This is a genomic window from Actinoplanes utahensis, assembly GCF_016862455.1.
Lineage (GTDB): Bacteria > Actinomycetota > Actinomycetes > Mycobacteriales > Micromonosporaceae > Actinoplanes > Actinoplanes utahensis.
Window position 1 is genome coordinate 1 of the sequence record NZ_BOMZ01000083.1, and the last position, 56983, is coordinate 56983.

Sequence of the window (56983 nt, forward strand, 5' to 3'; positions counted from 1 at the left end):
TCGGCACGCCTCGTCCCCGTGGCCGTTCGGGGGTGGCTGTCAGGTCGGGGCGACGCCGGTGGAGGCGCGGACGACCAGGGTGGTCGGCAGGATGACTTCGGCGCCGTGTTCGGCGGTGACGGTGCCGGCGCGGCCGAGCAGCAGGTCGAGGCCGATCGCGCCGGCCCGGTCTTTCGGGACGGCGACGCTGGTCAGCGGGGGGTGGCTCATGCCGGCGAGGCTGACGTCGTCGTACCCCACCACGCTCATCCGGTCGGGGACGACCGCGCCGCGCGCGGCGAGCCGGTGCAGCAGCCCCGTTGCGACGAGGTCGTTGTAGGCGAGCACCGCGGTCGCCGGGCTCGCCAGGACGAGGTCTCCGGCGAGCACTCCGCCGTCGAAGGTGGGCGCGACCGATCCGACCGGCAGGATCTCGAGGCCGGGTTCGCGGGTGAACTCGTCGAGGCCGCTGATCCTCTGCCGGGACGCCCAGGAGCCGTCGGGGCCGGAGACGAACGCGATGCGCCGGTGCCCGAGGGCGAGCAGGTGCCGGACGGCCTGCCGGATGCCGTCGACGATGTCGGCGACGACCGATGTCATGCCGGGTACCCGCCGGTGCAGCAGGACGGTGGTGCGCGGGTCGGCGGCCTCGAGGATCTGGGTGTCGGTGGACCGGGGCGAGCAGAGCAGGATGCCGTCGGTGTTGTGCCGCAGTGTCGCGACGGCCTCCAGTTCGGCGACGGGGTCCTCGTCGGTGTCGCTGATGAACACGCCGCAGTCGACCGCGCGGGCCCGGGCGGTGACGCCTTTCGCCACGTCGGCGAAGAACGGGTTGCGCAGGTCGGGGACGATCAGGCCGAGGTTTCCGGTACGCCCGGTGATGAGTCCCCGGGCGGCCCGGTTGGGCTGGTAACCGAGCCGGTGGGCGACGGCGACGACGGCTTCCCGGGTGGCGGGGCTGACCGCGCCGCCGGTGAGCGCCCGGGACACCGTCGACACCGAGACTCCGGCCGCACGCGCGACGTCCTGCACGGTCGTGCGCACCAAGCCACTCCTCGAAGATGTCCGCCGTTCTGCTGCCGCGCCAGCATAACGAGCGGTCGCGCGGCTTCCCGCCGAGTGTGATCTCATTCCGCGATGACGTCTGACACCCCGGGCTGGGACGCCATCACGGCCCGCCTCGACGAGTTCTACCCCGATGTCGAGCCGCAGCACTTCGGCACGATCATCAAGTACGCGCTGGGCGGCCCCGACCCGATCGACGGGATGAGTTTCTACCCGCGGGAGGAGCCGGTGCCGCACTGGCACATCGTCACCTACGGGATGAGTGACCTGTACGAGCGTGACGAGGACGCGGAGGAGACCGAGGAGTCGGGCTGGGGATTCGAGTTCACCATGCGGGTGGCCCGCGCCGCCGGGGAGACGGAGGTGCCGTACTGGGCGGCGAACCTGCTGCAGAACCTCGCCCGGTACGTCTTCGGCAGCGGCAACTGGTTCGAGCCGTTCCATCACCTGAACGCCAACGGGCCGCTGCGGCAGGATCACGACACCCTGATGACGGCGATCACCTTCGCCGAGGACCCGGAGCTCGGCACCATCGCCACCCCGCACGGGCGGCTGCAGTTCCTGCAGGTGGTGGGGCTGACCACGGACGAGTACGACGCGGTCCGCCAATGGCACGCCGAGGGTCTGCTCGCTCTGCTGGCGGAGCGCAATCCGCTGCTGGTCACCGACTTGGACCGGCCGTCGGCGCTTGACGACCCGGTGATCCGGGCCGCGGCCGAGGCCGGCCGGGAGCGGGACGGCTCGTCCACCGGCATGCTGATGATCGCCGGTTTCCGGTGGTCCGCCGACGAGGACGGCACGATCCGGCTGAGCTTCAAGGAGATCAACGCGCCGCAGGTGCCGGCGGGGGTGAAGGATCGTCTTCCGTACGGCCGGGAGCTGTGGCTGGACGGCGACGACCGCACCCGGGTGAAGCTGATCCCGGCGGCGGCGTACGCCGTCCGGCAGCCCGGTGACGGCGTCCTGGAGCTGGATCTGCCCGAGGCCGCTTTCACCGCTCTCCCGGACCTGACCGTCCCGGGCGTCCACCCCGTCCCGGGCACCGACCGGCTGGTCATCGAGGTCCGCTGACGGTCCCGGCCGGCGATCCGTGTGTCGAGTTCGGGCGTGTAGGACGGCCGGACTCGGCACACGGATGGGGACCGGGTCAGCAGAAGGCGTTGTCGATCAGGGATTCGAAGGCGGCTCCCGGGTCACCGACGTACGGGGTGACCGAGATGCTGAGCTGCCGTTTCGCGTCGCGGGTGTGCAGCGTGTTGGTGGCGTAGCCGAAGATGCCGCCGCCGTGGCCGTACAGGGTGATGCCGCAGGACAGCGTGGTGGTCTCCAGCCCGAGGCCGTAGCCGCTTCCCGGCGCCACCGTCCGCATCGTGGTCATCGCGTCGAGCTGGGCGGGCGGCAGCAGGCGCCCGCCCAGCAGGGCCCGGAAGAACCTGTTGAGATCGGCCGTGCTGGAGATCATGTCGCCGGCCGCGTCGGCGATGCTCGGGTTGTACGAGGTGACGTCGACCGGCTTCTCGGCGCCCGCCGGGCCGACCGGCAGGTAGCCGTGTGCGTGCGGGCCGCTGATCCGCACCCGTTCCCCCGGTGACTCGGTCTGCCGCAGGCCCAGCGGCCCGATGATCCGCCGCTGGATCTCGGTCGAGTAGTGCCTGCCGGTCGCCGCCTTCACCACCATGCCGAGCAGCACGTAGTTGGTGTTCGAGTACGACCAGTCGGTGCCGGGCGCGAACAGCGGCGGTTTCGCGGTGGCGAGCGCGACCAGTTCAGCCGGGTCCCACGAGCGGTACCGCTGCGGCAGCCAGCCGGCCGGGGACAGGTCCAGCGCGGCGGTGTAGTTGTACAGCCCGCTGGTGTGGTCGAGCAGCTGCCGCAGGGTGATCCCGTCCCCGTCCGGCACGATGCCGGGCAGCCACCGCTCGACCGTGTCGTCCAGGGTCAGCCGCCGTTCGGCCGCCAGCTGGAGCACCACGGTGGCCAGGAACGTCTTGCTGACGCTGCCGATCCGGAAGCGCCCGCCGACCGGCGCCGGCGTGGGGCGGCCCAGTTCGGCGACCCCGGCCGCGGCCCGCCGGGTGCCGGACGGGCCGGTGATCTCGGCGATTGCGGAGGTCGCCCCGGCGGCGACCACGGCCCGGAGATCCTTGCGCAGTTCGTCGCGGGGTGGCGCGGCTCCGGCGGGGGCGGCCACGACCAGGGACAGCAGGGTGAGGGCGAGAACGGCGGAGATCGATCGGATACGCACGCGGGATCCCTTCTCGACGCCGCGCGACTGCGCGGCCTGCCCTCGATCGTCATCGACCGTTCCGGTGGCGGAACCATCCGTCAGGACGAGAAGACCCGGAGCCGCCTCAGGGTTCGCCGCGCGTCCCGTCTCGGGGGTGCGGCGCCGCGGGAATCGGGGTGACCGGCGGCCCACCTGCCCGCACCGGTTCAGGGCGGACCCGGACCGTGCCGGCCTTGCGCGCGTACATGTCGAGGTCGGCCTCGTGCACCAGCGCGTCGCCGCTGCGCCCGGCCCGGCCGGTGGCGACGCCGACGCTTGCGCCGACCCGTACCTCCTGACCGAGAACGGTCATCGGCACCGCGATCGCCGCCGCGATGCCCGCCGCCCTCTCCCGGGCCTCGGCCCCGGTCAGCGGCCCGGCGGTGAGCAGCGCGAACTCGTCCCCGCCGAGGCGGGCGACCAGATCGCCCGGGCCGGCGTGCGCGCGCAGCCGCACCGCGACGGCGGTCAGCACGGCGTCCCCGGCGGCGTGGCCGTAGGTGTCGTTGACCGGCTTGAACCCGTCCAGGTCGAGCAGCAGCACCGCCCGGTCGCCACCGGCGGAGGCCAGGCGCCGCTGAAAGAGCGCCCGGTTGGCCAGGCCGGTCAGCGCGTCGTGGAACGCCCGATGCTCCAGTTCCGCGGCGAGCCGGTCCCGTTCGGCGAGCAGGCTGTGCAGCTCGGCGACCTTCGCGTCGAGCATCGTCACCAGGCGGGCGTTGTCGGCGAACGCGGCGAGTTGCCGCACCACCACCAGCGCCGAGCCACCGGCCGCGCCGCCGACCGCGATCCACGTGGCCGGCTGCCAGCCGTCCACCACGAGAACTCCGATGAGCAGCGCGAACGTCCCGGCGACAGCCGCGTACGGCAGCAGGCTGTACGGGCGGCGGCGGGTCCGTGGCGCGCTCGACGTGCCGGCCCGCATCTGCAGGAACTGGACCCGGGTGGCCGCGGTCAGCGCCGCCACGGCGACCACGGTGGCGCCCTGCTGCCAGGGGATGTGGCCGTGTTCGATCAGCAGCGGCCGGAACCCGGTGGCCGCGCCCTCCAGCGTCGCGGCCAGGGACAGCAGCGCGCCGGCCAGCGGAGCGAACGGCTTCACCGGCATCAGCAGCAGCTTGACCAGGGCGAACACCGCCACCATGTAGATGGCCGGGCCGAACAGCAGCGAGATCCACCGGCCCGCCCCCGCCACCCCGGCCGCGCCCGCGGTCACGGTGAAATAGCCGCCCAGGGTGGCCGCGAACACCAGCACGGTCGCCGCATCCAGCAGGAACCGGACCCGTTCGCGCCGGGTGCCGTAGTCCAGCGGCATCACCAGCAGCGACCAGACCAGGCAGACGGTGCCGGCGAAGATGCCGGCGCTGTACGCCGGGCCGCCGATCGACGCCGCCATGCTGTCCGGCTCGCGCAGGAACACCCCGAACTGCCAGGCGTCGCTGACCATGAAGACGGTCGCGGCGAGGCAGACCGAACCCCACATCCGCCGTTCGGCGCCGGTGGTGTGCGGGGCCCGCCCGATCCGGAACCCGTCGGCCGCCGTCACCGCGCACAGCCCCACCAGCGCCGGCCAGATCACCGCCCCCATCACCCGGCCGCCGGTGTCGGCCAGTGCGGTCGACGACGACAGCAGCGCCACCAGGGCCACGGCGATCAGCACGGGGTCACGGCGCAACGACGGGACGACGGTCACGGTGAGGTAATCGGCCTCACAGGCCGTGACGTGAGTCTTGAGGTATCAACGAGGGACACACGATTCTCGAGGGGATGGCCGGGATGGGACATCGGCTGCGGTTCGGTGCGCTGGTCACCTCGGTGGCGCAGGCACGCCGGGCCGAGGAGCTCGGCTATGACCTGGCGCTGGTGCGGGATCAGCCGGACGGCGACGCCTGGACGCTGCTGAGCTGGATCGCCGGGCACACCGAGCGGATCGGGCTGGCCACGGCCGTCGACGCGGCGGGGTGGGAGCCGGCCGTGCTCGGGCGGGCCGCGGCCAGCCTCGACCTGCTCTCCGGCGGGCGCCTGGCGGTGGCGCTGACCGGCGATCATGTGGCCGAGGTGACCGACATCGTGCGGGGCGTCCTCGATGCCGGCGAGCCGGGGCCGCTGCGCTACCTCGGCGAGCGTCACCGGGTGCCGCGGGCACAGCGCGGGCCGCTGCCGGCCCACCGCGTCCCGGTGTGGCTGACCGGGAACGATCCGGAGGACCTGCGCCGGGCGGGCCGGGTCGCCGACGGCTGGATGGCGGACCTGTCGCGGCTGGGGGCGGGTGAGCTCGCCACGGCGTACAAGATCCTGGAAGACGCCGCGGTGGAAGCCGGCCGTGACGGGGCGGAGATCCACAGGATCCTGATCGTCGGGCCGGGCCTCGGCCCGGACGAGCTCCTCGCGCTCGGCGCGGACACCTTCCTGGTCGAGGCGGACGACCCGGCGCCGCTGACGTCGTGGGAGCGGTTGCGGGAGGGTTCCGGTCCGCCCGTCTGCCGACCTTCCTCGGTACGGGCCAAGCGCCGTCCCGGCATCGACTACGAGGCGATCCCGGCGAGCCTGGCCGAGACCGCGGTCGAGCCCGGCGACCTGGACTACGCGCGGGTCCGTTCGACCTACCTGCGCGGTGGCTCCCCCGGCGTCGTGCTGCGGCCCCGGACGACGGCGGAGGTGGTGGACGCGCTCGCGTTCGCCCGCGCGCATCCGGGTGTGCCGTTCGCGCTGCGCAGCGCCGGGCACGGCATCAGCGGCCGGTCCACCAACGACGGCGGGATCGTGCTCAGCCTCGCCGCGATGAACGACATCGAGATCCTCGACCCGTCCCGCCGCCTGGTCCGGGTCGGGCCGGGCGCCCGCTGGATGGACGTGGCGAGAGCGCTCGCGCCGCACGGGTGGGCGCTGAGCTCCGGCGACTACGGCGGCGTCGGCGTCGGCGGGCTGGCCACCGCCGGCGGCATCGGCTGGCTGGCCCGCGAGCACGGCCTCACCATCGACCACCTGCACGCCGTCGAGATGGTCCTCGCCGACGGGACGGTGGTGCGCGCGTCGTCTTCTCCGGACGAGAACCCGGACCTGTTCTGGGCGGTCCGCGGGGCGGGCGCCAACTTCGGGGTGGTGACGTCGTTCGAGTTCGAGGTGTACGAGGTCGGTGACGTCGGGTTCGCGCAGCTCGTGGTGGCCGCCGACGATCCGGCCGAGGTGCTGGTGAAGTGGGGGCGGGCGATCGAGGAGGCGCCCCGCGACGTCAGCGGGCAGCTGATCATGGGGGCGCCCCGGGCCGGGCAGCCGATGGTCGCGCAACTGCTGGCGGTCGTCGACCACGACGACCCCGAGACGATCATCGAGCGGTTGCAGCCGATCGCGGCGGTGGCGCCGCTGTACCAGCAGCAGGTGCTGCTCACCCCGTACCTCTCGGTGATCTCCAACGCCGCCGACGGCGGCTATCACCAGGGCGCGGGCGAGCCGGTGTCCCGGTCCGGGTTGATCAGGCACCTCACGCCCGAGTTCGCCCTGGCCGCCACCGAACTGCTGAACAGCGGCGCGGTCCACTGGTTCCAGATCCGCACCGTCGGCGGGGCGGTCGCCGACGTGCCCGCGGACGCCACCGCCTACGCGCATCGCGACGCCAACTTCTCCGTCGCCGTCATGGGCTCGTCGGCACGGCGCGTCGACGCCGCGTGGGATCGGCTGCGGCCGTACTTCGACGGTCTCTACCTGAGCTTCGAGACCGGCCCGGACCGGGTCGGCGAGGCGTTCCCGCCGGCCACCCTGGAGCGGCTGCGCGCGCTCAAGGGGCGCTACGACCCGGACAACCTGTTCCGCGACAACTTCAACATCAAGGCGGCGACCCGATGACCGATTACGGACAGGATCTTCTCTTCGGTGCGTTCGTCACGCCCACCGCCGCGCCCGTGCACCAGGCGGTCGAGCTGGCCGTCGCCGCCGAGGAGGCCGGCCTCGACCTGGTCACCTTCCAGGACCATCCGTACCTGCCACGGTTCCACGACACGTGGACCCTGATGTCGTACGCGGCCGCGCGCACCTCACGGATCCGGCTGAGCGGGAACGTGCTCAGCCTGCCGCTGCGGCAACCCGCCGTGCTGGCCCGCAGCCACGCCGCGCTGGACCGGCTCACCGGCGGGCGGATCGAGATGGGGCTCGGGGCGGGCGCGTTCTGGGACGGGATCGAGGCGATGGGGGCGCGGCGGCTGAGCGCCGGCCAGTCGGTCGACGCGCTCGGCGAGGCGATCGCGGTGATCCGGGCCGTCTGGGACGCCACGGCGACCGGACCGGTCGCGGTCCGCGGAACGTATTACCAGGTGGACGGGTTGAAACGCGGCCCGGCGCCGGCGCATGACATGAGCATCTGGGTCGGCGCGTACAAGCCACGGATGCTGCGCCTCATCGGCCGGGCCGCCGACGGGGTGCTGCCCTCCCTGTCGTACCTGGAGGACGGCCCCTCCGCCTACGCCGGGATCAACGAGCACATCGACGCCGCCGCCCGGGACGCCGGCCGCGATCCCGCCCGGATCCGCCGCCTGCTCAACATCAACGGGACCTTCAGCCAGTTCGGCCGCTCCTTCCTGAACGGCCCGGCCGAACAGTGGGCCGAGGACCTGGCCGGCCTCACCCTGGAACACGGCGTCAGCACGTTCATCCTCGCCACCGACGACCCCACGGCCATCGCCGAGTTCGCCGGCGACGTGGCCCCCGCCGTCCGGGCCCTCGTCGCCGCCGAACGCTCCGCCTAGCCGGCGCTCCCGGCCGCCGCGGACATCAGGTACGCGAGCAGCCCGCCGGTGACCAGCAACGCCACCACACCGACGGCCGCGGCCAGCCACACCCGGTTCCGCGCGCCCGGCCTGTCCGCCACCACAGCGGGCGTGAGGCGCGCCGGGGGCGTCTGCCGGTCGACGGCCGGCTTCGCGATGGCGACCGGCTTGGGGATGGCTGCCGGCTTCGGGGTGGCTGCCGGCTTCGCAATGGCGACCGGCTCAGGGGTGGCTGCCTGCTTCGGGGTGGCGAAGGTGGGCTCCGGGTAGATCGGGGCGTTGGGCGGCGGTGGGGAGCCGGGGACGCTCGCGGCGAGGAGGAGGCGGCGGGTGGTCTCGGCGTCGGCGCGGTCGGTGGGGTCGCGTTGCAGCAGGGCGGTGAGCGTGTGGCGCAGCACGCCCGCGCGGTCCGGTGGGTCCGGCAGTTCGGTGGCCAGGGCGGCGAGGGTGGCCATCGGGGACGAGCGGACGTACGGTGGGCGGCCCTCGACGGCGGCGTAGAGGGTCGCGCCCAGGGACCACAGGTCGGCGGCCGGGCCGACCTCGCCGTCGAGAGCGCGTTCCGGGGCGAGGTACTGCGGGGAGCCGACGACCACGCCGGTGCCGGTCATGCTGGCGTCGCCCGCGGCGGTGGCCAGACCGAAGTCGGTGAGCACCACCCGGCCGTCGTGGGCGAGCAGGACGTTGCCGGGTTTCACGTCCCGGTGCAGCAGGCCGGCGCGGTGGGCGGCCCGGAGGGCGGCGAGGACACCGAGGCCGATCCGGGCCACCCGGTCGGGGGCCATCGGGCCGTCGTCACGGACGGTGTCGAACAGCGACCGGGACGGCACGAGCTCCATGATGATCCACGGATCGCCGTCGTCGAAGACCACGTCGAAGATCCGGACCACATTGGGCTGGTCCAGCATGGCGATCGCCCGGGCCTCCCGGATCGCGCGTTCCCGCAGCGTACGCAGGTCGGCCTCGCTGAGCCCGGCAGGCGGCACGATCTCCTTGACCGCCACGTCGCGGTCGAGCAGCTCGTCGCGGGCCGCCCACACACGACCCATGCCACCCTGGCCGAGCTGGCCTACCAGGCGGTAACGTTCGGCGATCATTCTCGGGCGGCTGTCGGGCACTGCGGAACGGTACCGGTAACCCTCTTTCCGGTACGCACACCCCTCTCCCCGCTGCGGGGGCCGTCACCACGAGGTGATCGAGGGCTGCACGGCGACGAGGCGCGTCCCCGGGCCGGCGACCACGGCGCCCGGGGCGGCGGCGACCATGACGCCGCGGTCGGCGGCACGGTGTGCGGGATGCGGGGTGACCGGGCCGAGGTTGACGGCGAGTGCCGTGGCGGCCTCGGCGCCGAGGAGACGCCAGCGGATCCGCGGGGCGGGGGCCACCTCGGCGCGGCGGGCGGACGGGTATGCGATCGGGAGTGCCATCTGCGTCATGCCGAAAGCGTGACCTGCGATTTTCTGGCTTCCCCATGAGCGCCCTGTGGGCTTGCTGTGCGGCCGCGCCGCGCCTGGCGCTCGCATGGCAAGGTGGACGCGGGGCGGGCCGGCCGCCACGAACGCGAGGAGCGAGATGACCCTGCTGTCCGCCGGAACGGCCCTGATCATCTCGCTGGCCGCCACTCCCCTGGCCCCGGGCCTCGCCGCCGCGGCGTGGGCCGCCGGGGACACGGCGTGCCGGGTCGGTGACGAGCGGCTGGTGGAGATCTCCGGTCTGGTCGCGGACCGCGACGGGTACGTGGTGGTCAACGACGGGGCGGACGATGCGGCGGGGCGGCGGATCTTCTACCTGAACCGCAACTGCAAGGTTGTCCGTACCGTCGCCTATCCGTCGCGCCCCCGGGACACCGAGGACCTGGCGCGGGACGCGGACGGCACGCTGTGGGTGGGCGACATCGGTGACAACGGGCAGAACCGGGACGACGTCGGGGTGTGGCGGCTGGCGCCGGGGGCCTCGGCGCCGACGCTGTTCCGGTTGTCCTACCCCGACGGCGCCCATGACGCCGAAGCGCTGCTGGTCGGCGGGGACGGGATCCCGATCGTGGTGACCAAGGACCCGTTCACGGCGGGTGTCTACGTGCCGGCCGGGCCGTTGCGGGCGGGGGCGACGACGCCGCTGCGCCGGGCCGGGGACTTCGCGATCCCGGTGACCGCCACCAGCAACCCCTTCGGGTTCAAGGGCCGCCTGGTCGTCACCGGTGGCGCGGTGAGCCCGGACGGGCGGCGGGCGGCGCTGCGGACCTACGCCGACGCCTTCGAGTTCGACGTGCCCGGCGGCGACGGGACCGGGGCGGGCCCGACGGCGGACGCCCTGGTCGGGGCGATCACCGGTGGCGCGGCCCGGACGATCGCGCTGCCGGACGAGCCGCAGGGTGAATCGCTGGCCTACTCCGCGGACGGCAGCGCCCTGCTCACCGTGTCCGAGATGACCGGGCAGGCGAAGCGCGCCGACCTGCTCCGCTATCCCCGCCCGGACGCCGCCCCGCAACCGGCCGTGACGTCCTCCACGGCGTCCGGACCACCCTCGTCCGGTACGGCGCCGGCCGCCTCGTCCGCTGCGGGGAGTCGCCTCCCGCTCGGCGCGATCGTCGCCGGCGTGGCCCTGGCGGCGGCCGCCGGCGCCATCGGTCTGCTGGTCGCCCGCCGCAGCCGGCGCCACTGACACTCCCCGCGGGGCCGGTCAGGGGGTGCGGTCGACGAAGGCGGGATGGTCCAGGAGGAAGGGGGAGGCGCGGTCGGCGCGGACGGCGGCGAAGAAGGAACGCGCCTCCGGGGTCAGCTTCTCGCCCAGGTAGCGGCCGTTCTCGAAGAGGGGGCCGCCGGGCAGGGTGATCGAGGTCAGCTTGGCGAGGTTGAGGTTCTTCAGGGCCACGGCCCAGTCGAGCGGGCCGTACCCGCCGCCGGTGAAGGTCAGTGATTCGCCGAGCGCGCCGAAGACCCGCGGCAGCCTGCCCGGGTCGGTGCTCACGTCCCGGGTCACCTGGCGGGCCAGGGCGCGGATCATCTGGCGCTGGTGGCGCTGCCGGTCGTAGTCGACGCGCGGCAGGCCGTAACGCTGGCGCGCGAAGTCGAGAGCCTCCCAGCCGGACAGCCGTACCGGGACATCGCTCTGGGGGTAGGTCTTCTGCGGTCCGGTGTAGGGGCGCAGGCACTTGGTGTCGCCCTGGCATCGGGGCAGCCGGTCGCGGGGCCGGCCGTCGGGCCTGTGGTGTTCGGACACGACCGTCTGGTCGATGGTCATGGTGACCCCGCCCATCGCCGTGACCAGCTTCTTGAACCCGGGGAAGTCGAGGACCGCCCCGGCGTCGAACCTCGGGATCCCGGTGACCTGGCGGACGGTCCGTTCGAGCAGCTCGTACCCGCGGGCGGGATCGAACCGCAGGCCGCCGGGGAGGCGGCTGCCGAGCGCCATCGCGGCGTTGATCTTCGTACGCTGGGCGGTGCTGCCGGACTTCGGGAAGGCGGGGATGCGGACGACCAGGTCGCGGGGCAGCGAGAAGAGGTAGACGCCCTGCCGGTCGGCGGGGATGTGCGCGACGATGATCGTGTCGGCGAGCGGTTTGGTGTGCGCGCCGCGCGGGTCGATGCCGACGAGCAGCAGGTTCAGCGGGCCGCTGAGGGTGAGGACGCGGGACGTGACGGCGGGGACGGCCGCGGCGACGGCGGACGGGATCAGGAGCAGACTGCCGACGGCGATCGCGATCCGGGCCCACAGCGGAGCCCGGCCCGGCCGGCCCGATCGTACGGATCCGCGCATTTCAACCCCCGCATCCGGTTGGTGGCAACCAGCGGATGGTCGCAGATCGTCCCGGGCGTTCGTGACGTTTTGCCCGGAGGCGGGGCGCGAACGGCGTACCGCCGGACGCCCTTTCGGATGATATTCCGGAGGAGATTGAACCGCGGCGCGTCTTGAAACGTATCCTGCTCGGCCAGCGTTCATTCTCTTCAGGGAGGAAACGCCATTCCCACCGCGAGGCGAGTCATGGCACCGGAGGTTCTGCTGCGGGGCGCGGCGAACCATTTCCTGCAGCATTCGACGATAGACATGGACATGCTCGCCGGTGAACTGGCGATCAGCCGGGCGACGCTGTATCGGGCGGTCGGCAGCCGGGACGCGCTGTTCGGCGAGGTGCTCTGGGCGATCGGGGAGATCCTGATCGCGGAGGCGTCCGGCGAGGCGGCCGGCAGCGGGCCGGACCGGGTGATCGAGGTGTCGCGGATCTTCGCGGAGCTGCTCGGCTCGGCGCAGCAGATGCGCCGGTTCGTCGAGTCGGAGCCGCAGGTCGCGGCGCGGGTGCTGTTCACCGCGGCGGCCGAGGTGAGGTGCCGGGCGATCGAGGCCCAGCTGGCGATCTTCCAGGAGTGCGGGATCGAGGGCGACCCCGGCGATCTGCGCCGCAAGGCCGCCCTCTACGTCCGCACGCTGGAGGGGGTGCTGTACGGCCCACTGCTGGGCAGCGGGCCGATCGCCTTCGAGCAGGCCGAGCCGGCTCTCCGGGCGCTGATTACGGCGTGAAGTTCGCGCAGGTGTTGCGGTACTCCTGGACGGCCGTGCCGGCGCCCGGGCCCGGGCAGACGAACTGCTGGTAGCGGGTGTCGTCGTCGACGAACAGCTTCAGCCACGAGATGCTGAACTTCGCGATCGTGGTGTTCGGGGTGTTCGGGGCGAAGTGCGAGGCGCTGTTGAGCTCCAGGTACGCCTTACCGGGCGCGGCCGGCAGGCTGGCGAAGAACGGCTCGGAGTGCGACCGCACCGGGGCGATGGTGTCCGACTCCGCGCCGACGACCAGGGTGGGCACGGTGACCCGGCTGAACGACTTGGTCAGGTTCCACGGCGTCAGCGGGATCGCGGCCTGCAACGACGGCCTGCTCAGCGCCGCCTCGAGGGTGCCGCCACCGCCCATCGAATGCCCGATGACAGCCACCCGGGACGCGTCGACGCGGGTCCGCACGCTGCTCCGGCCGGTCAGGAAGTCGGCGGCGGCCAGCAGCTGGCGGCCCCGGCTGGCGGGCTGGTCCGAGGTGGTCAGCGTGTCGATGTTGAACACCACGAAGCCCTGCGAGGCGATCCGCGGCGCCAGCCAGGCCATGCTCGACTTGCGGGCGGTGAACCCGGGCGCGATCACGACCGCGCCGAACGTACCGGCGCTGGTGTCGGTCGGGGCGTAGATGTCGCCGCCGCCGAACCCGGACACCGCGGTCCGCGAGACGCTGGTCTGGGTGATCGCGAACGGGCCGCGGGTCGCCTCGATGCTGGCGTTGCTCGGTGCGGGACCCTTCGCGAACGACGCGGTGGCGGCGTCGGCATCCGGGATCAGCGTGATTCCGGCGGCACCGAGAGCGACGGCGGCGACGATTCCGAACACTTTAGGGACTGCACTGCGCATTTCTTTCTCCCCACTGGATGAAACGTTTACCTCCCGTCGATTCTTAAAGCACGGACAACGCGCCGACAACAGTTCCGGAGCCGATTGAGACGGCGGTCCGCGCACCCGACCACAAAGCCGTCCATTCGGGCATATCAAACAATCGATCGACGAGCGGCGATCAAATCCGGGTCGTCGTACACGCCGTGTTCTGGACGTGGGCCGCTACGCCGGCCGGGTCGCGTCGGCGATCGCCTTGTGGGAGACGTGGGCGGTGAGGCCGCCGTCCACGACGATCTCGGCGCCGTTGACGTACGCCGACTCGTCCGAGACCAGATAGACGATCAGGGGCGCGACGTCGGCGGGAGTGCCGACCCGGCCCAGCGGGATCTCCGGGATCGCCGCGTCGAAGAACGCCTGCGGCGCGGAAGCCATCAGCGGCGTGTCGATGAGTCCGGGCATCACGGCGTTCACCCGGATGCCCCGCACCCCCAGCTCCAGCGACGCGCTGCGGGTCAACCCGCGCAAGGCCCATTTGCTGGCGGTGTACGGGGCCGCGGCGTGCCCGGAGACCGCGGCGACCGAGCAGATGTTCACGATCGACGCCCCCGGCCGCATCAAGGGGACCAGCGTCTTCATCGACAGCATCGGCCCGGTCAGGTTGATCGCGAGGGTGTTCTCCCAGGCGGCCAGGTCGATGTCGGGCAGCCGGTCACGGCCGGTGATCCCCGCGTTGTTGACGACCGCGTCGACGTGGCCGTACGTCTCCTTCAACTCCTCGGCCAGCCGGGTCCACTGAGCGAGCGAGCGCACGTCGAGTTGCCGCACCCCGTCGGCGTCGAGGACGTCGGTGGCGATCACGATCGCCCCCTCGGCCCGCAGAGCCGCCGCTTCGGCGGCGCCCTGACCTCGGGCCGCCCCGGTGATCACGACGACCTTGTCCTTGCACCTCATCGCGCCTCCCACGGGTTCACATCGTCCGGCTGCCGGCCTCGCCCATCCGGTGATCGCCGGCATCGGCTACAGCTCAGCAGAGGCGCGGTCATCTTCGGAAATCATCCGTGGACATGTCAGCGATAAGCGCCGCCGATGGCTCGACCGTGCGCGTGACCCGCCGGACTAGGCTGCCGATCATGGCAGCACTGGTCGAGGTCGTGTCCGTGGTCGACGCCGAGCCGGCCCGGGTCTTCGATCTGAAGCTCGACGTGGGCGTGCACACCGACGCGATGCGGGACAGCGGGGAGACCGCGACCACGAGTTCCGGGCGCGATCGGCTCACGCTCGGTGACGAGGTGACCTTCCACGGGCGGCACTTCGGGGTGCGCTGGCGGATGACCAGCCGGATCAGCGCCTGCCAGCGGCCGCGCCACTTCGTCGACGAGCAGACACGCGGGCCGTTCCGGGCCATGCGGCACGAGCACTACTTCGAGGACCTGGGCGGCGGGCGGACCCGGATGATCGACCGGATGACCGTCTCCGCGCCGTTCGGGCCGGTAGGGGCGGTGGTGACCAGAGTGGTGCTCGTGCCGTACCTGCGACGGCTGCTGACCCGACGTGCCGCCCACATCAGGCAGGTCGCCGCCGCGTGAGCCGGGCGCTGGACCTCCGCCCCAACCGTGGGCGGGGTGATGACCGTCGCGACCGTGACGTTCGGGATCGGTGGCCCGCTCCTGGCCGCTTCCGGCATCTTCCTGCTGCTCCACCTCGGTGACCTGCGGGCGCTTGCCGCACTGCGCCGCGTGCGCCGGTCCGGGCCGGCGCACGCGGCGCGGTGTCGCTGGAGGGCGTAATCGGGTACGGCCCGGCTCGCATGCAAGGGGTGGAGGGGGTGAATCCGTAGCGGGCGGGCGGGTCTTCGTCCGCTGGGTCGGATCTGGTGGGCGCGTGGTGGCGCGGAACAGCGCAATCTCCGACGCGAGCTCGGTCTCCGGGTCGTCGGCGCGGGTTGATCGACAGGGGACGGCGAATTGTCGGCCGGTCGTCACCGCTGTCTCGGAGCCGGGGAGACAGCCGTGACGACCAGCCGGAAACCCTCGGCCGGCCCTCAAGGCCGTCTCCCGCACATCGAGACAGCCTTGAGAGTCAGCCGGACAAGATCCGTCGCTGCCCGGACAACCCCGCAACACAAGATCAACCGCCATGGGGCGGGAAGGGTGGAAAGGGGTGGATGGCATCGGCAGAGCTGATCGCACAGGTCTTGCGAATCGAGCCTGCCGGCGCATGTCGAGAGGACGCGGCCGGGACGGGGTTCAGGTCGGCTCGGCGCGGAGGGATTCGGTGACGGGGTGGCGGGTGGCGAGGCGGGCCGGGATGGCGGTGAGGACGGCGACGGCGACAGCGGTCGCCAGGATCAGGGTCAGCAACTGCCAAGGGCCGGGTGAGATGGCGCGGTCGCTGTCGCCGCCGGTGGCGGTGTTGATCGCGGTGAGCAGGAGCGGGCCGCCGGGGTAGACGCCCAACACGGCGCCGGCCAGGGCGGGCAGGGTCTGTGCGGCGGCCAGGGCCAGGCTGACCTGGGCCGGAGTGGCACCCAGGGAACGGGCGAGCGCGGACGTGCGCCGGTTGTCCAGGACAGTGGCCCAGGCGATGACGACGGCGTTCACCGCGGCCAGGATCAGGAGGGTGACCGTCCACACCAGGATCGTCCGGCGCAGGGTCGCGGCCTGCGGCTCGCTGTAGCCGACGGCGTCCGGACGGGCCAGGAAGCCGGTCAGGATCAGGGCGACGTGGAGGCCGCTCACGGTCACCGCGATGCCGGCGGCGGCCAGAACGGTGCGGCGCGGGCGGCGGGCGGCGACTCGGAGGGACAGCAGCAGCGGTACGGGTAGACGCGACGACACCGCGATCAACCAGCCCGATCGGCGGGGTGGGCGGGCGGCGTCGGCCAGGGCACGGACGGTGCTGGTACGGGCGGCGCGCACGGCGGGAACGGCGGTGGCGAGGACCGCGACGGCGAGGGCCACACCGGTCACCGTCGCCGCCGTCGGCCCCGTCATCGGCGGGATGCCCGCGCTCCCGACGAGGCCGGCGCTGGAGGCGGTGAGCAGTGGGGCGGTCAACGATCCGATCAGGAGCCCGGCTGCGGCGGCTGCCAGAGCGACCAGCAGGTGTTCGGTGAGCAGGACGGCGGCGACCACGGCCGGGGTTCCGCCGACCGCCTTGATCAGGCCGACTCGTCTGGTCCGATCCGCCATCCGGCCGCCGACCAGCACGGCCAGGCCGGCGATGGCGAGCAGGCCGAGCAGCCACGCTCCGATCATCAGCAGGATCTGGGCGTCCGCGGCGACCGCGGTGGCGTCCGCCCGAATCTCGGTCCAGGCGATGAGCCGCACCGCAGCGGGACCTCCACCGGCTGCACCCGGGACGGCACCGTTGAAGAGCGGACCGCTCGAGGACGGATCGTCCGAGGAAGCACCCGGCGAAGAAGCACCCGGTGGGACGGAACCGGCCGAAGAAGCACCCGGTGAGACCGGATCGGTCGAGGCGGGATCACCGGCGGCGGCCGTGTTCGCGGCGATGAAGGTCCCGAGATCGCCGGGGTCGGACAGTCGCAGGCTCACCACGTACGACGAAAGGGGTTGATCGGGGGTGACCTCACGCATGTCGGACCGGGTCAGCCAGATCAGGCCCGGATCGCGCAGCAGGCCGTCCGGGACGCGCGTGCCGGCCGCCGGCGCCGGGCCGCTCATGCAACCGGCCGTCACCAGGCAGGTGGCGCCGGGATAGGGGGCCGCGCCGGCGGTGACGGCGGTTCCGGCGACCCGGAAGGACCTGCCGTTGACGGTGACGCTGTCGCCGGTGTGCACGCCGAGCGCGTCGGCGAAGGCGGCCTCGAGCACCACGCCGCCGTCGCGGATCCAGCCGCCGTCGACGGGCTCGGGCTGGTCGACGGCGGTGGCGGCGGTGTCACGGCCGATCATCTGCACGTCCCGGGTGTGCCCGCCGGCCTCCAGTCTCCCGCCGGCGACGGGGAACGGTCCGCTGTGCGCGGCGACGCCGGGCTGCGCGGCCAGCGCTTCGAGCGTGGCGGCTCCGGCGAGGGCGACCACGTCGGGGCCGTGGGTGGCCTCCCGGGTGCTCCGGTACGGGTCGGCGGCGGCGTCGCGCAGGACCAGCCCGAGGGTCAGCGTCGTGGTCGCCGCCAGCAGGGCGAGCAGCAGGAGCGCGGCCTCGACCGGCCGGCGCCGCAGGTCACGCACGGCGAGGCGGCCGATCGCCAGGGTCCGGCTCATCGGGGTCCGGCCTCCAGCCCGGTGGGAGCGTCGGCGCCGAGGCCGATCAGGTGGCCGAGGGAGGAGGTGCCGCCGGTCAGACGGGTCTCGTCGGTGAAAGCGCCGTCGCGCATGGTGATCAGCCGGTCGGCGGTGGCGGCGATCCGCGCGTCGTGAGTGACGATGATGAGGGTCTGGCCGGTGTCGTGCAGGTCCTCGAACAGGCGCAGCACGTCGAGGGTGGCGGCGCTGTCCAGGTTGCCGGTGGGCTCGTCGGCGAACACGATCGCCGGCTCGTTGACCAGGGCGCGGGCGACGGCGACGCGCTGCCGCTGCCCGCCGGACAGCGCCGACGGCAGAAACCGGGACCGTTCGCTGAGGCCCACCCGGTCCAGCAGGTCCAGCGCGCGGCGGCGGGCCGCTCGCGTGCCGGCGCCGGCCAGGAGGGCGGGGAACTCGACGTTCTCGGCCGCGGTCAGCTCCTCCATCAGGTGGAAGGACTGGAAGACGAAACCGATCCGGGTCCGGCGCAGCCGGGCCAGGGCCTTCTCCCCCAGGTCGTCGATGCGGCCGCCGTCCAGCCGGATCTCACCGTCGGTGGGGCGGTCGAGCCCGCCGAGCAGGTGCAGCAGGGTGGACTTGCCGCAGCCGCTGGGGCCCATCACCGCGACCGATTCGCCCGAGCCGACGTCGAGGTCGACCCGGTCGACGGCACGCAGACGGCCCGGCCCGGCGCCGTACTCCTTCAGCAATCCGCGGGCGCGGAGGAAACTCACGGTCGGCTCCTTCGTCGAGTCCAGTGCTGTTCACAGGCGTCGAGCCAGCGCAGGTCCGCCTGCAACCGGAGCACGACGCCCTCCAGCAGCAGGGCCGCGGCCGGATCACGGCCCGCCTCGTCCATGGCGGCGCGCTGGGCGTCCCGCAGCCGGCGCAGCAGCTCACGCCGTTGCGTGTCGACGACGGTCAGCGGGTCGGCGAGCCCGGCGGCGGCCGCCGCGACCAGCTTGAGATGGAACTCGGCCAGATCCGGCCGGGGCCAGCTCACCTCGGCGATCCACTCGGCGACACGCTGCTGGCCGTCGGGGGTCAGCGCGTAGACCTTGCGGTCGTTGCGGTCCGGGCCGTCGGTGGGCCGCTCGGCGGCGAGCAGCCCGGCCTTCTCCAGGCGGGCGAGGGTGACGTAGATGTGGCCGGCGTTCATCCCGTCACCGAGCGGCCCGAGCGCCTCCCGGAGGCGGGCCCGCAGCTCATAGCCGTGGGACGGCTCCTTGGCGAGCATCGCCAGAACGACCTCTTGCTGCACAGCGCCCCCTAACGGTTATCCCCTACCTAACCGTTATCCCCACCGTCGGTCAACCCCTGCGGTGGTACGGGCCACGCGACGTCCCGTGACTCCCCGCGGCCACGGCAGGCGTTTCCGCACGACCGTCCCCCGGTGCCGCTCATGCCTGCCCCTCCCGGTCACGGCGAACCGGGCCGCGGGTCAGCGGAGGACGGGGTAGAGCAGGCCGGTGGCGCACGCGCCGACCAGGGCGCCGGCCAGGACCTGCGCCGTGGTGTGGTCGCCGAGCCGGACCCGGGACCAGCCGACCGCGGCGGCCGGCGGCCAGGTGGCCAGCAGCGCCCAGCCGAAGACGACCGTGAAGGTGACCGCGACGCCGGCGGCGACGAGGGCGTGGATGGAGATCTTCCAGCGGGCCAGCAGGGTGATCGGGGTGGCGACGACCAGGGCGGCGGCCATGCAGGCGATCAGGGCGAGCAGGTCGCGTGGGGCGCCCACGGCGGCGAGGGCGGCCGTGCCGGAGGCGGTGGAACCCAGGCAGACCAGCAGTGGCAGGGTCCGCTGGGCACGGTCGCCGACGTGCCGGTCGGTCCAGGAGCCGCGCCGGACGCCGCGCAGGATGTAGGCGATCGGCAGGAAACTGGCGGCAGCCGCGGCGATCACACCCATGATCAGTGCGGACAGCGCGGAGTCGGCGGAGGCCCAGGCGACCGCGAGCAGCACCACGGCCACCAGCACCGCCGGCGACAGGACCTCGGTGAGCAGTCTCGCCACCCGGTCCGCGGTCGTGACCTGCTGCTTCTCCGTCACGCGGCCGGCATGTGAGGTCGCCATGACGTCGATCATCGCAAATCCGGAGCCCGCGCCGTCAGCGGCCCCGACGGGCCGCCGGCCGTACGGCAGGACCACCGGCCGGCAGCCGTGACAGACCCGGCCGCCGGCCGTGCGGCAGAACCCGGGCCGGCAAGCCGTGACAGGCCCGGCCGACGGCCGTACGACAGAACCGCCGGCCGACAGCCGTGACAGACCCGGCCGCCGGCCGGCGGAACGCCCCGGGGACGCCCGACGATCGTGGGGACGGTACGGGTGGGCGTACCGGCGAGGATCTTGACCGTGGGGATCGGGCCGTAAGAGGCTCGCGGGCATGAAGCGCTCACTGCCCGCGGCGGCGATCTTCCTGGCGGCGCTCTGCCTGCGGCCCGCGATCACGGCGGTCGGGCCGCTGTTGCCGCAGATCAGTGCCGAGGAAGGGCTCGAGGAGGCGGCGCAGGGCCTGCTCGGTGCGCTGCCGTTGCTGGCGTTCGCGCTGGTGTCGCCGCAGGTGCACCGGATCTCCGGGCGCCTCGGGATGGAACGGGCGGTGCTCGCCGCGCTCGTCGTGCTGGCGGCCGGGACGGTCGCCCGGTCGTACACCGGGGCGGCCGGGCTCTGGACCGGGACCGTGGTGATCGGGTGCGCGATCGCGGTCGGCAACGTGCTGGTCCCGGCGATCGTGAAACGGGACTTCACCGCGAACGTGTCGCGGGCCACCGGGTTCTACACGGCGTTCATCACGATCGCGGCGTCGCTGGCGTCGGCGGTGGCGGTGCCGATCGCCGACGCCGTGGACTGGCGGCTGTCGCTGGCGGTGTGGGCGGCGCCGGCGGTGCTCGTCGCGGTGGCCTGGGCGCCGCGGGCCACGGACGCGCCGCACGTCGAGCCGGTCCGGGGCGGCGGCGAGGAGGCGGTCTGGCGGCAGCGGCGGGCCTGGCTGATCACGGCGTTCATGGGGTTGCAGTCGACGTGCTTCTACGTGCTGGTCACCTGGCTGCCGACGATCGAGGTGGCCGACGGGGTGTCGGAGCGTACGGCGGGGCTGCACCTGTTCCTGTTCCAGGGGATGGGGATCCTCGGCGGGCTGGCGATCCCGGTGCTGCTGCGGGACCCGGGCCGGCGGGCGGTGGGCGCGGCGGCGGCGAGCCTGCCGGTGGTGGTCGCGGTGTCCGGGCTGCTGACGGCGCCGGGCCTGGCCGTGCTGTGGGTGGCGATCGCCGGGCTCGGGCAGGGGGCGGCGCTGGTCACGGCGCTGACGCTGATCAGCCTCGGCGGGCGGACCCCGGCGGGGACGACACGGTTGTCGGGAATGGCGCAGTCGCTCGGGTACCTGTTGGCGGCGGCCGGGCCGGTGGCCGCGGGGATCCTCGCCGAACGGACCGGCGCCTGGCAGGCCACCCTGGTGATGGTCGCCGGGCTGGGGTTGCTGCAGACGGCCGCCGGCGCGGCGGCGGGCCGGCCGGCGGTCATAGGATCGCGATCATGATGCGTGCGCTGGTGCTGACCGGACCCGGCACGGCGGAGGTACGGGAGGTGCCGGAGCCGGTGGCCGCGGCCGGCCAGGTGGTCGTGGACGTCGAACGGGCCGGGGTCTGCGGGACCGATGTGGAACTGTTCACCGGCGAGATGAGCTACCTGCACACCGGGGTGGCCTCCTATCCGCTGCGGCCCGGCCACGAATGGTCCGGGACGGTGACGGCGACCGGCCCGGGCGTCGACGAGTCCTGGCTGGGGCGGCGGGTCACCGGGGACACCATGATCGGTTGCGGTCGCTGCCGCCGGTGCCACGGCGGGCGGCATCACGTCTGCCCCGAGCGGCACGAGCTCGGGATCCGGGACGGGCTGCCGGGGGCGCTCGCGGAGCGGCTGGCGTTTCCGGCCGCCTACCTGCACGCGCTGCCGGACGGGCTGGACGCGGTCACCGGAGCGCTCGTCGAACCGGCCGGGAACGCGCACCGCTGCGTGGAAGCGGCCGCCCTCACCGCCGGGGAACGGTTGCTGGTCCTCGGAACCGGGACGATCGGGCTGCTCACGGCGATGCTCGCACGAGGGCGCGGGTGGGAGGTGCACCTGCTCGCGGAGGATCCGGGGTTCGCCCGGTCGCTCGGGTTCGACCGGACGTGGCGGCGTGGGGAGCTTCCGGATCTGCCGTGGGACGCGGTGGTGGACGCGTCGAACTCACCGGTGCTGCCGGGGCTGGCGGTGGAACTGGTGGATCCCGGGCGACGGGTGGTCTACATCGGTCTCGCCGGCTCGCCCAGCGTGATCGACACCCGGGAGGTGGTGCTCAAGGACGTGACGGCGGTCGGGATCCTCGGCGCGTCGGCGGGGCTGGCGCCCGCGATCGCGGCCTTCGCCGCGGGAACGATGGATCCGCGGTCGCTGGTCGCGGCCACGGTCGGGCTCGACGAGGCGGCCGGCGTGCTCGCCGGCCGGCGCCCGGCCGGCGCGTCGGCGGCGCCGAAGATCCTGATCGACCCGGCTCGCTGACCGCGCCGATCACGGGTTGCCGATGTGGGCGCCCACCTCGGTACGCGACGACACGCCGAGTTTGCGCAGGATGCTGGAGACGTGGACGGCCGCGGTCCGCGGTGAGATGTAGAGGCGGCGGGCCAGCTCGCTGTTGGTGAGACCGTCACTGACCAGCAGCGCCACCTCCCGTTCCCGCGGCGTCAGCGCTCCCGCCCCGGCGGCCCCGCCGGCCGGCGCCATCCCGAGCTGGGCCCGCACCCGTTCCAGCTGGGCGGCCCGCCAGCCGCCCCACTGGGCGAGCAGCGTCCCCGCCGCTTCGGCGTGCGCCGCGGCCTCGGCGTCCCGGCCGGTGGCGATCAGACAGCGCGCCGCCCCGACCCGTACGCTGCCCCGCGCCGCCGGCCCGAGGATGTGCGCCTCGGTGATCGACAGATATCCGGCGAGGGCTTCGGCGTGCCGGCCGTGCGCTTCGGCGACCTGGGCGTCGACGAGGGTCCGGTAGGCGTCCCACACCTCGGCGTCGAGCAGGTCCGCGGCGAACCGGTCGAGCCGGGGCGCGGGCAGGCCGATCTCCAGGGCGGCGGAGATCAGGTCGTGGGCCTGTTCGCCGCTGCGCCACGGCTGCCCGGCCAGGGCGGTGTGCAGGTCGCCGAGGGCGGCTTCGGCGCGCGGCAGGTCGCCCTGGCGGCAGGCCAGGTGGAAGGTGAGGCCGGGGATGGTGGGCGGCGGGTTGTTCGGCAGCGCCGCCAGGTCGGTGATCAGCTGCTCGACCCGGTCCAGACGGCCGGCCTCCAGATAGAGGCCGGCCAGGAACACCGCGTGGTAGTCGGCCCAGCGGCCCCGGCGCTGGAAGCCGCGGTCCTGGTCGCGGCCCTCCTCGAGGGCGGCGATGGCGGCCGTCAGGTCGCCGGCGCGGACGGCGAGCCGGGCCCGGCCCTGGAAGTAGGTGGCGACGGCGAGGGATTCCAGGCCGGCCCGCTCGGCGGCGGCCCGCATCCGTTCGAGGGTTTCGGCGTGCTCGGCCGGGGAGGCCGGCGGCTCGCCCTGGACGAGGGCGTTGAGGGCGCGGGCGGCCAGCACCCACTCCCCCGCCTTCTCCGCCTCGTCGACGAGGCCGGACAGGATCCGCCGGCCCTCGACCGCGCCCTGCGGCCGTTCGACCAGGGTGGAGCCCTTCTCGACGAGGGCGGCCAGGCGGACCGCGGGCAGGTCGAACTCGTCGGCCAGTTCGAGCGCGCCGTCGGCCCAGCGCAGCGCCGTGTCGAGTTCGTCGCGCAGGTAGGCGGACTGGGCGATCGCGGTCATCGCGCGGGCCTGGTCGGCGCCGGGCGGCAGTTGCGCGATGAGCGTCTCGATGTCCTCGGTGAGGGCGCGCATCTCGCTGGTCTCCCGGGACTCCCAGGCGACACGGACCAGCAGGTAGAGCGATTCGGCGCGTTCGGTGCTGGTGCCGGCCAGGTCACGCCAGCGCCGGCCGTGGCGCAGCGCGTCGTCGAGGAGCCCGGCCAGCCAGGCGGCGCGGGCCGCGTACGCCAGCAGCTCGGGGTCGTCGGGAATCTCGTCGAGGCCCATCTCGGCCAGCTGCAACGCCTGGTAGGCGGAGCCGATGGACAGGTAGAGGGCGGCGCCGCGGCGGGCGGCGGCGACCATGTCGTCGTACCGCCCGGCGCCGCAGGCGTGGTGTGCCACCAGGGCCGGGTCGGAGGAGCCGCCGCGCAGCAGCACGTCGAGCGCGGTCTCGTGCAGGCGGCGCCGCTGGCGGCCGAGCAGCTGCCCGGCGATCGCCTCACGGACCAGCGCGTGCCGGAACGCGAACTCGTCCACCCCGGACTCCACCAGCACACCCCGGGTGACCAGGTCGCGCAGCACCGCGATCAGCTCGTCCTCGCCGGCGCCGGTGACGTCGGCGAGCAGGTCGAACATGATGCGGTGGCCGAGGACGGTGGCGGCCTCGACGATGCGGTGGCTGACCGGGTCCAGGTCGTCGACCTGGCGGCGGAGAACCTCGGCGAGGCTCCACGGCAGCGGCTGTTCGACGAGGGCCTGGACGTCGTACCCCGGCAGGGCCCGGAGGAGCTCCTCCAGGAAGAAGGGGTTGCCGCCGGTGCGGTGGTGCAGCGCCGTCGCGGCGCGCAGTGGCGCGGGCGCCCCGGTCGCGGCGGCGAGCAGGGCCGCGGTCTGCGACGGGGTGAGACGATCGAGGCGTACGTGCGTGACGGCGTGCCGGCGTTCCATCCGGGCGAGCAGACCGGCGACGGGTTGCCGGCGGGTCACCTCGTCCGGCCGGTACGTCCCGATCACCAGGCGGGGCCCGCGCTGGTCGGCGATCCGCTCGAACAGGGCGGCGCTCTCCGAGTCGGCCCAGTGCAGATCCTCGAAGACGATCACGGCGGGCGCGTCGCCGATCAGGTCGTTCAGCACGGCGAGGCCGGTGTGCAGGCGCTCGACCGGGCTGCAGGCCGGGTCGGCGAGGCCGGCGAGCTGCTCCTCGTCGACTTCGGGGCGGCCGTCGATGGCGTCCAGGAGCACCTCGTACGGCCGGGCGAGAGATCCCGGCTCGGCCTGCCCCACCAGCACCACCGTCTCGGCCGGCAGGGTGTCCAGCAGCTCCTGGACCAGGCGTGTCTTGCCGATGCCGGGCTCGCCCGCGATGATCGCGACGGCTGGTTCCCGTTCGGCGGCGAGCCGCGCCAGGCGGCGCAGCTCGCCGTCCCTGCCGATCATCACCGGGCCGGCACCGCCACGGACACCTCGCACGACGCCAGGGTACCGGTGACCTTCTTCCGGGGCCGGCGCGCGCGGGTGAGCAGGCGCCGCCGGTCGGCTTCGGCGATCCGCTCGCGGGTACGGTCGTCGGCCAGATCCATCAACATGCTCGGGTGCATCAACATGACTCCATTCAAGGCGCGCGGCGGAGTCGGCACATCGGAAGCGGTTGCCTATCTTCGCTGGTCACACGTATCTAGTCGGTGTGGTGGAGGGCGTCTAGGCATACCTAGGGCGGGGCGTGCCACCGCGGGTGTGATCCTCACTTCTGTGACGCGCCCGATAGGAATCCCGTCAGCCGCGGGGTCGTGTGGCAGGCTTCCCCGGTGCCCCAGTCACGCCCCGACGTACGCATCCTTCATCTGACCCCGCCGGCGTTCCACGCCCTGGCCGACGGCGACGCCACCGCGGCCGCCGCGGTCATCCCGGTGCCGGTCAGCCCGTACCTTCTCGGTCCCGAGTGCCGGCCGGTCTGGCGTATGCGCGCGGCGCAGTGCGACGCCGACCCGGCCGCCGCGGCCTGGGTCACCGGCCTGGTCTGGGCCGGTTCGCTCGACAAGGCGGTCGGCGCCGCCGGTTTCCACGGCCCGCCGGCCCGCGGCATGGTCGAGATCGGCTACCGCATCGACCCCGATCACCGCCGCCGTGGTTACGCCCGCGCCGCGCTGGAGTGCCTGCTCGCCCGCGCCGCCCGCGCCGCCACCGTGCACACGGTCCGGGTCAGCATCGGTCCCGGCAACCTCGCCTCCCGATCGCTGGCCGCCTCGTGCGGTTTCACCCAGGTCGGCGAGCAGTGGGACGACGAGGACGGCCTGGAGCACGTCTTCGAGCGCCCCGCCCGGTGGCCCGCGCCCTCCGACCGCCTCACCCGCCGCCGCTTCGCTCTCTCCCGCTGAGATCCCCGAGGGTCACTCGTCGGCTTCGATGAGCGGGCGGCGGCCGGCGAAGCCCAGATCGGCGCGGTGGTACCAGGTGATGTCGTGGTCGCCTTCGAGCCAGCAGAGCTGGACCGGTACGCCGTCGAGGTCGGACGGGAAGTCGATCAGGAGCGGGGCGACCCCCTTGAGTTCGGCGCCGGTCTCCTGGATCTCGGCCATCAGCTCGTTGAGGCGGGCCTCGGCGCCTTTGCGTTCGGGGAGGCCGCCCAGGCCGGTGGGCTCGCCGCCGGGGACCAGGGCGGCGGACAGTTCGACCATGTCGGCGCGCAGGGTGATGATCTCGGCGATGGCCGGGCGGAGACGGCTCAGCTCGGCGCGAGCTTCCGGGAGCGTGAACAAACCCATGGGCGAGAGTCTGTCACCCGGCTCCCGGGCGGGTGGCGGTGGACCTTCCAGTGGTGACATGACCGCCCATACCGGGCGTGGGGCGCCGGCGGGTTTTCCCTGGCGTGCGTGATCGACTAGGTTCTGGGCCCGTGCTGTCGAAAGTGCGGGGCGTGGTTCTCTCCCCATGTACATGGATCGTCGGAATCGCGATCGTGCTGTTCGCCGGCTGGGCGCGGGCGCAGTACGAGGCGCTCACCACCGGCGCCTGTGACCTGGGCATCTTCTACCAGGCGGTGCAGGGGTGGGCGTACGGCGGCTGGCCGTACGTCCCGATCAAGGGGTACGTCCAGCTCGGCGACCACTTCTCCCCCGCGTTCGCGCTGCTCGCGCCGCTGGTGTGGATCCACGACTCGGCGATCACCCTGGTGTACGCGCAGATCGTGCTGATCTGCCTGTCCGGGGTGCCGATCTACCACATCTTCCGGCGGCAGCACGGCGTCCTGGTCGGCAGCGGGATGCTGATCGCGTACCTGGGCAGCCACGCCGTCTTCGGGACCGTCCAGTTCCCGGTGCACGAGGTGATGTTCGGGGCGGTGCTGCTGGCCTGGGGCATGGAACGGATGCTCGCCGACAGGTGGACGCAGGCGACGATCCTGTTCGCGGCGCTGATCACCGTCAAGGAGGACGGTGGGCTGATGTGCGTGCTGATCGGCCTCTACGCGCTGCTCAACCGGAGGTGGAAGCACAGCGCGTTCCTGATCGGCTGGGGCGCGACCTGGTTCATCGTGACGCTCAAGTTCATCATCCCGAACCTCAACCCGGGCGGGTTCACGTACGCCAAGGACTATCAGGCCAGCCTGCACGCGGATTCGATCTTCGGGGGGATCCCGTACATGATCACGCATCCGCTGGACATCCTCGCCCTGATGACCGACCAGCCGGCGAAGCTGGAGACCTGGCAGCAGCTGCTGATCCCGGTCGGTTTCGCGGCCCTCGCCTCGCCGCTGGCGCTGCTGATCGTGCCGGTGATGCTCAGCCGGATGCTGTCGTCGCGGGAGACCCAGTGGTCGTCGGGGCTGTACTACGACATGCCGCTGATCCCGATCCTGTTCGCGGCGGTCGCCGACGGGTTCCGCCGGATCGGCGGCTGGGTCGACCGGGCCCGTAGGCTGCCCGCGCCCGCCGACTCCGACGAGAAGCCCGCCGGCTCCGAAGGGCAGACGGCCCGGCGCTGGTGGCACGTGCGGACCGCGACGATCATGGCGGCGATCGCGGCGCCGGTGTTCATCGGGTTCGCGGTGCAGGACGCCCGCGACAGCCAGGTCGTGAAGTGGTACCAGGGCACCGGCTACCCGTTCGCCAACGCGTCGATCGTCGGCGAGGCCGAGGACGCGCTGTCGAAGATCCCGCCGGGCGTCCCGGTCCGGGCCACCAACAACATGCTCGTCCCGCTGCTGCCGACCAACGAGGTCACCCTGATCGGCTCGAACGTCGACAAGGGCGACTGGGCGATCCTCGACGCGTACAACCCGAGCTGCCCGATCAGCCCCAAGGAGATCCCGCAGATCATGCGGCAGCTCGACGAGATGGGCTTCCGCCGCGTCTACGAGACCGCCAAGGGCCGGATCGTGGTCCTGCAGCGGACCGCCCCGGCGACCGGGCCGATCCGCGGCACGGGAACCGCCAGCTGACAGACGGTCCGTGCCACGATGACCGGCATGGATGTGATCGAGCGGTTGATCGCCGACGCGGAAGCCGATCCGGACGTGCACGGCGTGGTCCTCACCGGGTCGTGGGCGCGCGGCCTGGCCACGGCGCACTCCGACTACGACGTGACGGTGGTGGTCGCGTCCACCGCGCTGGAACGCTGGCGGCGGATCCGGACGGCACGGCTGGACCAGGCGGCGGTCACGGCGGAGCAGTTCGCCGACACGTCGGTGCATTGGCAGCGGTACGCCTACCGGGGCGCACGGATCCTCCTCGACCGGCTCGGCGGCGGGGTGGCGGAACTGGTCGCGAAGCAGTCCATCCCGACCGAACGGGAGGCGGCGGGCTGGTCGCGGGACTTCCTGGACGCGTACGTCAATCAGCTCTACCGGGCGGTGAAGAGCCGCCGCGACGGGTCTCCCGCGGCCGCCCGCCTCGATGAGATCGAGAGCGTGCAGTGGCTCCTCGCCACGGTGTTCGCGCTGCACGGGCGGCTCCGGCCGTACAACCGGTACCTGGCGTGGGAGCTGGCGACCTATCCGCTGCCGGAGCCGTGGACGGCGGCGCTCGCCCCGGAACACGTCGCCGACCGGGTCCTCACCCTGTTCCCGGAGGTCGCCGAACTGGCCCGCCGGCGCGGCCACGGCGCCGTCCTCGACGGCTGGGGCGGCGACATCGCCCTGATCCTGGACGCGGCCCGCTGATCACCAGGCGAGCGCGTCGGTGTAGTACCAGGTGTAGATGAACTGACCCTCGAAGTAGACGCCGATGGCGACCTGGGCGGCGGCGTGGAAGAACCTCTCGGAACGCTGCTTCGCCTGGGTCGCGCGGCGGGACCGGGCGCTGTTCCAGAGGGCCTGCCCGAAGGCGAGGGGCGGCAGGAGCAGGAAGGCCCAGACGAACGGCGAGAGCACCAGCCGGCCGGTCAGGATGCCGGCGCCCACGGCCACCAGGACCGCGAGCGAGACGATCAGCAGGGCCCCGGCGGCGACCTCCACGACACGGTGCCGGGCGGGCAGTGTTGCGGTCTCTTCCATCGACGTCTCCCGTTCTCGGTGCGGACAGCCCTGTGTACCGCCCCGGCGCCAGCGCGGTTCACACGACGGCACACTGACCGGACCGGCTCGCATCGCCGGGCCGGTCCGTCACAGTCGTCCGACGTGCACGAACGGCGCCCACCCGTGCATCGGGTCGGGCGCCGTCTCCTGGTCCCCGCCGGCGTCCCGCACACCGGCCGCGTCGGCGGGCGCGCCGAGACCGGCGGCCAGGTTGGCGTACTCGGCGGTCAGGACGGTCTCCGGCAGCGCCCGCACCTGGCGCTGGGCCCGGGCCAGGGCGGCGCCGGGCCGTACCCCGTCGCGCAGATGGGTGTAGAAGTCCCGCATCAGCACCGCGGCGACCGCGTCGTGCACCGGCCACAGCGACACCACGGCGTGTTCGGCTCCGGCGAGCAGCACGGCCCGGGTCAGCCCGATCAGGTCGCCGCCGTGGGTGGCGGTGCCGGTGCCGGTCCGGCACGCCGACAGGACCACCAGCGCCCCGGTGAGGTCGAGGCCGAGCAGGTCGGCGACGGTCAGGCGGCTGCCGCCGGCGAGGACGACGTGGGCCAGGTTCGGCGCGCCGGGCGGGACGATCGCATGCGAGGCGAGGTGCACGACCCCGGCGCCGGGCGCGCGCCGCAGCACGGCGGTGGCGGTGGCACCGGCGCCGAGCAGGGGCGGGCCGGCGCCGAGCAGCCCGGCGACGGCGAGGGCTTCGCAGCGGGTCCCGGGCAGCGGGGGCGGGCCGGTCCGCGGGTCGAAGGCGGGATCCCCGACGACCAGGGCGTCGCCGAGCCGCAGCGGGCCGCCGGGCCGCCGGGTCAGCAGCGACACCGCGGGCAGGTACGACACGTCGTGCCGGTCGCCGAGCAGCCCACCGGCCCACGGCAGGGCGTGGAACGGCACCAGCGCCAGATCCCGGTGCGCGACGATCAGCACCCGGCGCCGCCCGGCGATCCGGTCGGCGAACGGCTCCAGCAGCCGCCCGGCCAGCGCCGCCGCCGAAGCGGGATCGGTCTCGCCGCCGCGCAGCGCGTCGTGCCAGCGGGCGGTGTGGGTGAGCACGTCCGGGTCCCGGACCGGCCCGGCGCAGGTGATCTCGCCGTCGCCGGTGGCCGCCCAGCCGACCAGCTCCTGCTCGTACCGGTGGTAGGCGAGCAGCACCGCGTCGCCGGGCAGCGCGGCGACGGCGGCCGCCACGTCCGGCGGCGGCGCGATCCGGCGGCGCACCAGCCGCTCCTCGACGCGTTCCTCCGCCTCGTCGACGGCCTCCTCGGCCCGGTCGAGCCGGTCGGCGTCGAGTCGCGCGGCCTCGTGGGCGGCCGCCCAGCGGGACTCCTCGGCGAGCCAGGCGCGGACCGCCCGGCGGACCCGGCCGGGTTCCGCGGACAGGTCAGCGAGCAGCGTGAACGGCAGGCCGCGGGCCCGGTCCGAGACGGCCAGGGCGGCGGCGCCGTCACCGGCGGCGACCAGGCCGGTGAGCAGGTCGTGGTAGGCGCCGGCGACGACGAGGTCGTCGCTGGCGGCGCTGCGCAGCAGGTCCCGGGCGAGCCGGTTGCGGCGTTCCTCGAAGATGCCGACCGCCGCGGTGGCACGCCGGATCTGCCCGGCCGTGTCGCCGACCGTGCGGTGCAGCCGGGCCCACAGGGCGTCCAGCAGCCACGGCGGATCGGCGGGCCCGTCCACGCCGGCCAGGGCGAGCGCGGCGAACTCGGCCTCGTCCAGCCGCAGGAACAGGTTCGCGGCCTGTTCCGGCGGCATCAGGGTGGACAGGTCGTAGGCGATGGCCAGGGCCTCGTCGCGGCGGCCGAGGGCGGTCAGCACGGCACAGCGCGGGAAAGCGTCGTCGCCGGCCGCCTCCAGGGCCTGCTCGAACGCGAGCCGGGCGGCTTCCGGGCGGCCCTGGTCGCGCAGGCGCAGGCCCTCGTACCAGCCGCGCAGCGCCGTGGAACGGCCCCAGGCGAGCGCCACCTCGGAACGGGCCGCGCCGACCGCGGCCATGTCGTCGGGGTCGGGGCGGACCGGCAGCGCCAGCACCTGACCGAGGCGGATGGCGGCGTCGTCCAGGGCGTCCGGGTCGGCCAGGGCGTTCGCTTCGGCGTACAGTTCCAGCGCCCGGACCGCGCAGGTGACCCAGTCGAGGGCGGACCGGGGCCGGGGCGCGGTGTCGAGTTCGGCTTCGGCGCGGCGCATCCGGGCCCGCCGGTACCCGGCGCCGCCGTAGTCGGCGGCCAGCGCGACCGAGATGGAGGCGCCGTCGAAGCGGTGTCCGTCCGGGCCGCCGAGCCGGCGGGCCAGGCGGACGGTCCGGTGCGCGCGGGTGAAATCGCCGTCGTCGCGCCAGGCCCGCGCCCGCATCAGCAGCAGCCGCACCAGCCCGGCGCCGAAGGAGCGGCTGCCGTCGCCGCGGACCCAGTCGCCGACCTGGTCGACCGGTTCCGGTGGCGGCCGCCGTCCGTCGGCGATCAGGTCGACGGCCCGGTGCACGGTGATCAGCGCGGCCAGCGAGCCGTGCCCGGCCGCCCCGGCCAGCGTTCGCGCGTGTTCCAGATGCTCGTCGCGTTCGGTGGCCCGCCCGGCCAGGCGGGCCAGGTGGGCCCGGCGCAGCGCGATCGCGGCCTGCCCGGAGCGGCTGCCGATCGCCGCCCACCGCTGCTCGGCCCGCGAGTACAGCTCCCGGGCCGCGCCGAGCGCGTGCGAGCCGGACGCATGCAAGCCGGACGCGTGCAAGCCGGACGCGTGCAAGCCGGGCGCATGCAAGCCGGGCGCAGGTAAGCCGGGCGCGCCGAGCGTCTCGACGTGGCCGGCGGGTTCGGCGAGCCAGTCGCCGCGGACCAGGTCGAGGTGCGCCTGCGCGGCCGCGTCGCCGTCGGCGAGGGCGGCGGCCTGCTGCAGCGCGGCCTCCGCGGCGGCCGGGTCGGCGTCCCGGTGGGCGAGGTCGGCGCAGGCCAGAGCCAGGTACGACCGGGCCGCCGGCCCCAGACCCGGCCAGCCGGCGGCGGCCGCCGCGAGCCGGCGCCGGCGCCGCGCCGCCAGCAGGGACAGCCCGGCCCGGTGCTCGTCCTCGCTCATCGCCCGGACGGTGAACAGGTCGGGCAGCAGGACGGTGGCCAGGATCCCGAGCGGGCTGTGCCGGGCGGTCTCCGGCACGGCCTCGTCGGCCGCCCGCAACGCGGTGACCGCGTCGTCGGTGAGCATCGACCCGGTTCCGGGGAACGACCACTGCCGGTCGAAGACGATCACCGCGTGTTCCAGGACGGCCCGGGTGCCGTCCGGCCCGCCGCCGGCCGCGTGCAGACAGTGCCGGGCCCGGCCGGGTTCCCCGGCGGCCAGCGCGGCGGCGGCCGCGGTGAGCGCGTCCGACGGCGGCCAGTACCGGCCCGGCCCGGCCGCCGGGTCGATCCGGTGCTGTCCGGCCAGCAGCAGCGCCGCGACCAGGTCGCCACGGGTCGCCGGGGTCATGACGGGACCGTCGTGACGATCTCGATCGACCGGGTCGCCCAGTCGGTGGCGGTCGGCTCGGCCATGTCGGCGTCCCGCCGGGTCACGTCCAGGCCGATCCGGTCGAGGACACCGGTGAGCGCGGCGGCCGTCCGGCTCCCGGCCGGTTCCGGGTCCCGCAGCCGGGGCAGCAGGAACGGCTCGGCGCTGAACTCCTCCTCGGCCACCAGCAGCACGAGCCGGTCGGTGACCCGGGCGCCCGGCCCGATCGGGCGGCCGGGCGGCAGCGACAGGCGGATCGGGCGGCCCGCGGACGCGGCGGTGGTCCACTTCGCGGCGACGTGCTCACCGGGGAACAGGCCGGCGTGGATCCGGAACGTGTCGGTGAGGTTGAGCAGCACGCAGTACAGCCGCCGGTCGGTGGTGTTGACCAGCCGCACGGTCACCGCGGGCGGCGTCCAGCCCTGCGGCCCGTACGTGTACTCCAGATGGATCGGGCCGGGCGCCAGATCGGTGTCGCCACCGGCCGGCAGCACCTCCAGGTGGACCGCGTCCCGCAGCGAGCTGCCCGGGTTGAGCAGGTCGCGGACCCGCATCCAGCGGGCGATGTGATCGAGGTCGGCGGCGGTCCGGGCCGCCCAGTCGCCGGTCGCCGCGATCGGTGCGGCCGGCGGCTCCCCGCCGCTTCCGGCGATCACGACGTGCCGGTCGGCGAGGGTGACTCGCAGGCCGGCAGCGGGCTCGATCCGGACGTGCGGCGCGCGCCGGTTCGCGACGATCTCCCGGGTGAGTTCGGCGACGGCCACCGGGTCGCCGTCCAGGGTCACCGCCACCGGTGGTTGCGGCAGGCGGGTCAGGACCATGGGGTACGGGCGGAGCCGCTCCGGCTCCCACCCCACCGGCGCGACCACCGACCGTTCGGTACGCACGTCGACCACCCGGACCGCCCGCGGCGGATCGCTGCCGTGCACCGCGAACTCGTGATCGGTTCCGGTCAGGCCGTGCAGCGCACCGACGTCGACCGTCCAATCCTCGCCGTCGTGCGTCATGGTGACCGGCCCGCCGGCGGGCCGCAGCAGCCGGCCCAGGAACTCCCGGTCGGCGGCGCCACCCGGCTCGTGCGGCTCCAGCGCCGGGTGCTGCCCGCCGGCCCGGGCCCGGGCCAGCGCCATGATCTCCCGGTAGGTGGCGGTTCCGCCCAGGACCGCGACGGCCCGGGTCAGCTCACGGGTGAACCAGCCGTACGCCACGCCCGCGTCGCGGGTCTCGTACGCCACCTCGAAGGTCTGGCAGGCGGCGAGCGCGACCTGCCGCGGATCATGAACCCCCGCATCGTCCCCGAGCTGCGCCAGCAGCGCCTCGCGCGGCGGCGCGGCGGTGACCGCCGCGGCGATCCGGGCCCGGGAACCGGTCGCCGGGCCGCGGTGACCGCTCTGCGCATGACACGAGTCGAGCACGGTGACCAGGTGCGCGCCCCGGTCGAGGACCTCCCGCGCCAGCACCGCGATCTCCTTGTCGTAGAGATCCGGCACCCCGTCGTGGCGGCTGTCGAAGCACACCAGGGTCTGGCAGCGGCCGTCGGCCTCGGTGTACCGCAGCTCGTCCGGCAGCGGTCCGGTCGAGCCGTGCCCGCTGTACCAGAACAGGGCCGTGTCGCCGGGCCCGGCCGCCGCCAGATGCCGCCGCCATCCGTCGATCACCGCGGCCCGGGTGGCCTGCTCGTCGAGGAGCACCCGCAGATGCAGGTCCGGTTCGGCGACCCGGCCGCGCAGCAGCCCCACCACCAGCGCGGCGTCGTTGCGGCTGCCCTCCAGGGTGCGCAGGGGCGGCCGGTAGGCGTCGATCCCGGCCACCAGCGCGTAGAGACCTGCCATGTCAGCGCCCTTCCTCGGGGGTCTCGTGCAGGAACGTGAGGCCGCCGACCAGCAGCGGTTCCCGGGGTCTCAGGACGGTCCGGGTGCGGCGGACCTCGCTGCCGTCGGGGCTGTAGGTGACCTCGACGGCGCCCCGCGCACGGGACCGCCGGTGGCCGCGGACCAGGCCGCTGCCGGGCACCGCCGGCGACCGCAGCGGGACCGGGCGGCGCCGCTGCAGCGGGAACCGGGCCAGTTCCGCGCCGCTGTCCGGGGTGCGCACCGAGATCGCGCCGGTCATGAACGGGTTCCGGCGGCGGTACACGGTCAGCCACATGATCAGCAGGAGCAGCGCGGCCGCGGCGAGCGCCGCCGGCAGCACCCACGGGAGGCCGGTGCGGGCGGTCGCGGTGGTGCGGGCGGCGGTGTCCGGCAGCGGCGGGGTGGCCAGGTCGACGGCCGGCCGCAGCGGCGCGGCCCAGGGCGAGGCGACCTGCCCGGCGAGGGTCAGGCCGACGGCCTCCCGGCGGGTCCGCCGGACCGGCAGGAGGTCGGCGGCGGGTTCCCAGGACAGGACGACGTCGACGGTGACCGAGCGGCCCGGCGGCAGTGTCACCGCGGTGGCGCCGGTCCGGGCGGTCAGCCCGCCGGTGGCCCGGGCGGCCAGGCCGGTCACGGTCAGTGGCAGTTTGGTGGTGCCGGAGGTGAGGGTGGCGCGGACGGTCCGCGAACCCACGGTCAGATCCATGTCCGGGGGCACGTCCCAGCGCACCGTGACACCCCGGCCCCGATCGCCCTGGAGCGCGGCGGCGGCCTTGCCGAGCCGGGTCTGCGCCTTCGCCCGGTCGAGGTATCCGGCCAGGTCACGCACCGACTTCGCGTCGAGGACCGTGGTCGCCGGCACCACGCTGCCGAGCAGTTCCGCACCGTCGCGGGCGCCGATCGGCAGGGCGTAGGCGTGCACGGTGCCGGTCAGCGCCGCCGCCCGTTGGCCGAGGGCCGTCCAGGCGCGGGAGCCCGGTGCCGCGTACGCCGATCCGCCCGGCGCGTCGTGGTCACCGTCAGTGATCATCACGATGGTCGCCACACCGGCGGCGCCGTCCCGTTCCAGCACATCGAGCCCGGCGTCGACAGCGGCGCCGATGTCGGTCCTCCCGCCGGGCGTCGGCCCGTCCGGCAGCGTCCCGGCGATCACCGCCGGATTCGCCGCCCCGCCCTGATAGCGCAGTGCCGGCCGACTGTCGAACGTGTACAGCGCAACCTGATCAGAATCGGACAATCCTTCGAGGAATGGCAGCAACACCCGGCGCACCTGCCCGTACCGGTTCCCCGCCACCATCGACGCCGACGTGTCGACCAGCACCACATAGTCCGCCGGCACCCGGTCCACCCCGAGCGCCGCGAAGACCTGGTCCCGGCTCACCGCGGGCTCCGCCACGACCGGCGACGGCACTCCCAGCCCCACGATCAGAATCCCCGCGGCGGTACGCCGTAAAGCTCGCGATCTCATGAGGTGCGACCTCCCGGCCGGATCTGGTTCGCCGACAGCGGATCTCGCCGGCCGGCGTCGAGGAGGCTGTCGCGCAGCACCCGGTCGATCTCGGTGAGCTGCTCCTCGATGCCGGCGAGCCGGGTCCGCGCCTCGGCGATGTTCGGCACCGCGCCCTCCTCGGCGCCGCCGCTGTTGAGGGCCTCGGCCAGTTCCCGGTCCGCTTCGGCGTGCCGCCGGTGCCGTTCGGCGAGCTGATTCATCTCGGCGGCGAGCTGCCGCTGCCGTTCCGCGGCGGCGGTGATCTCGGTCCGCAGCAGCTCGATCTGCCGGGAACTGTGGGCGGCCGCCTCGTGGGACTGTTCCAGTTCGGTTCGGGCCGCGACCACCTGCCCGGCCAGCTCGGCGGCCCGGCGGCCCCGGTCGGCGGTCGCCGCCTGAAGGTCGGCGGCGTTGCGGGCGAGCACGTCGATCGCCCGATCCAGCGGCGGCCAGAAGGCGCGCTCCTGGGCGTCGAGCCGGTCCCGCAGCGCACCGTGCTCGGCTTCCAGGCGTTCCCGGGCGTCCCGCAGCTCATCGAGGCGGCCGGCCATCCGTTCCGCGCGGCGCAGGTCGTCGAGACGCTGCTGCTCCCGTTCGGCCTCGGCGGCGGCCTCCCGGACCCGGTCCTCGGTCGCGGCGGCCCGGTTCAGCTCGTCCCGCAGCCCGGCCAGCCGCGCCGACAGCCCGGCCAGCTCGGCCGACCAGCGGCGCATGTCAGCCGCGACAGCCTGCCCGGGATCGGCCCGGTCCAGAAGCCCCTGCACCGCCGCCGCCATCGTGGGCGTACGCCCGAGCGCGTCGTCCAGCTCCGCGATCACCGTCAGGCTGACCTGCCCACCGGCGACCGCCGCATCCACGGCGTCCCCCGCCGCCGCCAGCGCGTCCCGCAACGTCCGCAACACCCGGACCGGATCGGCGCCCTCCACCGCGCTCACGCGGGCTGGCGGGATCGGACTGCGGCCGGAGGATCGTGGGTCGCTCATCGAGGGCTCCTTCACCGGGCGTGGTGGCGGGTCAGCGGGTGGATCGTCGGCGGGCGCCCGTCGAGCGGGGCCAGCACCAGCTCGGGACGGCCGGCGGCGAGGCGGACGCCGACCCGGCAGGCGCTGCCCGGATCGGGCAGCCGGGCCGGGTCCGCGAGCGACCAGCAGGTGCCGTCGGCGCGCATGTCGAGGACCGGCGCGCCGGGTGGCAGGCCGTCGAGGCTGATGCCGGACGGGCCGGTGCCGGCGTAGCGGGGGTCGTCGCCGGCCACGATCGGGCCGGGCACCGGGATGTCGGTGGTGACGAGACGGCCGCCGGTGATCTGCCTGGCCCGTACCGTCACGGGGTGTGCCAGCCGGTCGCCCGCGGTCGCCCGGCCCGCGGCGATCAGGGCCGCGCCGTGCGCCGCCGCGAAGGGCCCCGCGCCGGGCGCGCCGTCGCCGGGGACGTCGAGCAGCGCCAGGCCGGGGGCGGCAGCCGCCAGATCGGGCCCGGCGGGCGGGAAATCGGCCAGCCCGCCGACCAGCAGCAGCCAGGCCGGCCCGCCACCCGCCACCCCCTCGCCGGCCAGGCCGGCCGCGACCCGGTGGATCAGGTCCCGGGCGCGGGCGCCCAGCGGCTCCCAGGCGGCGACCGTGCCGGCGACCGGGAACGGGCCCGCCCCGAACAGCGGGGCGCCGGCGTAGCGCGGGCGGGCCGCCGCCAGCTCCAGGGTCTCGCGGATCCGCCGCGGGTCGGCGGCGGCCCGTGTCCGCCAGAGCAGGGCGGCGTCGGCGCCGCTGCCGTCGAGCACCGCCCGGTCGAACACCGCCCCGAACCCGGTCTCGTCGGCAGCGCTGTGCTCGGCGACGACACCGATCAGGCCGTCCTCCATCCGGCAGGTGGTGACCCGGCAGCCGGCGGCGCCCAGGTCGGCCACGACCAGCAGGCCGTCGCCGGCGGCGGACCGGTGCCGGGCCCAGACGGTCGCCGCGACCGCGGGCGCGACGGTTCCGGCCGGGTCCTCCACCGGCACGTCCGGTGGCGCGGCCAGCACGACCCGGCTGGCGTGCAGTGGGCTCAGCGCGTCCGCCAGCGCGGCCCACGGGTCGGCGGACGAGCGCGGGACGCCGTGCCCGGGCACGAGGCCGGGGTGTTCGACGGGAACGGGGACGCCGTCCGCCCGTACCGTGGAGATCTTGACGAAGGCCGACCCGAGGTCGACGCCGACCCTCATGGCCGCCCGATCCCGAAGTAGCCGCGGAGCCTGGCCATCCGCCGCCCTTTCGCTCGCGGCGGGTGCGGGCCGTACTGCTGTGACGTCCCCGGCCCGGGGGACCCGGGCCGGTCGGGCGCCGCCGGGTTCACGGCGCCGGCCGGTACCGGGGCCGTCAGCAGATAGTGCGCGGCGCCACCCACGGCTACCGCCTTGTGCAGGGCGCTGTCCAGGTCGTGGGTGAGTTCCGGCCCCGCCATCCCACCGCGGACGGCCCGGGCCAGGTCGACGGCCAGCGGCGACAGCGCACGGTCGGTCAGGCCGATCTCGACGATCAGGCGCCAGGCGCGGCCCGGCACGTGCCCGCGTTCGTTCCGCTTCCCGACCCAGGTGGCGATCATCGGAACGAGTTCGTCCGCCTGGGCGCCGTGGCCGCCGGCCTCACGGATCGCGTGGGCGATCTCCTCGATGGCGGCCGGCTTCCGGCTGAGGACGCTGACGTCGAGCAGCGGGCCGTAGTAGGTTAGCTGCCCGCTCTCCCGGATGCGCTGATCCCAGTCCTCGGACAGCGACAGCAGCCGCGGTCGCGCCCGCTGCACCTCGGGGATCAACTGGGCGGTGATCAGCGCGGTCACGGTCCGGTTGCCGGGCGTGCCGTCCGCCAGGGCGTCACCGATCGCGCAGAGATTGCGCCAGCGCCACCCGTCGCTGCCGGCGGGGATGTCCCGGACGAGATCGTGCGCCCAGACCGTGCGTACCGACTCGTCGAACTCCGTGCCGTTCCAGCCGGCCGCCAGCGCCGTGAGGTACGTCATCGGGATCTCCGACGGATAGCCGGCCAGATACGGCATCCGGTGGCTGGCCGCCAGATGCGCCAGGTCGGCCCGGGCCGCGTCGCCGTTGCGGGAGACCGGAAAGTGCGGCAGAACCACCTCCCGTTTGGCGCTCAGACAGCCCTTGACGTGCTGGATCAACGCCGGCCACAGCGACTCCGACACCATGATCGCCGGTACGTCCCGGCGCAGCGCGAGCTCGAAGAGAGTGCTGCCCACGTCTTTCCACCGCTGCGCCAGATCGGCGTAGTCCCGCGGATCGGAGCGCCCCGGGTCGCCCTCGGCCACCGACAGGAACGGGCGGAACCAGGCCGGCACCCGGCCGTCGACGGCCGCGTCCAGTTGCCGGATCCAGCCGATGGCCCGGTCGGCGTCGGTACGCAGGAGGTGCCCGACGAGGTTCCGGATCAGGACGTCGTGGCGCAGCACGCCGGCGGCCACCGCGGACGAGCGCACGTCGACGCCCGCCGGCGGGTCGAGCAGCAGTTCGACGACCATGTCGGGCGGCGTCCGGTCGGTGTGGAGCAGACGCTGGAAGAGGCGGTCCGCCGTACCGGAGCCGGCGGGAGCGGCCGCGGCGACCCGGCTCAGGCAGCCGCGCGCGGACCGGGCGTCGCGGGCCGCCAGGTCCTCTCGGACGCGCTCGAACAGGATCTCGGACATGTCGTCGTGCCAGAACCGCCGCAGCACCTCGATCGCCCGGCGGCCCGGGTCGCCGGAGCGGCCGGCGCAGTCGGCGAGCCAGCCGGTGAAGATCCGCTGTTTCTCCCCGTCGAGCAGGTCCCAGCCGCGGGCCAGCACCTGGCCCACCCGCTGCGGGTCGCCCTTGTCCTGCCGGATCTCGCTGCGGACGAGTTCGGCGAAACGCACCTCGCGGAGCTCCTCGAGGGCCTGGACCGGCACGTCCCGGGGCGCTCTCCGGCAACGCCCGGCGAGATGCCCGATCAGCCCGGTGAGCCCGACGGTCTCGTCGTTCACCGCGACGAACAGCTCCTTGAGGTACTGCCGTCCGTCCTCGGTGGCCAGCTGGTGCGCGGGCGCCGGCACGTCCCAGCGCATCTCGGTCTGGCCGGCCCCGGCGCGGGTCGTGAAACCGAGCCGGATGCCGTGCCGGGCTCGCGGGCTGGTCCACGTCGCGACGGCCAGTTCGGCCCGGTACCAGTAGGGCAGCAACGCGAGGACCGCGTCCAGGGCGTCGAGGCGGTCCTCCAGGCCGGGGAACCGGGCGGCGTCCGCGACGACGGCCACCGATCCGCCGTCGACGAGCACGGCGGCCGCCGTGGCGGCCCACTGGAAACCGCGCCGCTGGACCACCTCGGCCAGGCCGCGCACGTCCAGCGCGGGCAGAGCGAGCGGCAGCCGGTGGTCCGCGGTCAGCCCGGCCGGTGGCGAGTCGACGCCGGGCCACGGCGCCCGCAGGAACGCGGCCGCGAACGACCGGCAGGTGGGCGGGGCGGCCAGGGCGTCGGCGTACGGCAGGTAGACGACCCGGGCGGGCGCGATCGGCTGGCCCGTCCCGTCGACCTGTTCGGTCCAGGTGGTCTGCACGCAGGCCAGCACCGCCCCGGCGCGGCCGGGGACGAACGCGAGCCAGGGGTACTCGTCGGGCCGCCCCGGCTCGGCGGGTTCCGGATTGCCGACCACACCGGCCCGGATCAGCTCCTCGGCCAGCCGCTCGTCCCCGTCGCCCGCGAGGATCTCGTAGCTCATCAGCACGCCGGGACGCTTGCTGCGCAGCGCCCAGTGCGCCGCCAGGGCCGGCGGCGCCTGCTGGTCGAGCGGGACTTCGGACACGGCGATCACACCCTCCGGTTGTTGATCCGGCGTTCCAGGTCGATCAGCGGCTCGAGCACGTTCACCGGCGTGGGGGTGCTCCGCAGGCCGAGCCGGCCGTTGCGCTGCTCGGTGTTGTGGTAGTCCGAGTAGTCGAAGATCCGGTTGCCGTTGAGCCGGAAACCGATCGCCGAGGAGGCGTAATAGGCCACCCGCTTGCGGTGGAAGAAGGTCTGCAGGGCGTCCCGGATCGTTCCGGCGGTGCCACCGCGGTAGCCGCGGCAGACCCAGTCGAAGAACGCCTCGCCCTGGCCGTCGGCGATGTGCGGCAGCCGGGAGCCGTCCGGGTGCTGGTTCACCCAGCGGGCCTGCAGCGCGGCCTCGAAGAAGGTGGGCTCGTCGAACTTCGTGACGCAGACGCTGACGTGGTGGGGCAGCCGCCCGCCGACGAGCTGCCCAGCCTCCCGGACCCGGGTGTAGACGGCCTGCAGCATCTCGTAGAAGAAGTTGAAACTGCGCAGGTCGTCGGCGGCGTCACCGAGCGGGTCGAACAGATAGATGAGCCCCTGCGAGGTGGCGAAGCTCTCGACGATCTCCGGGTCCAGGTTGCCGGTGCGGAAGAACTCCCCCGGCACGTCCTGCAGTTGCAGGGTGAACTCCGGCGGGCGGCCGAACAGCCGGCGCACCCCCTCCGGCGGCGGGGCGCTGAAGACCCAGCTCAACAGCTCGTTGACCTGTCCCGGCGGCGGGAATTCGCGCTTGTTCACCAGCCGGTCGACGCCCTGCACCAGGTATTCGACGGCGGAGGGGTCGGCGCCGCCCACCACCCACCGCCGTGACGACTGCATCGCCGCGAGCGGCAGCGCGGCGAGATAGGTGCTCTTGCCGCCCCGGGCCGCTCCCCACAGGCCGATCCGCAGGCCGGGGACGTGGGTGGCCTGGGCCACGCCGGGGACCGGCAGCGGCACCGGATCCGGTTCGGGCGCCGGCCGGCGCTGCGGTACGTCGACGGGGATCGCGCTGACCGGCTCCGCCGGCGAGGCGTACGACGGCTGCGCCGGCACCACGGGCGGCGCGGCGCCGTTGGCGGCCGGCGGGTCGTCCGGGCGTGCGGGCCCCGGGTACATCGGCCGGGTGGGCGTGGACGGGCCGTCGCCCACCGTCGGCCAGGCCGACCGCGGGTACCCGTCCTGCTCGTCGTCAGTCATGGGATGTCACCCCTTCACCTGCTTCGTTGTCGGCTGTCACGGTGCGATCCCGGCTTCACGGCCCGGTCCCGGGCGGGACGAGGAAGGGGAACGGGAAGATCCGCTTCCCGGGTTCCTCCGGAGCGAGGCGGAGCAGCTCGACCGCCTCCGCCGGCCCGCCGTCGGCGCGCAGCAGCCCGTCGGCGGCGAGGGCCCGCCACGCCTGCTCGGCGTACCCGGCGGCTCGGCGGCCGTCCCGGTCGATGCCCGGCCACCCGGCGGGCACGTCGATGCGGGCGACCATCCGCGTCTCGGCCTGCCGCAGCCGCTGGGACTCGACCTGCCAGTCGATCCGGTTCGGGCAGCGCGGGACGAGGTCGAAGGTCCCGGCGCGGGGCTCCGGCGGGCGGCGGCCGATCACCAGGACGGCACGCCGCACGGCCGGGTCGTCGCGCCGCCAGCGCAGGCGCCGCACCCTGGCCAGCGCGTCGCCGAGGGCGGTGACGTAGTCGCGCTCCTTGCGGGCCGGCCGCCACGCCGACACCGCCGCGCGGACCACCGGCGGGGCGCCGAACTCGACGGGCCGCACCAGCTCCCGGCGCGGGTCTCCCCCGGCCTCGCTGTAGACGTGGTCGAAGTAGCCGAGGGCGGCCACCCGCAGGCCGCCGCGCCGGGCGTACCGGTCGGTGACCAGGTCCAGGGTGTGCAGCAGCAGGTCGAGGCGGGCGCGGACCTCGGCCGGGTCCGCGCCGCCGCACAGTTCGATCAGACAGGCCAGGTCGAGCGGTGGCGGCGCCGGCAGTCTGACGGTGCGGGCGCGCAGACCGGTGTGCAGGCTGCCGGGGTCGCCGGCGCGCAGTGGCCCGGTTCCGTTGTCGCAGGTCACCGCGCCGGGACCGGTGAGCCGGACCTGGAGGGTGGCGGTGGCGTGTTCGGCGATCTCGGTGTGCGGCAGGGCCAGCACCGGCCAGTCGGCGGGCTGCCCACCGCGGCGGGCCAGCACCGGGACGGTGATCGTGCGGCTCTCCGCCGCGACCGGCGGGCCGTGCAGGGTGACGGTGCGGGTCACGCTCTTCCCGGCGGGCACGATCGTGCCCGCCGGGAAGAGCGTGAGCGGTACCAGGTCCACGCGCCCGGAGCCGGTGTCCAGGACCGAGCCGAGCAGCACGTAGTCGTAGGCGAGCGGGGCCTGCCGCAGCAGCCGGGCGACCGTGGTGGGCAGCGGCTCGGCGGGGTCGGCGGCATCGGCGCGGGTCAGTTCGGCGACCGGCCGCCGCTGCTCGCGGGCCAGGCGCCGGGCGTGGTCCAGCAGCACCCAGCCGGGGTGGCGGTCGACCAGGACGGTGTCGCCGGCGCCCGGCGGCAGGTGGTGCAGGACCCGCTGGACGGCGTCGTCGAAGGCGCCGGGCGGCAGCGGGTCCCGGCCCACCCCGCCGGCCAGCCGGAACCGGCGCAGCACCGGGTCGCCGCCGAGCACGGCGGTGCTCCACGGCAGCCGGACGGGCGAGCCGGCCACCGGGACGCCGGCCCGGTCGGCGGTCACCGGGACCCGGACGGCGGCGTCCGGGGTGAACTCGACGAAGTGCAGGACCGGCAGGGCGCCGGTGACCAGGCGGGTCAGGAGCGGGGACAGGTCGGCCGGCGCGACCGCGGGCGGCGGTGGCACGTGTTCGGGGACGGTTGCCGAGCCGGGGCCGCGCAGCAGTGGCCCGTACGCCGCAAGGTCGTGATCCTCGCACGCGCGGTGCGCCGCGGCGGTGTCCCAGCTACCGCTCGCCGCGCGCAGCTCGCGGTCGAAGGCCGCCGCGGTCGCCGGGTCGGCGCCGCCCAGCAGCAGCGGGCCGCGCATCGTCCAGCCGCAGCGTGCGCAGGACGCGGTGTCGCCGGGGAGCAGGCAGACCGGGCAGCCGCTCATGACAGGTGCCGGCGCAGGCGGGCGGGCAGGTCGCCGGGTTCCAGGGGGATCCGGACGTCGTCGCCGATCCGGGCGGCCCAGGCGAACCCGGCCTCGGCGATGAGTTCCCGCATCGCGCGGGCGTTGCCGAAACCCTCGTCACGGTCGCGGTACAGGCCCTCGATGACCTGGGTGAGCGCCTTCTCGAAGTCGTCGGACCAGGTCAGGCCCTTCTCGCCGAGCATGCCGGTGGCGATGGTGAGCAGTTCGCCGGGCAGGTAGTCGGCGAACTCGATCACGTTGCGGTCCGGGAAGCGGCTGTGCAGGCCGACGTTCGCGGCCCGGAACCGCTCCATCTCGCGGGGGTAGCCGGCGGCGATGACCACGAAGGCGGCCCGGTCGTTCTCCATCCGGTCGACCAGGGCGTCGATCGCCTCCATCCCGAAACCGCCCCGGTCCGGTTCCACCAGCCGGTACGCCTCGTCGATGAACAGCACCCCGCCGAGCGCCTCGTCGACGGCGTCGTTGACCCGGGGCGCGGTCTGCCCCACGTACTGGCCGACCAGTTTCGGCGCGTCGGCGACCACCACGTGCCCGCGCCGCAGCACGCCGATGTCGGCGTAGATCTCGCCGACCAGCCGGGCCACCGTGGTCTTGCCGGTGCCGGGGTTGCCGGTGAAGATCAGGTGCGGCGAGGCCGGGCCGCCGCCGGACCCGGGCAGCATGCGCTGCACTCGTTCCCAGTGGGCACGCTGGGCGATGTGCCGTTTGACCCCGGCCAGACCGGTGAGCGCGGTGAGCCGCTCCAGGGCCGGGCGCTCGCCGGCGCCGGCGCGTTCCACCCAGCCGCGCTGCCGCGCCTCCTCGACCGACAGCGGCACCTCGTCGCGGGCCAGGCCGCGCAGCCGGGCCAGCCAGACCCCGGCCGGCTGGCTCATCGCGGTCATCGCGGTGATCAGCCGGGCCAGCCGGGACCAGTCGCCGATCCGCAGCCCGTCGCTGATCCGGACGTGGTGCACGAGCCGGGTCAGCTCCGCCTCGTCCGGCTGGCCGATCCGGCTGATCCCGCCGCCGGAACGCCGGTGGTCGCTGAGGAACGCCTGCAGGGTACCCATCCCGGCGTTGTTCTGGATCGCCTCCTGCACCTCCTGCAGGCCGTTGTTGCTGAAGGTGAGCACGCAGATGTTGCCCGCCGACGGGCCGGCCGCGATCCAGCTGCCGACCCGGTCCACGAACGGCCGGGGCGCCTGGTTGTACTGCAGGAAGTCCTCGGTGCGCAGCAGCACCACCGCGGTCGGCACGCTCCGGCCGGTCATGCAGGCGTCCAGCTTCTGGATGATCTGCGGGTCGGCCATCGTCGGGCCGGCCGGCGCCGCCACCGCGGCGGGCATCACGGTGCTCCGGCCGCGCGGGCCGGTGAAATGCCCCATCCGCCCCGGGCCGGTGGCCGCCGCCGTAGCCGTGCCGCCCCGGTCCAGCTCCGCCGACTGCTCGTCGCGGAAGTACAGCCCGTTGAGCGCGCAGAAGACGATCCGCCGGTAACCGGCATCCTTCAGCAGCGCCCACAGCGCCTCCTCGAAACCGCGCTCCTGGTAGTCGCGGCAGCAGAACCGGTCCTTGGTGCCGGCGCCGTAGAGCACCACCACCGCGTCCCCGGTGTCGACCGGCCAGGCGGCCGACAGGCGCTCGGCGGAACCGGGCGGGGCCGCCCGGACCGGCGCGGTCACCGGCGGGCCTCCGGCGCCGGCACCACCGACCCGGGCGGCATCTTCTTGATCCGGGAGATGTCGCGCAGTTCGTCGACCCGCCCGGCGGGCGGCGCCTCGGCGGCGTCGGACACCTGAAGGCCGCCCCGGCGCAGCTCCCCGACCAGGGCGGTGGCCCGGGCCCGCCGCTCCTCCTCGGCGCCGAGCCCGACGTCGATCGAGTGGATGGCCAGCTCGGCGGTGCCACGCTCGTCGACCGGCAGCACGGTGACGACGACCTCGCTGCCGTCCTCGTGCCGGGTGCGCGCGACGAAACCGCTGCGGAAGTCCTCGCCCTCGTAGCCGCCGTCGATGTCCCGGTCGTACCCGGCCGCGGCCAGGGTCTGCACCACCCGGTCGGCGATGTCGGCCCGCAGCTGGGAGTTGGCGACCGCTTCGGCCGCGATCTCGACGAGCTGCTCGTGCTCGGCCTGCAGACGTGGCGCCTCGGTCTCCAGCAGCCGGCGCAGCTCCTCCGGGCCGTCGGAGTCGACGGCGCCGAGGATCCGGTCCACCTGCTGTTCCAGGGCCCGGTAGCGCCCGTGGGTCCAGAAGTCGACGTCGACCTCCTCGCCGTCCGCGCCGCCCGGCTCGCTGATCGCCTGGATGACGCCGCGCAGCAGCAGGAACCGCTCGCGGGCCTGATCGCGCAGCTCGGTCCACTCCTGCTGGCGCAGCTCCACGGTGGCGCGCAGCTCGCTGAGGCTGGCGTAGGCGGACTGCGCCTGCGCGACGGCCGCCTGCGACAGGCCGTTCCCGGCGTTGCCGGCGGCGATCGCCAGGTCCTGCTCGAGGCGGTGCAGGCGGCCGGGGGCCAGCCGATCGTGCGCGAGCTCGCCGGCGATGTAGTCGCGCAGGACCCCGGCGTCGGCCAGCCACTGCCGGGCCGCGCCCAGCTCCCGCTCCCGCTGGGCGGCGACGTCCTGGCCGATCCGCTCGATGCCCCGGGCCAGCCGCTCGGTGACCTGGCGGCGGGCGGCCGACTCGGCGACCAGCGCGGACTGCAGCCGTTCCTCGCCCCGGCGGACGGTGTCCCGGATCCGGCGGTCGTGGTCGGCCAGGTCAGCGGCGTGCCGCTGGCCTGCGGCGGCGATCTGGGCGGTCATCTCGTGGTGCAGCCGGTGGGCGTTCTCCTCGGTACGCCGTTGCGCCTCCACTTCGACCTGGCGGATGTCGGTGCTCAGCCGGCCGACCGCCTCCGCGTACCCGCGCTGCCGTCTCTCCGCCTCCCGCACCTGCCGGTCGGCCGCCTGCCGGGTGTCCTCACGCACCTTGTCCAGCAGGCGCGGCAGGTCGGCGCGCAGAGTGGTGAGGCGGGCCTGCGCCTCCCGCATCCGCCGGGCCTCACCGGCCTCGACGCTGACGTAGCTGACTTTGCGTCCGCTCATTGCGCACTCCCGGGTCGGTCGGTGGATCGGGGGCCGAACACGGCGGCGGTCAGCGGGTCGGGCACCCCGACCAGCAGCAGATCGTCGCCGGCGAACTGGAGCTCGGTGGTCCGCCGGCGGTGCTCGAGGTCGTGGCCGCTCTCGCGCAGCCGGCCGGTCAGATGGTGGATCCGCTGGTTGGTGCTGCCGCGCATGCCGAGGCCGTCGTCGCGGGCGGGCACGTACAGCCCGTCGACCAGGACGTCGACGGCGGCCAGCAGCTCGCCGACGCCGCGGGCCGGCGGCCGCTCGCGCAGCACCTCCAGGCGGTAGCCGGTGAAGCAGATCAGGCTGACGTCCCGCCGGCGCCGGACGATCGCGATGGTCTCGGCGAGCGCGGCCGCCTGGAGCATCGGCTCGCCACCGGAGAAGGTGACGCCGTCCACCTCGGGATCGGCGGTGAGCCGGGCGGCCGCGTCGGCCGGTGTCATCAGCTCGGCCTCCCGCAGCGGGATCCACTCCTCGGCGATGCAGCCGGTGCAGCGGAACGGGCATCCCTGCACCCACAGGACCGAGCGCAGGCCCGGGCCGAGAGCCCGCGTCCGGGCCGTCATGGCGGCGACGTTCAGCATTTCCCCTCCATCGTTGGGTATTCCGCGATGGCACGGTCGATGCGGAAGTCTGACACGCCACTGTGGTCACACCCATGCGGGAGAGCGCTTGCCCGTACGATTCCGCGAGTTATTCAAGATCCGCGGAATCGTCTCCGTTCCACGGTTTCCATGAATTCTTTGGAATTGTTTCCGGTGAGCCGCCGCGCGTAGGGTCCGTCCGTATCAGCCGGTCGCCCCCCAGGGGAGCCCGGACGGGCACGGGCGCCCACCCGAACGGCCGAGGGGTGTTGTCGACCGCCCGGGTCGAACTCCGCCACTTTCCATATTTTTAAGGAATCGGCGATCCCCTACCGTGCCAAAGTGTCGGCATCGCCGTCGCCCGGCGAATGCGTGCCCGGCTCACATAATCACGAGGTGCTCATTGGCGTTCGTCGTTCACACGCTCCGTGACACCGTCGCGGGCCGCTGGCGCCGGGAACTCGCCGGGCCGGAGCCGTCGGTCCGCAAACACTGGCTCACCAAGGTCTCCTACTACTGGGCGGCCGAGCGCCTCCTCGCCGGCGGCCGCACCGACGACCAGACCACCTGGGGCGAGATCGTCGCCGAGGTGCGGCCGCAGGGCACCCGCACCACGTTCTTCGCCGTCGCCGGGCGGCACGCCAAGCATCCGCTGCTGCGCGCCTACCAGAGCGCGCCGGCCGGCCCGGTCCGCGACGTCGCCGCCTGCCTCGACCACGAGTCGGCCGCGCAGATGCTGATCGCCGAGTCGAAGGTGTGGAGTCACTGGCCGCACCGGATGGGCTGGGTGCAGGAACTGCTGCACACCGACGGGCTGAGCCGCACCGCCGTCGCCGACTGCCTCCTGCGGGTCCTGCTCGACTGGGCCGGGCGGCACCCGGCCCTGTCCGCGGCCCTCGATCACGCGCCGCCCGCCTCCGCGGTCGAGGACCTCCTGATGATCCAGGAGCACCGGATCTCCGCGGCCGCGGCGGCCCGGATCCTGCGGGAGGCACTGCTGCGATCCGCGGCCGGGTGCAGCATCGACGGGGTGGTGCACGCGATGCGGGCCCACTTCCGGCCGGCCCCCGCGCCGGCCGCCGGGAATCAGCGGCTCGCGCAGGCGATCGACCAGCTGACCCGCAACCAGCGGGCCTCGTACGAGCAGCGCCGGCACGCGGTCGCCCTGATGCGCGACGCGATCCGGCAGCTCGAGGCGGGGCAGCCGCTGCCGGTCTTCGACCAGCTGAACCCGGGTCCCCATCCGTACTCGGCCAATCAGGCCGCCGGTTCCCACACGTCCTCTCCGGAAGCCGGCAACACGCGGCCCGAGACGGCCGGCTCACCGGGTCACACCAACCTCCCCCGGCCTCGAGCCGGTGGCGCCCCGGCCACCAACGGCCCACCGTCCCTTCCCACCGGCGGGCGGCCGAACGGGACCAGGGAGAGGTGAGCGGAGGATGCAGCCGGGACAGGATCGGGAACACGCGATCGTCGGCCGGATCAGCGCCCGCCTGCAGACCCTGATCGGAACCGGGCGCGCCACCGCGGACTTCGCGCTGCTCTGCGGTGAGGCGGAGCGGCGGCTGGGGCCCGAGCACGAGACGACGCTGCTCACCGAGTACCACCTGGAGGTGCGGCGGGACGCCGATCGCGGCCCGGCGGCCTCGGTGCCGGTCTGGGAGAGCCTGCGGGAACGGGCCGGGAAGTCGCTGCCGGCCGGAACACCCGCGGAGCTGGCGATCCGGTTCCGGCATCTGCGGCGGCTACGGTGCCGGGGACGGCACGGTGACCTGGATCTGCTCGTCGGCCTGTGCCGGGAGGAGATCGGCCACCGCGCGGTGATCCCGGATCCGCACGGGGCGGGTGAGGCCCGTACCGATCTGGCTCTGGCCTTGCGCGACCGTGCCTGGCTGGGCGGCTTCACCGGGCCGGCGGCCCGGCCCGACCCGTGGCCGGACCTGCGCGAGGCGGTCGCGCTGATCGAGGGGGAGGTCCGCCGGCACCGGGAGAGCCCGGTGCCGGATCAGCCGGCTGCCGTGGCGGCGCGGCGGGTGCAGGTGGAGGTGCTGCTGGCGGCCGGGCGCGCCGACCCGGCGGCCGCGGGACGGGCGCTGGCGATCGCCGACGAGCTGGTGCTGGCCGAGGAGGACGTCACCGACCTGCGGGACCCCGCCTACGACCATCTGACGCCGGCACACGTCCTGCTCGCCGAGGCGCTGCTGCTCGCCGGCCGGACCGAGGAGGCGGCCCGGGTGGCCCGGCTGGCGTACGCGCTGCACGCCGGGACCCGCGTCTTCGACCCGGCACGTCCACTGCTCGCGCTCGCCCGCAGCGAGGCCCGCACGGATCGGGCCGGTGCGGCGCGGACCGCCCGGGCGGCCCTCGAGCAGCGGACGGCCACGTTCGGCGGCGACGGCCCGTACGTCGCGGAGGCCGCCGATCTGGCCGGGGCCCTGACGTCATGACGGCCGGCCACCGGGAGGAGGGGCCCGGTGGCCGGCCGTCCGCCGGCGCACGCCGGCGATCAAGCGGGGACGGTGGGGCGGCGCTCGACCGAGAGGATGTCCAGCAGCAGGGCGGCCAGGGCCACCACCCCGAGCAACGCGAGTCCCAGGGCGTACGACTGGAACCGGCCGTAGATCGCGCCCATCACCAGCGGCGGCACGAACCCGCCGAGGCCGCCCGCCGCACCGACGACGCCGGTGACCGCACCCACCTGGCTGGCCGGGGCGACCTGGGCGACCAGGGCGAACGTGGCGCCGCTGCCGGCGCCGAGCGCGGCCGCCGTGGCGAGGAAGGCGATGGTCCCGACCGGGGCGAGGCCGGGGGTGAAGGCCTGGACGATCGCGCCGAGGACGACGATGCCGAGGGCGACGGCCAGGACCCGGCCGGCGGCGAACCGGTCGGACAGCCAGCCACCGACCGGCCGCATGATCACGGCGAGCAGGACGAACCCGGCCATCCGGTTGGCGGCGTCGGCCTGGGTGAGCCCGTAGGCGGTCTTGAGGTAGGCCGGCAGGTAGACGGAGAAGGCGACGTAACCGCCGAAGGCGACCGCGTACAGGGCCGCGGCCTGCCAGGTGATCCTCAGCCGCAGGACCGTGCCGAGCCGCCGCGCGAGCGGGGCGGTGGGCACCGGGCGGCCGGGCGCGTCCCGGAGGACGATCCAGGCGACGGCGGCGTACGCGGCCAGCACCACCGCCGTGAGCAGGAACGGGGTGGCGGTGCTGCCGGCGTCGACCAGCCGGACGGTGGTGAGGGCGCTGATCGCCGTTCCGCCCATGCCGACGCCGAAGACACCGACCGCGAGCCCGCGCCGTTCCGGCGGGAACCAGGCGTTGACGAACGGGACGCCGACGGCGAACGCGGTGCCGCCGATGCCGAGGAAGAACCCGCCGACCAGCAGCGAGGTGAGCGCGTCGTGGCCGAACAGGCCCAGATAGAGCACCGGCACGATGGTGATCAGGGAGATCAGCGGGAACATGACCCGGCCGCCGTACCGGTCGGTGAGCGCGCCGACCGGGATCCGGCCGACCGATCCGACGACGACCGGCACCGCGACCAGGAGCGCCTGCTGGAACGGGGTGAGGTCCAGCACCGCCTGGAATCCGGTGGCGAGCGGGCTGAGCAGGGCCCAGGCCCAGAAGTTGACGGCGAACCCGACGGTCGCCAGGGCGAGCATCAGTCCTGCCGGGCCGCCGGTGCGGGCGGCCGGGGTCTGCGGTGTGCTCATGTTCCACTCCATCGTCCGGTTACGGCCCGACGATCCGGGCCGCTTCCAGACTTCCGGTGCGGGATCCGCGCCGACAGGGACCTTCGGCCCCGTTCGGCGGGACCCCGGGACCCGTCGGCGCATTGAGTGATGTCGAACTACGTGTGACCATGACCGTCGGGGGCGAGAGGGGGTCCGGTGCCGAGGGTTTACTACCGCAGTTACGACGCCGAGGTCACCGACCAGCTGTTCATCCGCAACCCGGGTGGACAGCCGGAACGGTTCGCCATCGCGGAGATCGCCGATTTCTCGCTGACCCGGCTGGATCAGCCGTGGTGGCGGCTGCCGCACCGGAAGCCGTCCTATCGGCTGTCAGCCGATTACCACGGCCGCACGGTCGTGCTGTTCGAGAGCCGCGAGCCGCGCGTCTTCAACATGGTCGTCCGCGCTCTACGTCGCGCTCTGGAGAACCGTCCCCGCGGGTACCACTGACAGGACGGCGACGAGGAAGTCGGCGGAGGGCTGGTACGGGCGCAGGTCCCAGGTGCTGAGCAGCAGGTCGGGCGTGAGGCCGGCGGTGGCCGCGTCGGCGAGGAACTCGTCGAATCCATACCCCCGCCCGGCCCCGAACCCGACGACCGCGCGCCCGCCCTCGGCCAGGTGCGCTCCGAACCGGCGCAGGATCTCGCCCCGGGTGGACGGGGCGGCGAACGTCATCACGTTGCCCGCGCAGACGATCACGTCGAACCGCTCCCCCAGGTCGAGCCCACTGAGGTCGCCGACCTCCCAGCGGGAGCCGGGATGCTGCTCCCGCGCCTCGGCGATGAGCCGGGGGTCGAGGTCGACACCGGTCACCCGGTGGCCCGCCGCCGCCAGGTGGCCGCCGACCCGGCCGGTGCCGCAGCCGGCGTCGAGGATCCGCGATGCCCGCGGCACCATCGCGTCGATCATCCGGGCCTCGCCGGCGAGGTCCTCGCCGCGCGCCGCCATCTGCCGGAACCGGTCGATGTACCACTGCGAGTGTCCCGGGTCCTCGGCGATCTTCTGGAGCCAGAGGTTGTCGCTGATCATCGCTTCACGGTAGCCACCGGTGCGGCGTGACGCGCATCGCGGGTCGCGTTCCGCACGGCGGCCGGGGTGGGCGGGGCGGCCGGGGCGGGGGTGCGGCGGCCACGGTAGACGACGTAGGGGCGCCAGAGGTACGCCAGCGGCGCCGACCACACGTGCACGAGTCGGGTGAACGGCCACAGCGCCAGGAACAGGAACCCGCCGATCGCGTGCAGCTGGAACACCAGCGGGGCGCCGGTCATCAGGGCCGGGTCGGGCCGGAACCAGAAGATGCCACGGAACCAGACCGCGATCGTCTCCCGGTAGTCGTATCCGTCGCCGAACAGGTTGATCACGACGGTGCCGCTCATGCCGAGCACGACCATCGCGGTCAGCGCCGCGTACAGGATCCGGTCCATGGTGGTGGTGACCCGCCGGATCCGGCCGGAGACGAACCGCCGCGCGATCAGCAGGGCCAGGCCGGCGACCAGCATGACACCGGTGATCGTGCCGCCGGTGACGGACACCAGGTGGTAGGCGTGCTCGGAGATCCCCACGGCCCCGGTGAGCGAGGCGGGGACGAGCAGTCCCATCGCGTGCCCGCCGATCACCCCGAAGGCGCCCAGGTGGAACAGCGGCGATCCGAGCCGCAGCAGCCGGTTCTCCAGGAGCTGGCTGGTGTGGGTGGTCCAGCCGAACTGGTCGTGCCGCCACCGCCAGACGTGCCCGGCCACGAACACGGCGAGGCAGGTGTAGGGCAGCACGATCCAGAGCAGGGCGCTCATCGGGACACCTCCGCGTTTCCGCAGGTGGAGTAGGGGGCGGTGAGGTCGGGGCCGAGACCCACGGTCTCGACCGGCGGGCCGTCGACGGCCAGCGCGGCGATGGCGGCGCGGTCGGCGGCGGTGAGTGGCGGCAGGGCGTCACAGATCAGATCGAGGACCTGGGCGTACGGGGACCGCGTCTCGTGCAGGGCCGACCGCAGCAGTTCGATCCCCTGCCGGTGCTGGCGCAGCGGGGCCTCCCCGTCGCCGGGCCCGGCCGATGCCGCGAACTCCAGCACGACCGGCAGCAGGTCGGGCAGTTCCCCGTCGGCCAGCCGCAGCCCGTGTGCGCGGTACCGCTGTTTGAGCATGAGCAGCGCCATCCCGCGTTTGCGGGTGTCGCCGTGCAGGTGGTAGGTGAGGTGGAGACCGGACCGGCGGCGCAGGTCGAACGTCTGCACGTAATGCCGCTGCACCTCGATCAGCGGCGTGGTGAGCAGCCAGTCCAGGAAGTCGCCGAGAACGCCGGCGGAGGCGGCCCGCAGTTCGCCGCCGGCCTCGACGAGTTCCCGGTCCGGATAGGTGAGCAGCAGGGACGTCAACTGGAACATCCGGGAGCGGTCCATCACCGGTCCCGCCTGCCGCTGATGGTGACCGGCACCCGGCCGCCCATGCCGGGGCCGCCCTCGCCGTCGAGCGAGCAGCCACCGAGGTCCTCGAGCGCGGCGGCCGTCCGGGCGTGCGCGGCCGGGATGACGTACCGCTCGTCGTACTTGGCGACCGCGAGCAGCCGGTACATGGCCTCGACCTGCTCGGCGGTCATGCCGATGCCGTCGAGCAGGTCGCTCGCGACGGTGCCGTCCAGGGTGCGGGCCCGCATGTAGGCGCGCATCGCGGCGAGCTTCATCAGCACTCCCCCGGCCACCTCGGTGTCGCCGGCGGTGAACAGCGACGCCAGGTACTCGACCGGGATCCGCAGGTCCTGGATGGTGTGGAAGATGTCGTCGGCGTCGGTGTCGTCCCGCCCGGCGGCCCCGGCCGCGTCGAGCACCGGCGACAGCGGCGGCACGTACCAGACCATCGGCAGGGTCCGGTACTCCGGGTGCAGCGGCAGCGCGATCCGGTACTCGCTGATCAGCTTCCAGACCGGCGACGCCGTCGCGGCCTCGATCCAGTCGTCCGGGTGGCCGGCGTCGCGGGCGGCCCGCTGCACCGCGGGGTCGAACGGGTCGAGGAAGACGGCCCGCTGCGCGTCGAGCAGTTCCTCGTCGGGGGCCGAGGCGGCGGCGAGCACGGCGTCCTCGTCGTACCAGAGGATGCCCAGGTAGCGGAGGCGGCCGACGCACGTCTCGGAGCAGATGGTCGGCTGCCCCGCCTCCAGGCGGGGGAAGCAGAGGGTGCACTTCTCGGCCTTGCCGGTGGCGTGGTTGACGTAGACCTTCTTGTACGGGCACGCCGACACGCACATCCGCCAGCCGCGGCAGCGGTCCTGGTCGACCAGGACGATGCCGTCCTCCTCGCGCTTGTACATGGCGCCGGACGGGCAGGCCGAGACGCACGCCGGGTTGAGGCAGTGCTCGCAGATCCGCGGCAGGTGGAACATGAACGTCTTCTCGAACTCGAACGTGACCTTCTCGGTCATGCTCCTCAGGTTCGGGTCCTGATCGGCGGTGTCGCCGCCGAGAGAGTCCTCCCAGTTCGCGCCCCACGCGATGCTCATCGGCTCGCCGGTCAGCCGCGAGTACGGCTTCTTGACGGGGGTGTCCTTCAGCCCGGCCGGCGCGTCGACCAGGACGTCCTTGTCGAAGGTGGCCGGTTCGTAGTAGTCGTCGATGGTCGGCAGGTCCGGGTTCGCGAAGATCCGGGACAGCCGCTTGGCCCGGCCGCCGGACCGCAGGACGAGGCGGCCCCTGCCGTCGAGCTTCCAGCCGCCCTTCCAGCGTTCCTGGTCCTCGTAGTGCTTGGGGTAGCCGATGCCGGGTTTCGTCTCGACGTTGTTGAACCAGACGTACTCGGTGCCCTCCCGGTTGGTCCACGTCTGCTTGCACGTGACCGAGCAGGTGTGGCAGCCGATGCACTTGTCGAGGTTCATCACCATGGCGACCTGCGCTCGGATGCGCATCAGTACTCCACCTCCTGGGTGCGGCGGCGGATCACGGTGATCTCGTCGCGCTGGCTGCCGATCGGGCCGTAGTAGTTGAAGGCGTAGGTGAGCTGGCCGTGCCCGCCGGCCAGGTGGGTCGGTTTGATCAGCAGCCGGGTCATCGAGTTGTGGTAGCCGCCCCGCCTCCTCGTGCCCTCGGCCTTCGGGACGTTCACCGTGCGCTCCGGCGAGTGGTACTGGAAGACGGTGCCCTCGGGCATCCGGTGACTGACCACGGCACGGGCCACCACGACGCCGTTGCGGTTGTGGGCCTCGATCCACTCGTTGTCGCGGACCCCGATCTTCGCGGCGTCCTGGACGCTCATCCAGATCACCGGGCCGCCCCGGGACAGCGCCAGCATCAGCTCGTTGTCGTGGTACATCGAGTGGATCGACCACTTGGCGTGCGGGGTCAGGAACCGGACCGTCACACCGCCGTCGACCGCCTCGCCCGGCCGGCCGAAGTGGCGGGCCATGTTCAGCGGCGGCCGGAAGCCGGGCAGTTGCTCACCGAGCTCGGCGACCCAGTCGTGCTCGACGAAGAAGTGCTGCCGGCCGGTGATCGTGTGCCACGGCTTCAGCCGCTCCACGTTGATCGTGAACGGGGAGTAGCGGCGGCCGCCCTTCTCCGACCCGGACCACTCCGGGCTGGTGAACACCGGTTGCGGTTTCTCCTGTGTCTGGGCGTACGTGATCCGGTCGTTCTCGTGGCCCTCGATGTAGTCGGTGAACCTCTGACCGGTGCGCTGCTCCAACTGGACGAATCCGGCATGGGCCAGCCGCCCGTTGGTGGTTCCGGAGAAGGCCAGGATGGCCTCGCACATCCGGTCGGCCGTGGCGAGGGACGGGCGGCCGTCGATCACACCGTTCTGACGCTTCAGATAGGAGATCTCCGGCTTCACATCGACGGTGATGGCTTTGGTGGTCGTGCCGAGCTCGTCCATCAGCGGCCCGACCGTGCGCATCTTCGCGCCGATCAGGGTGTAATCCCGCTCGATCGTGATCAGCTTCGGCATGGTCCGGCCGGGAGTGGGCGCGCACTCGCCGAACTTCCAGTCCCGCACCCGGCCGCCCGGCATGGCCAGCTCGTCCGGGGTGTCGTGCTGCAGCGGCGCGGCCAGCACGTCGGTGCGGGCGCCCAGGTGGGTCTCCGCCAGCTCGCTGACCTTGTCGGCCAGGGCGAGGAACGTGTCGTAGTCGGTGTGCGCGTCCGGCGGCGGCGGGACGGCCGGGCTGAACGCGTGCACGAACGGGTGCATGTCGGTGGTGGAGATGTCGTGCTTCTCGTACCAGGTGGCGGCCGGCAGGACCAGGTCGGCGTGCAGGCCGGTGTTGGTCATCCGGAAGTCGATCGCGGTGAGCAGGTCCAGCTTGCCGACCGGCGCCTCGTCCCGCCAGGTCACGTCCCGCGGCCGGCTTCCCGGGTCGCACTCGCTCGCGCCGGCCAGGGAGGAGACTCCGAGCAGGTGCCGCATGAAGTACTCGTTGCCCTTGCCGGACGAGCCGAGCAGGTTGGCCCGCCACAGGGTCAGGCAGCGGGGGAAGTTCGCGGGATCGTCCGGGTCCTCGGCCACCGGGCGCAGTTCGCCTGATCGGAGCTGCTTGACGATGTAGTCCTGCGGTGTCTCACCCGCCGCCTTCGCCTCGTCCGCGAGATCCAGAGGGTTGCGGTTGAAGAAGGGGTGGCCCGGGCTCCAACCCATCCGCTGCGCGGCCGCGACCGTGTCCGCGAACGCCATGCCCCGGAAGCGGCCGGTGCCCAGCGGGGACGCCAGCTCGTCGGCCGGGATCCGCTCGTACCGCCACTGGTCGGTGTGCAGATACCAGAACGGGGTGGACGCCTGGTGCCGCATCGGCCGCTGCCAGTCGAAGGCGAAGCTCATGTGCTGCTGGCCGGTGATCGGCCGGG

Annotated in this window: 48 protein-coding genes (1 of these 48 cut by a window edge); 15 read left to right on the plus strand and 33 right to left on the minus strand. The window is 74.0% G+C overall.

Features of this window, described 5'->3' with window-relative positions; genetic code table 11:
* Positions 1–39 precede the first annotated feature (39 nt).
* Entirely contained in the window at positions 40–1023 is a 984-nt protein-coding gene (locus Aut01nite_RS28760; protein WP_043524406.1) for a LacI family DNA-binding transcriptional regulator, read from the minus strand.
* A 93-nt stretch (positions 1024–1116) separates the two neighbouring features.
* On the opposite strand from Aut01nite_RS28760, the gene Aut01nite_RS28765 reads away from it, so the two are divergent.
* Positions 1117–2115, plus strand: coding sequence for a suppressor of fused domain protein (locus Aut01nite_RS28765; RefSeq protein WP_052163549.1), 999 nt, complete (start codon positions 1117–1119; stop codon positions 2113–2115).
* 76 nt (positions 2116–2191) lie between these two features.
* On the opposite strand, the gene Aut01nite_RS28770 is transcribed toward Aut01nite_RS28765, so the two are convergent.
* Both Aut01nite_RS28770 and Aut01nite_RS28775 read right to left on the minus strand, forming a co-directional pair.
* On the minus strand, positions 2192–3289 hold the full coding sequence (locus Aut01nite_RS28770; RefSeq protein ID WP_236642650.1) for a serine hydrolase domain-containing protein: 1098 nt from the start codon (positions 3287–3289) through the stop codon (positions 2192–2194).
* A gap of 106 nt (positions 3290–3395) precedes the next feature.
* Positions 3396–5003, minus strand: a complete 1608-nt coding sequence (locus Aut01nite_RS28775) for a GGDEF domain-containing protein (RefSeq protein ID WP_204037716.1) — start codon at positions 5001–5003, stop codon at positions 3396–3398.
* A gap of 83 nt (positions 5004–5086) precedes the next feature.
* On the opposite strand from Aut01nite_RS28775, the gene Aut01nite_RS28780 reads away from it, so the two are divergent.
* Positions 5087–7153: an LLM class flavin-dependent oxidoreductase gene (locus Aut01nite_RS28780; RefSeq protein WP_201775494.1), complete on the plus strand. Its 2067-nt coding sequence runs from the start codon at positions 5087–5089 to the stop codon at positions 7151–7153.
* Positions 7150–8049: an LLM class flavin-dependent oxidoreductase gene (locus Aut01nite_RS28785; protein ID WP_043524339.1), complete on the plus strand. Its 900-nt coding sequence runs from the start codon at positions 7150–7152 to the stop codon at positions 8047–8049. Before Aut01nite_RS28780 ends, Aut01nite_RS28785 begins: the two co-directional genes overlap by 4 nt.
* Here the strand turns inward: Aut01nite_RS28785 and Aut01nite_RS28790 are convergent.
* Positions 8046–9188 (minus strand): serine/threonine-protein kinase, encoded by a 1143-nt coding sequence (locus Aut01nite_RS28790; protein WP_152628632.1) that lies wholly within the window; start codon positions 9186–9188, stop codon positions 8046–8048. The genes Aut01nite_RS28785 and Aut01nite_RS28790 overlap by 4 nt on opposite strands.
* Before the next feature lie 63 nt (positions 9189–9251).
* Positions 9252–9506 (minus strand): hypothetical protein, encoded by a 255-nt coding sequence (locus Aut01nite_RS28795; protein WP_043524338.1) that lies wholly within the window; start codon positions 9504–9506, stop codon positions 9252–9254.
* 136 nt (positions 9507–9642) lie between these two features.
* Between Aut01nite_RS28795 and Aut01nite_RS28800 the strand changes: the two genes are divergently transcribed.
* Positions 9643–10731 (plus strand): NHL repeat-containing protein, encoded by a 1089-nt coding sequence (locus Aut01nite_RS28800; RefSeq protein WP_043524337.1) that lies wholly within the window; start codon positions 9643–9645, stop codon positions 10729–10731.
* A gap of 18 nt (positions 10732–10749) precedes the next feature.
* Here Aut01nite_RS28800 and Aut01nite_RS28805 read toward each other — a convergent pair whose 3' ends face one another.
* Positions 10750–11826: an LCP family protein gene (locus Aut01nite_RS28805; protein WP_043524336.1), complete on the minus strand. Its 1077-nt coding sequence runs from the start codon at positions 11824–11826 to the stop codon at positions 10750–10752.
* Positions 11827–12051: 225 nt separating this feature from the next.
* On the opposite strand from Aut01nite_RS28805, the gene Aut01nite_RS28810 reads away from it, so the two are divergent.
* Complete coding sequence (locus Aut01nite_RS28810; RefSeq protein ID WP_043524335.1) at positions 12052–12585, plus strand: QsdR family transcriptional regulator; 534 nt, start codon at positions 12052–12054, stop codon at positions 12583–12585.
* Here the strand turns inward: Aut01nite_RS28810 and Aut01nite_RS28815 are convergent.
* Positions 12575–13456 (minus strand): alpha/beta hydrolase family protein, encoded by an 882-nt coding sequence (locus Aut01nite_RS28815; protein WP_043524334.1) that lies wholly within the window; start codon positions 13454–13456, stop codon positions 12575–12577. The two genes, Aut01nite_RS28810 and Aut01nite_RS28815, sit on opposite strands and share 11 nt — an antisense overlap.
* Before the next feature lie 204 nt (positions 13457–13660).
* Complete coding sequence (locus tag Aut01nite_RS28820; protein ID WP_043524332.1) at positions 13661–14389, minus strand: SDR family NAD(P)-dependent oxidoreductase; 729 nt, start codon at positions 14387–14389, stop codon at positions 13661–13663.
* A gap of 179 nt (positions 14390–14568) precedes the next feature.
* Between Aut01nite_RS28820 and Aut01nite_RS28825 the strand changes: the two genes are divergently transcribed.
* Together Aut01nite_RS28825 and Aut01nite_RS28830 are read left to right on the plus strand one after the other, a co-directional pair.
* Positions 14569–15024, plus strand: coding sequence for an SRPBCC family protein (locus Aut01nite_RS28825; protein ID WP_043524331.1), 456 nt, complete (start codon positions 14569–14571; stop codon positions 15022–15024).
* 39 nt (positions 15025–15063) lie between these two features.
* Complete coding sequence (locus Aut01nite_RS28830; protein ID WP_204037718.1) at positions 15064–15225, plus strand: hypothetical protein; 162 nt, start codon at positions 15064–15066, stop codon at positions 15223–15225.
* Between the two features lie 459 nt (positions 15226–15684).
* Here Aut01nite_RS28830 and Aut01nite_RS28835 read toward each other — a convergent pair whose 3' ends face one another.
* The 4 genes from Aut01nite_RS28835 to Aut01nite_RS28850 form a co-directional block, all read right to left on the minus strand.
* Positions 15685–17667, minus strand: a complete 1983-nt coding sequence (locus Aut01nite_RS28835; protein WP_043524329.1) for an FtsX-like permease family protein — start codon at positions 17665–17667, stop codon at positions 15685–15687.
* Positions 17664–18422, minus strand: coding sequence for an ABC transporter ATP-binding protein (locus Aut01nite_RS28840; protein WP_152628631.1), 759 nt, complete (start codon positions 18420–18422; stop codon positions 17664–17666). The genes Aut01nite_RS28835 and Aut01nite_RS28840 overlap by 4 nt, the downstream gene beginning before the upstream one ends.
* Complete coding sequence (locus Aut01nite_RS28845; protein ID WP_201775492.1) at positions 18419–18949, minus strand: PadR family transcriptional regulator; 531 nt, start codon at positions 18947–18949, stop codon at positions 18419–18421. The genes Aut01nite_RS28840 and Aut01nite_RS28845 overlap by 4 nt, the downstream gene beginning before the upstream one ends.
* A gap of 180 nt (positions 18950–19129) precedes the next feature.
* On the minus strand, positions 19130–19762 hold the full coding sequence (locus tag Aut01nite_RS28850) for a phosphatase PAP2 family protein (RefSeq protein ID WP_052163555.1): 633 nt from the start codon (positions 19760–19762) through the stop codon (positions 19130–19132).
* A gap of 310 nt (positions 19763–20072) precedes the next feature.
* On the opposite strand from Aut01nite_RS28850, the gene Aut01nite_RS28855 reads away from it, so the two are divergent.
* Together Aut01nite_RS28855 and Aut01nite_RS28860 are read left to right on the plus strand one after the other, a co-directional pair.
* Entirely contained in the window at positions 20073–21227 is a 1155-nt protein-coding gene (locus Aut01nite_RS28855; protein WP_043524328.1) for an MFS transporter, read from the plus strand.
* The gene (locus tag Aut01nite_RS28860; RefSeq protein ID WP_043524327.1) at positions 21224–22231 is read left to right on the plus strand and encodes a zinc-dependent alcohol dehydrogenase; all 1008 of its coding nucleotides are present in this window, start codon (positions 21224–21226) and stop codon (positions 22229–22231) included. Before Aut01nite_RS28855 ends, Aut01nite_RS28860 begins: the two co-directional genes overlap by 4 nt.
* A gap of 9 nt (positions 22232–22240) precedes the next feature.
* On the opposite strand, the gene Aut01nite_RS28865 is transcribed toward Aut01nite_RS28860, so the two are convergent.
* Complete coding sequence (locus Aut01nite_RS28865) at positions 22241–24970, minus strand: ATP-binding protein (RefSeq protein ID WP_236642648.1); 2730 nt, start codon at positions 24968–24970, stop codon at positions 22241–22243.
* The gene (locus Aut01nite_RS28870; RefSeq protein WP_173476657.1) at positions 24937–25104 is read right to left on the minus strand and encodes a hypothetical protein; all 168 of its coding nucleotides are present in this window, start codon (positions 25102–25104) and stop codon (positions 24937–24939) included. The genes Aut01nite_RS28865 and Aut01nite_RS28870 overlap by 34 nt, the downstream gene beginning before the upstream one ends.
* Positions 25105–25305: 201 nt before the next feature.
* Between Aut01nite_RS28870 and Aut01nite_RS28875 the strand changes: the two genes are divergently transcribed.
* Positions 25306–25875 carry a GNAT family N-acetyltransferase gene (locus Aut01nite_RS28875; protein WP_043524393.1) on the plus strand — a complete coding sequence of 190 codons (570 nt, stop codon included), beginning with the start codon at positions 25306–25308 and terminating at the stop codon, positions 25873–25875.
* Positions 25876–25887: 12 nt separating this feature from the next.
* Here Aut01nite_RS28875 and Aut01nite_RS28880 read toward each other — a convergent pair whose 3' ends face one another.
* Positions 25888–26262 carry a DUF2203 domain-containing protein gene (locus Aut01nite_RS28880; RefSeq protein WP_043524326.1) on the minus strand — a complete coding sequence of 125 codons (375 nt, stop codon included), beginning with the start codon at positions 26260–26262 and terminating at the stop codon, positions 25888–25890.
* Between the two features lie 152 nt (positions 26263–26414).
* Here Aut01nite_RS28880 and Aut01nite_RS28885 point away from each other — a divergent pair, with 152 nt between their 5' ends.
* Both Aut01nite_RS28885 and Aut01nite_RS28890 read left to right on the plus strand, forming a co-directional pair.
* The gene (locus tag Aut01nite_RS28885; RefSeq protein ID WP_161790609.1) at positions 26415–27935 is read left to right on the plus strand and encodes a DUF2079 domain-containing protein; all 1521 of its coding nucleotides are present in this window, start codon (positions 26415–26417) and stop codon (positions 27933–27935) included.
* Between the two features lie 27 nt (positions 27936–27962).
* Positions 27963–28655, plus strand: a complete 693-nt coding sequence (locus tag Aut01nite_RS28890) for a nucleotidyltransferase domain-containing protein (protein ID WP_043524324.1) — start codon at positions 27963–27965, stop codon at positions 28653–28655.
* On the opposite strand, the gene Aut01nite_RS28895 is transcribed toward Aut01nite_RS28890, so the two are convergent.
* The 12 genes from Aut01nite_RS28895 to Aut01nite_RS28950 all read right to left on the minus strand — a co-directional run bounded on the left by Aut01nite_RS28895 (position 28656) and on the right by Aut01nite_RS28950 (position 47426).
* Complete coding sequence (locus Aut01nite_RS28895; protein ID WP_152628630.1) at positions 28656–28988, minus strand: hypothetical protein; 333 nt, start codon at positions 28986–28988, stop codon at positions 28656–28658.
* A 108-nt stretch (positions 28989–29096) separates the two neighbouring features.
* Positions 29097–32453 (minus strand): CHAT domain-containing protein, encoded by a 3357-nt coding sequence (locus Aut01nite_RS28900; RefSeq protein WP_043524322.1) that lies wholly within the window; start codon positions 32451–32453, stop codon positions 29097–29099.
* Positions 32450–34306 (minus strand): caspase family protein, encoded by a 1857-nt coding sequence (locus Aut01nite_RS28905; RefSeq protein WP_043524321.1) that lies wholly within the window; start codon positions 34304–34306, stop codon positions 32450–32452. The genes Aut01nite_RS28900 and Aut01nite_RS28905 overlap by 4 nt, the downstream gene beginning before the upstream one ends.
* Before the next feature lies 1 nt (position 34307).
* A complete protein-coding gene (locus Aut01nite_RS28910; protein WP_043524319.1) occupies positions 34308–35795 on the minus strand; it encodes a vWA domain-containing protein in 1488 nt (495 codons plus the stop codon).
* Positions 35792–36799, minus strand: a complete 1008-nt coding sequence (locus Aut01nite_RS28915; RefSeq protein ID WP_152628629.1) for a coiled-coil domain-containing protein — start codon at positions 36797–36799, stop codon at positions 35792–35794. The genes Aut01nite_RS28910 and Aut01nite_RS28915 overlap by 4 nt, the downstream gene beginning before the upstream one ends.
* Positions 36800–36810: 11 nt before the next feature.
* The gene (locus tag Aut01nite_RS28920; RefSeq protein WP_052163544.1) at positions 36811–38016 is read right to left on the minus strand and encodes a hypothetical protein; all 1206 of its coding nucleotides are present in this window, start codon (positions 38014–38016) and stop codon (positions 36811–36813) included.
* Positions 38013–40622, minus strand: coding sequence for a hypothetical protein (locus Aut01nite_RS28925; RefSeq protein WP_152628628.1), 2610 nt, complete (start codon positions 40620–40622; stop codon positions 38013–38015). The genes Aut01nite_RS28920 and Aut01nite_RS28925 overlap by 4 nt, the downstream gene beginning before the upstream one ends.
* Before the next feature lie 5 nt (positions 40623–40627).
* Entirely contained in the window at positions 40628–41809 is a 1182-nt protein-coding gene (locus Aut01nite_RS28930) for a hypothetical protein (RefSeq protein WP_052163543.1), read from the minus strand.
* Positions 41810–41864: 55 nt separating this feature from the next.
* On the minus strand, positions 41865–43703 hold the full coding sequence (locus tag Aut01nite_RS28935; RefSeq protein WP_043524315.1) for a hypothetical protein: 1839 nt from the start codon (positions 43701–43703) through the stop codon (positions 41865–41867).
* Entirely contained in the window at positions 43700–45409 is a 1710-nt protein-coding gene (locus Aut01nite_RS28940) for an AAA family ATPase (protein WP_052163542.1), read from the minus strand. The genes Aut01nite_RS28935 and Aut01nite_RS28940 overlap by 4 nt, the downstream gene beginning before the upstream one ends.
* A complete protein-coding gene (locus Aut01nite_RS28945; protein WP_043524314.1) occupies positions 45406–46815 on the minus strand; it encodes a coiled-coil domain-containing protein in 1410 nt (469 codons plus the stop codon). Before Aut01nite_RS28945 ends, Aut01nite_RS28940 begins: the two co-directional genes overlap by 4 nt.
* A complete protein-coding gene (locus tag Aut01nite_RS28950) occupies positions 46812–47426 on the minus strand; it encodes a 4Fe-4S single cluster domain-containing protein (protein ID WP_052163541.1) in 615 nt (204 codons plus the stop codon). Before Aut01nite_RS28950 ends, Aut01nite_RS28945 begins: the two co-directional genes overlap by 4 nt.
* 403 nt (positions 47427–47829) lie before the next feature.
* On the opposite strand from Aut01nite_RS28950, the gene Aut01nite_RS28955 reads away from it, so the two are divergent.
* Positions 47830–48858, plus strand: coding sequence for a hypothetical protein (locus Aut01nite_RS28955; RefSeq protein WP_052163540.1), 1029 nt, complete (start codon positions 47830–47832; stop codon positions 48856–48858).
* Positions 48859–48865: 7 nt separating this feature from the next.
* Positions 48866–49873, plus strand: coding sequence for a hypothetical protein (locus Aut01nite_RS28960; RefSeq protein ID WP_043524313.1), 1008 nt, complete (start codon positions 48866–48868; stop codon positions 49871–49873).
* A 59-nt stretch (positions 49874–49932) separates the two neighbouring features.
* Here Aut01nite_RS28960 and Aut01nite_RS28965 read toward each other — a convergent pair whose 3' ends face one another.
* The gene (locus Aut01nite_RS28965) at positions 49933–51141 is read right to left on the minus strand and encodes an MFS transporter (RefSeq protein WP_201775491.1); all 1209 of its coding nucleotides are present in this window, start codon (positions 51139–51141) and stop codon (positions 49933–49935) included.
* Positions 51142–51318: 177 nt separating this feature from the next.
* On the opposite strand from Aut01nite_RS28965, the gene Aut01nite_RS28970 reads away from it, so the two are divergent.
* On the plus strand, positions 51319–51612 hold the full coding sequence (locus Aut01nite_RS28970) for a DUF6232 family protein (protein ID WP_043524312.1): 294 nt from the start codon (positions 51319–51321) through the stop codon (positions 51610–51612).
* Here the strand turns inward: Aut01nite_RS28970 and Aut01nite_RS28975 are convergent.
* The 5 genes in view from Aut01nite_RS28975 to Aut01nite_RS28995 are tightly spaced (each overlapping or abutting the next) and all read right to left on the minus strand, a layout consistent with a single transcriptional unit that may run on beyond the window.
* Complete coding sequence (locus Aut01nite_RS28975) at positions 51571–52191, minus strand: class I SAM-dependent methyltransferase (protein ID WP_043524311.1); 621 nt, start codon at positions 52189–52191, stop codon at positions 51571–51573. The two genes, Aut01nite_RS28970 and Aut01nite_RS28975, sit on opposite strands and share 42 nt — an antisense overlap.
* A complete protein-coding gene (gene narI, locus Aut01nite_RS28980; RefSeq protein ID WP_043524310.1) occupies positions 52188–52952 on the minus strand; it encodes a respiratory nitrate reductase subunit gamma in 765 nt (254 codons plus the stop codon). The genes Aut01nite_RS28975 and narI overlap by 4 nt, the downstream gene beginning before the upstream one ends.
* A complete protein-coding gene (gene narJ, locus Aut01nite_RS28985) occupies positions 52949–53557 on the minus strand; it encodes a nitrate reductase molybdenum cofactor assembly chaperone (protein WP_043524308.1) in 609 nt (202 codons plus the stop codon). Before narJ ends, narI begins: the two co-directional genes overlap by 4 nt.
* Positions 53557–55053, minus strand: a complete 1497-nt coding sequence (narH, locus tag Aut01nite_RS28990; RefSeq protein ID WP_043524307.1) for a nitrate reductase subunit beta — start codon at positions 55051–55053, stop codon at positions 53557–53559. Before narH ends, narJ begins: the two co-directional genes overlap by 1 nt.
* On the minus strand, positions 55053–56983 hold the 3' portion of the coding sequence (locus Aut01nite_RS28995) for a nitrate reductase subunit alpha (protein ID WP_043524386.1). The gene runs 1660 nt beyond the window's last position; 1931 of the gene's 3591 nt are visible here — the last part of the coding sequence; the start codon falls outside the window, past its right edge; the stop codon is at positions 55053–55055. The genes narH and Aut01nite_RS28995 overlap by 1 nt, the downstream gene beginning before the upstream one ends.

What these genes read in the sequence shown, in the direction of transcription:
- Aut01nite_RS28765 (WP_052163549.1), top strand. Translation starts at nt 1,117, where the DNA reads ATGACGTCTGACACCCCGGGCTGGGACGCCATCACGGCCCGCCTCGAC.
- Aut01nite_RS28780 (WP_201775494.1), top strand. Translation starts at nt 5,087, where the DNA reads ATGGGACATCGGCTGCGGTTCGGTGCGCTGGTCACCTCGGTGGCGCAG.
- Aut01nite_RS28785 (WP_043524339.1), top strand. Translation starts at nt 7,150, where the DNA reads ATGACCGATTACGGACAGGATCTTCTCTTCGGTGCGTTCGTCACGCCC.
- Aut01nite_RS28795 (WP_043524338.1), bottom strand. Translation starts at nt 9,506, where the DNA reads ATGACGCAGATGGCACTCCCGATCGCATACCCGTCCGCCCGCCGCGCC.
- Aut01nite_RS28800 (WP_043524337.1), top strand. Translation starts at nt 9,643, where the DNA reads ATGACCCTGCTGTCCGCCGGAACGGCCCTGATCATCTCGCTGGCCGCC.
- Aut01nite_RS28805 (WP_043524336.1), bottom strand. Translation starts at nt 11,826, where the DNA reads ATGCGCGGATCCGTACGATCGGGCCGGCCGGGCCGGGCTCCGCTGTGG.
- Aut01nite_RS28810 (WP_043524335.1), top strand. Translation starts at nt 12,052, where the DNA reads ATGGCACCGGAGGTTCTGCTGCGGGGCGCGGCGAACCATTTCCTGCAG.
- Aut01nite_RS28815 (WP_043524334.1), bottom strand. Translation starts at nt 13,456, where the DNA reads ATGCGCAGTGCAGTCCCTAAAGTGTTCGGAATCGTCGCCGCCGTCGCT.
- Aut01nite_RS28820 (WP_043524332.1), bottom strand. Translation starts at nt 14,389, where the DNA reads ATGAGGTGCAAGGACAAGGTCGTCGTGATCACCGGGGCGGCCCGAGGT.
- Aut01nite_RS28825 (WP_043524331.1), top strand. Translation starts at nt 14,569, where the DNA reads ATGGCAGCACTGGTCGAGGTCGTGTCCGTGGTCGACGCCGAGCCGGCC.
- Aut01nite_RS28830 (WP_204037718.1), top strand. Translation starts at nt 15,064, where the DNA reads ATGACCGTCGCGACCGTGACGTTCGGGATCGGTGGCCCGCTCCTGGCC.
- Aut01nite_RS28835 (WP_043524329.1), bottom strand. Translation starts at nt 17,667, where the DNA reads ATGAGCCGGACCCTGGCGATCGGCCGCCTCGCCGTGCGTGACCTGCGG.
- Aut01nite_RS28850 (WP_052163555.1), bottom strand. Translation starts at nt 19,762, where the DNA reads ATGGCGACCTCACATGCCGGCCGCGTGACGGAGAAGCAGCAGGTCACG.
- Aut01nite_RS28855 (WP_043524328.1), top strand. Translation starts at nt 20,073, where the DNA reads ATGAAGCGCTCACTGCCCGCGGCGGCGATCTTCCTGGCGGCGCTCTGC.
- Aut01nite_RS28860 (WP_043524327.1), top strand. Translation starts at nt 21,224, where the DNA reads ATGATGCGTGCGCTGGTGCTGACCGGACCCGGCACGGCGGAGGTACGG.
- Aut01nite_RS28870 (WP_173476657.1), bottom strand. Translation starts at nt 25,104, where the DNA reads ATGTTGATGCACCCGAGCATGTTGATGGATCTGGCCGACGACCGTACC.
- Aut01nite_RS28880 (WP_043524326.1), bottom strand. Translation starts at nt 26,262, where the DNA reads ATGGGTTTGTTCACGCTCCCGGAAGCTCGCGCCGAGCTGAGCCGTCTC.
- Aut01nite_RS28890 (WP_043524324.1), top strand. Translation starts at nt 27,963, where the DNA reads ATGGATGTGATCGAGCGGTTGATCGCCGACGCGGAAGCCGATCCGGAC.
- Aut01nite_RS28895 (WP_152628630.1), bottom strand. Translation starts at nt 28,988, where the DNA reads ATGGAAGAGACCGCAACACTGCCCGCCCGGCACCGTGTCGTGGAGGTC.
- Aut01nite_RS28900 (WP_043524322.1), bottom strand. Translation starts at nt 32,453, where the DNA reads ATGACCCCGGCGACCCGTGGCGACCTGGTCGCGGCGCTGCTGCTGGCC.
- Aut01nite_RS28905 (WP_043524321.1), bottom strand. Translation starts at nt 34,306, where the DNA reads ATGGCAGGTCTCTACGCGCTGGTGGCCGGGATCGACGCCTACCGGCCG.
- Aut01nite_RS28910 (WP_043524319.1), bottom strand. Translation starts at nt 35,795, where the DNA reads ATGAGATCGCGAGCTTTACGGCGTACCGCCGCGGGGATTCTGATCGTG.
- Aut01nite_RS28915 (WP_152628629.1), bottom strand. Translation starts at nt 36,799, where the DNA reads ATGAGCGACCCACGATCCTCCGGCCGCAGTCCGATCCCGCCAGCCCGC.
- Aut01nite_RS28920 (WP_052163544.1), bottom strand. Translation starts at nt 38,016, where the DNA reads ATGAGGGTCGGCGTCGACCTCGGGTCGGCCTTCGTCAAGATCTCCACG.
- Aut01nite_RS28930 (WP_052163543.1), bottom strand. Translation starts at nt 41,809, where the DNA reads ATGACTGACGACGAGCAGGACGGGTACCCGCGGTCGGCCTGGCCGACG.
- Aut01nite_RS28935 (WP_043524315.1), bottom strand. Translation starts at nt 43,703, where the DNA reads ATGAGCGGCTGCCCGGTCTGCCTGCTCCCCGGCGACACCGCGTCCTGC.
- Aut01nite_RS28945 (WP_043524314.1), bottom strand. Translation starts at nt 46,815, where the DNA reads ATGAGCGGACGCAAAGTCAGCTACGTCAGCGTCGAGGCCGGTGAGGCC.
- Aut01nite_RS28950 (WP_052163541.1), bottom strand. Translation starts at nt 47,426, where the DNA reads ATGCTGAACGTCGCCGCCATGACGGCCCGGACGCGGGCTCTCGGCCCG.
- Aut01nite_RS28960 (WP_043524313.1), top strand. Translation starts at nt 48,866, where the DNA reads ATGCAGCCGGGACAGGATCGGGAACACGCGATCGTCGGCCGGATCAGC.
- Aut01nite_RS28965 (WP_201775491.1), bottom strand. Translation starts at nt 51,141, where the DNA reads ATGAGCACACCGCAGACCCCGGCCGCCCGCACCGGCGGCCCGGCAGGA.
- Aut01nite_RS28975 (WP_043524311.1), bottom strand. Translation starts at nt 52,191, where the DNA reads ATGATCAGCGACAACCTCTGGCTCCAGAAGATCGCCGAGGACCCGGGA.
- narI (WP_043524310.1), bottom strand. Translation starts at nt 52,952, where the DNA reads ATGAGCGCCCTGCTCTGGATCGTGCTGCCCTACACCTGCCTCGCCGTG.
- narJ (WP_043524308.1), bottom strand. Translation starts at nt 53,557, where the DNA reads ATGGACCGCTCCCGGATGTTCCAGTTGACGTCCCTGCTGCTCACCTAT.
- narH (WP_043524307.1), bottom strand. Translation starts at nt 55,053, where the DNA reads ATGCGCATCCGAGCGCAGGTCGCCATGGTGATGAACCTCGACAAGTGC.